The 57,671-nt window shown below is 64.3% G+C and carries 44 protein-coding genes and 2 pseudogenes (1 of these 46 running past the window's edge); 23 read left to right on the top strand and 23 right to left on the bottom strand.

From position 1 onward, the window contains the following. The 6 genes from AWC08_RS31595 to AWC08_RS31570 all read left to right on the top strand — a co-directional run. Positions 1 to 440: the 3' portion of a MinD/ParA family ATP-binding protein gene (locus tag AWC08_RS31595; RefSeq protein WP_069434993.1), read on the top strand. It extends 370 nt beyond the left edge of the window; only the last 440 of its 810 coding nucleotides appear in the window; the start codon falls outside the window, past its left edge; it ends in the stop codon at positions 438 to 440. Continuing rightward, positions 437 to 1,933: a type VII secretion integral membrane protein EccD gene (gene eccD, locus AWC08_RS31590; protein WP_007172157.1), complete on the top strand. Its 1,497-nt coding sequence runs from the start codon at positions 437 to 439 to the stop codon at positions 1,931 to 1,933. Before AWC08_RS31595 ends, eccD begins: the two co-directional genes overlap by 4 nt. Next, positions 1,933 to 3,570 carry a S8 family serine peptidase gene (locus AWC08_RS31585; RefSeq protein WP_040624272.1) on the top strand — a complete coding sequence of 546 codons (1,638 nt, stop codon included), beginning with the start codon at positions 1,933 to 1,935 and terminating at the stop codon, positions 3,568 to 3,570. The genes eccD and AWC08_RS31585 overlap by 1 nt, the downstream gene beginning before the upstream one ends. Next, entirely contained in the window at positions 3,570 to 5,114 is a 1,545-nt protein-coding gene (gene eccE, locus AWC08_RS31580) for a type VII secretion protein EccE (RefSeq protein WP_007172159.1), read from the top strand. Before AWC08_RS31585 ends, eccE begins: the two co-directional genes overlap by 1 nt. Positions 5,115 to 5,179: 65 nt before the next feature. Then, positions 5,180 to 6,001 (top strand): DUF2637 domain-containing protein, encoded by an 822-nt coding sequence (locus AWC08_RS31575; protein ID WP_080691135.1) that lies wholly within the window; start codon positions 5,180 to 5,182, stop codon positions 5,999 to 6,001. 94 nt (positions 6,002 to 6,095) lie between these two features. After that, positions 6,096 to 7,499, top strand: a complete 1,404-nt coding sequence (locus tag AWC08_RS31570) for a type IV secretory system conjugative DNA transfer family protein (protein WP_040624275.1) — start codon at positions 6,096 to 6,098, stop codon at positions 7,497 to 7,499. Positions 7,500 to 7,698: 199 nt separating this feature from the next. On the opposite strand, the gene AWC08_RS36030 is transcribed toward AWC08_RS31570, so the two are convergent. The 3 genes from AWC08_RS36030 to AWC08_RS31560 all read right to left on the bottom strand — a co-directional run bounded on the left by AWC08_RS36030 (position 7,699) and on the right by AWC08_RS31560 (position 9,268). Then, on the bottom strand, positions 7,699 to 7,977 hold the full coding sequence (locus tag AWC08_RS36030) for a hypothetical protein (protein ID WP_007172162.1): 279 nt from the start codon (positions 7,975 to 7,977) through the stop codon (positions 7,699 to 7,701). A 99-nt stretch (positions 7,978 to 8,076) separates the two neighbouring features. Further along, positions 8,077 to 8,895 (bottom strand): hypothetical protein, encoded by an 819-nt coding sequence (locus AWC08_RS31565; RefSeq protein WP_007172163.1) that lies wholly within the window; start codon positions 8,893 to 8,895, stop codon positions 8,077 to 8,079. Further along, positions 8,885 to 9,268: a helix-turn-helix domain-containing protein gene (locus AWC08_RS31560; RefSeq protein ID WP_073877511.1), complete on the bottom strand. Its 384-nt coding sequence runs from the start codon at positions 9,266 to 9,268 to the stop codon at positions 8,885 to 8,887. Before AWC08_RS31560 ends, AWC08_RS31565 begins: the two co-directional genes overlap by 11 nt. A 130-nt stretch (positions 9,269 to 9,398) precedes the next feature. Between AWC08_RS31560 and AWC08_RS31555 the strand changes: the two genes are divergently transcribed. The 7 genes from AWC08_RS31555 (at position 9,399) to AWC08_RS31525 (ending at position 19,077) form a co-directional block, all read left to right on the top strand. Continuing rightward, entirely contained in the window at positions 9,399 to 9,845 is a 447-nt protein-coding gene (locus tag AWC08_RS31555; RefSeq protein WP_007172165.1) for a hypothetical protein, read from the top strand. Further along, complete coding sequence (locus tag AWC08_RS31550; RefSeq protein ID WP_046182038.1) at positions 9,842 to 10,924, top strand: hypothetical protein; 1,083 nt, start codon at positions 9,842 to 9,844, stop codon at positions 10,922 to 10,924. The genes AWC08_RS31555 and AWC08_RS31550 overlap by 4 nt, the downstream gene beginning before the upstream one ends. A 10-nt stretch (positions 10,925 to 10,934) precedes the next feature. Further along, positions 10,935 to 11,858: a conjugal transfer protein gene (locus AWC08_RS31545; RefSeq protein ID WP_073877513.1), complete on the top strand. Its 924-nt coding sequence runs from the start codon at positions 10,935 to 10,937 to the stop codon at positions 11,856 to 11,858. Between the two features lie 61 nt (positions 11,859 to 11,919). Beyond that, complete coding sequence (locus AWC08_RS31540) at positions 11,920 to 12,210, top strand: hypothetical protein (protein ID WP_225325409.1); 291 nt, start codon at positions 11,920 to 11,922, stop codon at positions 12,208 to 12,210. Beyond that, on the top strand, positions 12,204 to 15,119 hold the full coding sequence (locus AWC08_RS31535; RefSeq protein WP_225325408.1) for an ATP-binding protein: 2,916 nt from the start codon (positions 12,204 to 12,206) through the stop codon (positions 15,117 to 15,119). The genes AWC08_RS31540 and AWC08_RS31535 overlap by 7 nt, the downstream gene beginning before the upstream one ends. Then, a complete protein-coding gene (locus AWC08_RS31530) occupies positions 15,116 to 17,275 on the top strand; it encodes a hypothetical protein (protein ID WP_007172171.1) in 2,160 nt (719 codons plus the stop codon). The genes AWC08_RS31535 and AWC08_RS31530 overlap by 4 nt, the downstream gene beginning before the upstream one ends. A gap of 53 nt (positions 17,276 to 17,328) precedes the next feature. Then, positions 17,329 to 19,077 carry an AAA family ATPase gene (locus AWC08_RS31525; RefSeq protein WP_232007957.1) on the top strand — a complete coding sequence of 583 codons (1,749 nt, stop codon included), beginning with the start codon at positions 17,329 to 17,331 and terminating at the stop codon, positions 19,075 to 19,077. Here AWC08_RS31525 and AWC08_RS36905 read toward each other — a convergent pair. The 4 genes from AWC08_RS36905 to mobF all read right to left on the bottom strand — a co-directional run bounded on the left by AWC08_RS36905 (position 19,067) and on the right by mobF (position 29,255). Beyond that, a complete protein-coding gene (locus AWC08_RS36905; RefSeq protein WP_154074410.1) occupies positions 19,067 to 19,240 on the bottom strand; it encodes a hypothetical protein in 174 nt (57 codons plus the stop codon). The two genes, AWC08_RS31525 and AWC08_RS36905, sit on opposite strands and share 11 nt — an antisense overlap. A 553-nt stretch (positions 19,241 to 19,793) precedes the next feature. Then, a complete protein-coding gene (locus AWC08_RS31515) occupies positions 19,794 to 21,554 on the bottom strand; it encodes a DEAD/DEAH box helicase (protein ID WP_218621758.1) in 1,761 nt (586 codons plus the stop codon). Positions 21,555 to 21,636: 82 nt separating this feature from the next. Further along, positions 21,637 to 23,151: a serine/threonine-protein kinase gene (locus AWC08_RS31510; RefSeq protein ID WP_197083339.1), complete on the bottom strand. Its 1,515-nt coding sequence runs from the start codon at positions 23,149 to 23,151 to the stop codon at positions 21,637 to 21,639. 248 nt (positions 23,152 to 23,399) lie between these two features. Continuing rightward, positions 23,400 to 29,255, bottom strand: coding sequence for a MobF family relaxase (gene mobF, locus AWC08_RS31505; protein WP_046182041.1), 5,856 nt, complete (start codon positions 29,253 to 29,255; stop codon positions 23,400 to 23,402). Positions 29,256 to 30,090: 835 nt separating this feature from the next. On the opposite strand from mobF, the gene AWC08_RS31495 reads away from it, so the two are divergent. Then, positions 30,091 to 30,585 carry a hypothetical protein gene (locus AWC08_RS31495; protein ID WP_007172180.1) on the top strand — a complete coding sequence of 165 codons (495 nt, stop codon included), beginning with the start codon at positions 30,091 to 30,093 and terminating at the stop codon, positions 30,583 to 30,585. 494 nt (positions 30,586 to 31,079) lie between these two features. Continuing rightward, the gene (locus AWC08_RS31490) at positions 31,080 to 31,703 is read left to right on the top strand and encodes a hypothetical protein (RefSeq protein WP_007172181.1); all 624 of its coding nucleotides are present in this window, start codon (positions 31,080 to 31,082) and stop codon (positions 31,701 to 31,703) included. An 81-nt stretch (positions 31,704 to 31,784) separates the two neighbouring features. Here AWC08_RS31490 and AWC08_RS31485 read toward each other — a convergent pair whose 3' ends face one another. The 10 genes from AWC08_RS31485 to AWC08_RS38815 form a co-directional block, all read right to left on the bottom strand. After that, the gene (locus tag AWC08_RS31485; RefSeq protein ID WP_007172182.1) at positions 31,785 to 32,378 is read right to left on the bottom strand and encodes a hypothetical protein; all 594 of its coding nucleotides are present in this window, start codon (positions 32,376 to 32,378) and stop codon (positions 31,785 to 31,787) included. Beyond that, positions 32,375 to 33,190: a transposase gene (locus AWC08_RS31480; RefSeq protein ID WP_231588340.1), complete on the bottom strand. Its 816-nt coding sequence runs from the start codon at positions 33,188 to 33,190 to the stop codon at positions 32,375 to 32,377. The genes AWC08_RS31485 and AWC08_RS31480 overlap by 4 nt, the downstream gene beginning before the upstream one ends. Then, positions 33,184 to 33,654: a hypothetical protein gene (locus tag AWC08_RS31470; RefSeq protein ID WP_007172184.1), complete on the bottom strand. Its 471-nt coding sequence runs from the start codon at positions 33,652 to 33,654 to the stop codon at positions 33,184 to 33,186. The genes AWC08_RS31480 and AWC08_RS31470 overlap by 7 nt, the downstream gene beginning before the upstream one ends. Then, the gene (locus AWC08_RS31465) at positions 33,651 to 35,852 is read right to left on the bottom strand and encodes a site-specific integrase (protein WP_007172185.1); all 2,202 of its coding nucleotides are present in this window, start codon (positions 35,850 to 35,852) and stop codon (positions 33,651 to 33,653) included. The genes AWC08_RS31470 and AWC08_RS31465 overlap by 4 nt, the downstream gene beginning before the upstream one ends. Further along, the gene (locus AWC08_RS31460) at positions 35,849 to 37,573 is read right to left on the bottom strand and encodes a hypothetical protein (protein WP_007172186.1); all 1,725 of its coding nucleotides are present in this window, start codon (positions 37,571 to 37,573) and stop codon (positions 35,849 to 35,851) included. Before AWC08_RS31460 ends, AWC08_RS31465 begins: the two co-directional genes overlap by 4 nt. Beyond that, a complete protein-coding gene (locus AWC08_RS31455; RefSeq protein ID WP_162839945.1) occupies positions 37,573 to 39,042 on the bottom strand; it encodes a tyrosine-type recombinase/integrase in 1,470 nt (489 codons plus the stop codon). Before AWC08_RS31455 ends, AWC08_RS31460 begins: the two co-directional genes overlap by 1 nt. An 89-nt stretch (positions 39,043 to 39,131) precedes the next feature. Beyond that, positions 39,132 to 39,761 (bottom strand): hypothetical protein, encoded by a 630-nt coding sequence (locus tag AWC08_RS38820; protein WP_007172188.1) that lies wholly within the window; start codon positions 39,759 to 39,761, stop codon positions 39,132 to 39,134. Further along, the gene (locus AWC08_RS31445) at positions 39,758 to 40,981 is read right to left on the bottom strand and encodes a hypothetical protein (protein ID WP_007172189.1); all 1,224 of its coding nucleotides are present in this window, start codon (positions 40,979 to 40,981) and stop codon (positions 39,758 to 39,760) included. Before AWC08_RS31445 ends, AWC08_RS38820 begins: the two co-directional genes overlap by 4 nt. Beyond that, positions 40,978 to 41,910, bottom strand: a complete 933-nt coding sequence (locus tag AWC08_RS31440) for a tyrosine-type recombinase/integrase (protein WP_007172190.1) — start codon at positions 41,908 to 41,910, stop codon at positions 40,978 to 40,980. Before AWC08_RS31440 ends, AWC08_RS31445 begins: the two co-directional genes overlap by 4 nt. Then, positions 41,879 to 42,157 carry a hypothetical protein gene (locus tag AWC08_RS38815; protein ID WP_007172191.1) on the bottom strand — a complete coding sequence of 93 codons (279 nt, stop codon included), beginning with the start codon at positions 42,155 to 42,157 and terminating at the stop codon, positions 41,879 to 41,881. Before AWC08_RS38815 ends, AWC08_RS31440 begins: the two co-directional genes overlap by 32 nt. A 135-nt stretch (positions 42,158 to 42,292) precedes the next feature. Between AWC08_RS38815 and AWC08_RS38810 the strand changes: the two are divergent. The 3 genes and pseudogenes from AWC08_RS38810 to AWC08_RS36025 all read left to right on the top strand — a co-directional run. After that, positions 42,293 to 42,825: pseudogene (locus tag AWC08_RS38810) on the top strand (tyrosine-type recombinase/integrase); the annotation flags it as partial. Continuing rightward, positions 42,822 to 43,148: a helix-turn-helix domain-containing protein gene (locus tag AWC08_RS31430; RefSeq protein WP_007172195.1), complete on the top strand. Its 327-nt coding sequence runs from the start codon at positions 42,822 to 42,824 to the stop codon at positions 43,146 to 43,148. The pseudogene AWC08_RS38810 and the gene AWC08_RS31430, both read left to right, overlap by 4 nt. A gap of 848 nt (positions 43,149 to 43,996) precedes the next feature. Continuing rightward, positions 43,997 to 44,617, top strand: a complete 621-nt coding sequence (locus AWC08_RS36025; RefSeq protein ID WP_007172196.1) for a hypothetical protein — start codon at positions 43,997 to 43,999, stop codon at positions 44,615 to 44,617. Here the strand turns inward: AWC08_RS36025 and AWC08_RS31420 are convergent, their stop codons facing one another. From AWC08_RS31420 to AWC08_RS31410, 3 genes are all read right to left on the bottom strand, one after another. Next, positions 44,618 to 45,868, bottom strand: a complete 1,251-nt coding sequence (locus AWC08_RS31420; protein WP_422119893.1) for an IS30 family transposase — start codon at positions 45,866 to 45,868, stop codon at positions 44,618 to 44,620. A 34-nt stretch (positions 45,869 to 45,902) separates the two neighbouring features. Further along, positions 45,903 to 47,050, bottom strand: a protein-coding gene (locus AWC08_RS31415; RefSeq protein WP_087139632.1) for an IS3 family transposase whose coding sequence is annotated in 2 segments (ribosomal slippage) — positions 45,903 to 46,783 and positions 46,783 to 47,050 — 1,149 coding nt in all. Because the reading frame shifts where the segments join, the coding sequence is not laid out codon by codon here. A gap of 83 nt (positions 47,051 to 47,133) precedes the next feature. Next, a complete protein-coding gene (locus AWC08_RS31410) occupies positions 47,134 to 48,303 on the bottom strand; it encodes an IS3 family transposase (protein WP_082147712.1) in 1,170 nt (389 codons plus the stop codon). 301 nt (positions 48,304 to 48,604) lie between these two features. Between AWC08_RS31410 and AWC08_RS31405 the strand changes: the two genes are divergently transcribed. Then, positions 48,605 to 49,282 carry a hypothetical protein gene (locus AWC08_RS31405; protein WP_174814221.1) on the top strand — a complete coding sequence of 226 codons (678 nt, stop codon included), beginning with the start codon at positions 48,605 to 48,607 and terminating at the stop codon, positions 49,280 to 49,282. 159 nt (positions 49,283 to 49,441) lie between these two features. On the opposite strand, the gene AWC08_RS31400 is transcribed toward AWC08_RS31405, so the two are convergent. Then, positions 49,442 to 50,041 (bottom strand): TetR family transcriptional regulator, encoded by a 600-nt coding sequence (locus AWC08_RS31400; RefSeq protein ID WP_033717415.1) that lies wholly within the window; start codon positions 50,039 to 50,041, stop codon positions 49,442 to 49,444. Positions 50,042 to 50,583: 542 nt separating this feature from the next. Here AWC08_RS31400 and AWC08_RS31395 point away from each other — a divergent pair. Next, positions 50,584 to 51,081, top strand: a complete 498-nt coding sequence (locus AWC08_RS31395; protein WP_232008068.1) for a TetR family transcriptional regulator — start codon at positions 50,584 to 50,586, stop codon at positions 51,079 to 51,081. Between the two features lie 75 nt (positions 51,082 to 51,156). After that, positions 51,157 to 51,603, top strand: a complete 447-nt coding sequence (locus AWC08_RS31390) for a DUF6188 family protein (protein WP_007172201.1) — start codon at positions 51,157 to 51,159, stop codon at positions 51,601 to 51,603. 114 nt (positions 51,604 to 51,717) lie between these two features. On the opposite strand, the gene AWC08_RS31385 is transcribed toward AWC08_RS31390, so the two are convergent. Together AWC08_RS31385 and AWC08_RS31380 are read right to left on the bottom strand one after the other, a co-directional pair. Further along, positions 51,718 to 52,614 carry an alpha/beta fold hydrolase gene (locus tag AWC08_RS31385; protein ID WP_042910691.1) on the bottom strand — a complete coding sequence of 299 codons (897 nt, stop codon included), beginning with the start codon at positions 52,612 to 52,614 and terminating at the stop codon, positions 51,718 to 51,720. Continuing rightward, positions 52,611 to 55,697 carry an MMPL/RND family transporter gene (locus AWC08_RS31380; RefSeq protein WP_170320644.1) on the bottom strand — a complete coding sequence of 1,029 codons (3,087 nt, stop codon included), beginning with the start codon at positions 55,695 to 55,697 and terminating at the stop codon, positions 52,611 to 52,613. The genes AWC08_RS31385 and AWC08_RS31380 overlap by 4 nt, the downstream gene beginning before the upstream one ends. 804 nt (positions 55,698 to 56,501) lie before the next feature. Here AWC08_RS31380 and AWC08_RS31375 point away from each other — a divergent pair. After that, entirely contained in the window at positions 56,502 to 57,143 is a 642-nt protein-coding gene (locus AWC08_RS31375; protein WP_007172204.1) for a TetR/AcrR family transcriptional regulator, read from the top strand. Between the two features lie 245 nt (positions 57,144 to 57,388). After that, positions 57,389 to 57,545: pseudogene (locus AWC08_RS36020) on the top strand (DUF5078 domain-containing protein); the annotation flags it as partial. Positions 57,546 to 57,671 lie beyond the last annotated feature (126 nt).

The raw sequence follows: 57,671 nt of genomic DNA, 5'->3' as shown, positions 1-57,671 counted from the left end.
TCTACAGTGTGCTTTTCGTTGACTGCGGTGTCGATCTCGAACACGAGGTGATGAAGGGTGTGTTCGAGCGCGCCGATGCGGTGTTGATGGTGGCCTCGGCCGTCCCGGACGGCGCCGAAGGCGCGAGCACCAATTTCGAGTGGTTGCGCGACGAAGGCTATCACCAGTTGCTGTCGCGAACAGTGTTGGTGATCAACCACATTCGCCCGGCGCGCAATCGGAAGGATCGTAAGGAGGCGGCCAAACTGGTCGCCACACTCAGGGAGCATTTCGGGAGCTGGGTCAAAAACGATCGCATTATCGAGGTACCCTTTGACCCCCACATCGCCTCGGCGGGCGAGTTGGACCTTCGAAGGGTCAACCCTAAGACCGCCAGGGCGGTGCTTAAGACCGCCGCCGCATTGGCGGCAGGGTTCTCGACAGCGGCCGATGCCCGATGACCACCGCCAATTCCGCACAACAGGCGCCGGAAGTCCCTCGGCTGTGCAAGGTTCATTTGCTGGTCGGGGATGACACGCTCATCGATTACGTCCTGCCTGCTGGGGTGGCGTTGATTGCGGTGATCGAGGACCTCATCCCGCGGGTCAATGCGATTCTCAAAGATCGCGGGCGGGCACCTCTTGATGACACGTTGACCTTTCAACTGTGCCGTGCAGACGCCACTCCGCTCGATCCGCAGCGATCCCTTGATGACAGCCGTGTCTACGACGGGGACTTGTTGTGTCTCTTGCCTACTGACGCCACCGAACGCTTCGCACCTGTCATTGAGGAGGTGTCGACGGCGCTGGCTCGTTCAGCACGCCAGCAGTTCGCCACAGTCGATGTCACGGTCGCGCGTCGGGTAGCCGGGGGGCTTTTCGCAGCGCTGGTCGCGTGGGCCGAGGTGATGTTGGCGCAGTTGTGGTGGCAACAGCACGGCTGGCTGCCCGCGGCGGTGTCGTGGGGATTAGCCGCCGTTTTCTTGGTGTCGGCGAGGGCGGCGACGCGGGCACGAGATGAGCAGCGACGCCGATCGGCGGACTTCCTGGTGTGGTCGGCGCTGATTTGCGCCGGTGCAGGCGCGGCGATGTCGGTGCCGGGACCACCCGGTGGCTGGCATGTGGTGGCCGCGACGGCCACCGTGTTGGCCGGCGTGGCGGCATTGACGATGCTGACCGGCCGCTATCTGACTGTGTTTGCGGGGATGGCTGTGGTCGGGTTATCTGCGGGCGCGGTGGCGGCGATCCACGCCAGCGGTTGGCGAGTGCTGCCAGCGCATCTGGCGGTCGTCTTCTTGGTAGCGGACCTGGTGCTAGTGACGTTTGCAACCAGCATCGGGATCGTGGGGGCCGGAGTGCCCGGGCCATGGTTTCCTTCGGTCACTAACCGGGGGGTGTTTGAGACTCGAGAAGGCGCTGCCCTAAACACGGTGTCGCCGGTGGAGCGTCCGGGCAATGAAACCGTTGAGCAGATCGCGACGTGGGCTCGGCGCGGCACCGCCATCGTGACGGGTCTGCTGGCTGGCGGCGCTGTGGTGTTGGTGGCGGCCGCGCGCTATGCAGTGATGCCCGAAACTGGCGGCGGGTGGCGGTTTTTGGCATTCACGTTGGGGATTTGCGCAATCTTTCTGCTCCGGGCGCGCTCGTTTGTTGATCGCAATCAATCGGTGATGCTGGCCGTTGGTGCGGTCGTCGCGGTAGCGGTGGTGATCGGACGATACGCAAGCGCTCCCAACCCGGCTTCGCCGGTTGTCACCCTGATATGTGTTGGCGCAGCGCTAATGTTGGCCGGGGCGGGCCTGCTTGGAGCGCTGGTGGTGCCCAATGCGCGGATCAGCGCACCGGTAAACCGCGCCGTCGAAGTCAGCGAGTACATTCTGCTGATTTTCGTTGTGCCATGGGCGATCTGGCTGCTGAATCTGCTGTGGGTGGTACGAAATGCGGTCCACGGCTGATGATTAAAGCCGTGAGTACGCTGGGCGCGATCGGGCTCGCCGCAGCACTGGTTGCCGTATCTGGCGGCGTGGCCGGCGCGATTGATCCCCCGGTGGTGCCGCCTGGGCCACCCCCGCCCGATCCCGCACCCGGGCCGGATCAGCCGATGCGCCAGATCGCGGCGTGCACAACAACCGGCGTGTTGCCCGGCAGTGATTTGCGTGAGTTGCCCGCGGCGCTGCAGCTGATGAACATGCCAGAAGCGTGGAAAGAATCCACCGGTGTTGGCGTGGTCGTCGGGGTTATCGATACCGGCGTGGCTGCACAACCTCGGCTGCCGCACCTAGTTTCTGGCGGGGACTATGTCATGGGCCCGTTTGGCGACGGCTTATCGGATTGCGACGGGCACGGCACAGTAGTGGCTTCACTGATTGGGGCGGCGCCTTCAGGGCTCGCACTGGTCCCCAAGCCGGCGTGGGCGGCGCCTGCGGCCCCGCCGGCCGGGGCTCCGCCGCCGCGCGCGATTCCACCGCCACCGCCTCCGCCGACGGTCACGGTGACCCAAACGGTGGCGCCGCCGCCGCCACCACCGCCGCCGCCGCCGCCGCCCGACGAGCCATCATGGGTGGGTATGCCGCCGTCTCCGGTTACTCTCGGCCACGCTCGCGGGCCGGCGCCGCTGGAACCGTCGCCCGGTGGTGGTCCAGACGGGCTGATCGGCATCGCCCCAGACGCGGTGCTGCTGTCGATTCGCCAGACCGCGCAGACTTTCGGCCTGGTTGATCCCGGCGTGGTCGACAACCCCGAGGATGTTCGCCGCGCCGGTGACATCAATTCGTTGGCTCGCGCGATCGTGCACGCGGCGAATCTGGGCGTCAAAGTGATCAACATCAGTGTGGTGTCGTGCATCTCGACAGCCAAGCCCCAGGATCAAAGCGCCTTGGCCGACGCGGTCCACTATGCCGCGGTTGACCGCGACGTGGTGATCGTGACCGCGGCGGGCAACGTTCATGCCCAGGGCTGCAATGGGCAAAACCCGGACCCATTACCGGGTGATCCCACTCGGGGGTGGTCGTCAGTCAAAACGATCGCCACCCCAGCATGGTTTAGCGACTACGCGTTGGCGGTGTCGGCCACCGATTCGACCGGCGTTCCCGCCAGCGGCGACGCCGCCTCATTGCACGGCCCGTGGGTAGGACTGGCTGCGCCGGGAGCCGACATCGTGGGGCTGTCGACGAGCGGGCAGGTGATCAACGGTTCAGTCGATGACGACAAGCTGCACCCTATCGCTGGTAGCTCGTTTAGCTCGGCGTTCGTCGGGGGAGTGGCGGCTTTGGTGCGGGCCAAATTTCCCAACCTGACAGCCCATCAAGTGATCCACCGGTTAGAGGCCACCGCGCACCCTCCCGCTGGTGGACGTGACAACGTGGTCGGTTATGGAACTGTGGACCCCGTTGCGGCGCTGACCTGGGATGTGCCGCCGGGTGAGACGTTTGCCCCCGGGGTTCAGCGCGCCCAGTTGAAAGTGCCGGCCCCGCCCCCGCCACGCGACGCACGTCCGGGCTGGGTCGCGATGGCCATCACCGGTCTCGCCGTCGTCAGCGTATTGGGACTTGCTGTGGGCCTGACCGTCTCGCGTCGCAGGGAGCGAATCTGATGAAGCAACGGTTTGTCTCGGCCCGTATCGCACCCCGCGCCGTGGTCACCGGCGAAGTGGTCGCAGGTCTGGTTGCGCTGGCACTGAGCGCCACGCTGGATTCGTGGCCGATCGCCGTCGCCAGCGGCGCCGCGACCGGACTGGTGATCTGTGTGCTGACCTTCCGGGAGCGCACCGTGTGGCAGTGGGCGTGGCGGGCCATGTCCTGGACGCGCCGCCGGGTGCGCAGACTCCAGCTGCCTCAACCGGTCGATGTCACCCTCAACGAGCACACAGTCGGTGTTGTGATCGACGGGCACACCGTGTCCACGATGATCACTGTGCTGGGCAAGCCTTACATCCCCACCCTATTGCACGCCGACCACACCAAAACACTTAATACCGTGCCGATTAGCGTAATCGCACAAGAGATGCAGCGCTGCGGGTTGAGTGTTGATGTCGACATCATCTGCGAGGGCAGCCGCACAGCCAGAGACAACTATGCCGAACTGTATGAAGCGGCGCTACGGGGGCTGCCGGCGGCCGGTCAGCGTAGCGTGACGTTGGTAGTCCGCTTCGATACGCGCAGCGACCGCATTCTGCCTGGACTGCTGTGGCGGCGAGACACGATCGGCGCGGCGGTGGCGGCTTCTCAGCGCATCACCAGAGCGCTGTGCCAAACAAACTGTCGTGCAAGGCTTTTGACCGCAGCGCAGATGAACGACGCGGTAGCGGCCAGCCTGGGTGGGCCCGAAAACGCGACAGCTTCTTACCAGGACCGCTGGACGAATCTGCAGCGCGGCGGGAAGGCCTATGTCACAGCGTATTTCTTCAGCGCCAGTGACGTGCGCTCTGCTCAACTCGACGACGTGTGGGCCTACCAGAGCGACCACACGACCCTGGTGATCGCGTTGCGCAGCGATCCTGCCGGCGTGCGGGCTTCAGCCCTCGTCCGGTTGACCACCGTGCAACCGCTTGCCAGCTCGCCGCGGCTGGTGCTCAACCCGATGGCGGGCCGACAGTGGGAAGCGTTGGCGCTGACCTTGCCTGGGTGCAGGCGGCTGAGGTTGCCATCAACGCCAGTAACTACCGAACTCAACACAGCTGTCGTAGCCGGCGCATCGGGTGTTCTGCTGGGTGAACTGCGAGACGCTATGCTGTTGATGCCGATATCAGATCCCGCGGCCCCCACCCGAATTGCTCTGCACGCCGATGATGACCAGGCGGTGAAACGGCTGATTCGCCGGGCGGCCGCAGCAGGCGAACAGGTCGCCGTTTACGACCCCACTGGGCGTTGGACAATGACGTCTGCTTCCCCACGGATCTGGACGACGCGCGACGTCACAGCCCAGCCGCCACGTCCTCCGACGATGGTGGTACACAATGGTCGCGTCAACAACTACCCACCCGCGCGCACATCGATCACGGTCGGCGATGTGCCCGCCAGCGCTGCACCCGATATCCGTATCGAACAGCGGGGCGAGCGAATCACCGTGAAAACACAGCGTTTTCGCACCACGTTGAGGTCTGTGACATTCCGCAACGAGGATGCTTATCTGCGGTAATCGATCCTCCCAATGTGGCTGACTTTGGTAGACGAATACCGGGGTGGGAGTGCACGATTGCGGGTATGGCTTGCGATAGCGCCCGCAGCACTCCCGCCGATACCGATCCGAAAACCCACCGGCGCGCAGTGCGTTTCTTTTGGGTGGTGTTGATAGGAGCAAGCGCGGCCTCGATCGCTGGCAACGCGTTACACGCGATCGTGCAGGCCGATCACGTCGCCCCGGCGCTGGCGGCCGCGGTGGCCACGGCCCCACCTCTGGTATTGCTCGGGTCCACGGAAGGGCTCTCGCTGCTCATCAAGGTGCACCGCCGGCCCACCTTGACGTTCTGGGCGGCGGTGATCATGACGCTGTTACTGGGGGCCGGTGCGTTTCGCCTGTCATTTGATGCGTTGTGCAGCTTGGCTATCCGGTGCGGTATCCGCCCAAGCTTGGCATGGTTGTGGCCGCTGATCATTGACGTCACGACCGCGCAGGCCACCGTTGCGCTGGTAGCCCTGACCCGGCTCCTACACAGCCGCGCCGAGGCGCCGCCGGCCCTCGTCGAGGAGGACGTCCCGGTGTCCCTGTCGGCGACACCTCTGCCAGTCGCTGGGTCCTCAGCAGGTGAGCGTGATAGGGCCATGGTGGCGGTCGAGCCGGACCGGTCGCTGTCATCGGTTCCAAGAGTGGACGCCGCTGTGCCCCCGCGAGAGCGTCATGAACACGCCGTACGCACAGTGATGGCATCGAAAAGAACCAAGCAGCCTGCAGAAATCATTGACGCTGTGCTGCGCCGCCACGCTGACGGGCAAAAGCCGGGTGAAATCTCAGAGGAACTCAAGCTGCACCACACAACGGTGAACCGGATACTGGCGACGGCGCTCCACTCGGCAGCGGCGGTGTAAACCCGAAGCTTCCGCCGCAGTGACCTACGTCCGGCGATCGCGAATGTCGCTGCTTTGATAGACGTTCGCGGCCAGTGGCGCCCATGATGACGTAGTGGTCAACGAACCGTACACCCCGTACTGCGGCCTCACCTACAATCGCCAAAACGTTGCCGTGCGTGCGGAGACAGCACCTCACATTCTGGTAAGCGCACCAACACGTACGGGTAAAACACGCAGGATTTTGGCCCCGGCGGCGCTCGTGCATCCTGGGCCGGAAGTTTTGGTGTCGTCGAAACCCGACCTGGCAGAGCTTGTTCTAACACGACGCAATATCGGGATTACCGGTGTGATTGATCTGCGGCCTGAGCACACTGAGGTATGGCCGGCCGGGGTTAGGCGTATGGTCACCGACCCGACCCGCACGATCGCCAGCGCCCATGAAGCACTGACCGTTGCTGAGACCATGCTCGCGACCTCGGGCGTGGGTTTCAGTGGCGCATCGGGCGGCAACGCTGTTGCTGCGGGCGGGCTTTGGGAAAGTCAGGCCGCACCGCCGTTGGCATGCCTGCTGTACGCGGCCAGCCCGCAGGGCAACAGTTTGGGAATGCCCTGGGTGCTCGATGCCGTGCAGGATTTCGGTATCGACGAAACCGGCGGCGACCAACCCATCCCCGAGCTCGGACGCCCGTCGTGGCTGACCGCTTACGGGCTTTGCGAACAACCGAAACTCGCGGCCCCGCTGTATTCTGTTATCGCCGGGATGGATTCCCGGCTGCGTGACAGCATCAAGATCACGGTGTCCAAGGCCGTAACACCGTGGCTGCGCTTGGGTTTGAGCGCCGACGAGGGAGCACCGTACTTGAGCGCGGTCGAACGTGTCGCTGTGGAGTCATTCGACGTCCACATGCTTGATGAGCCGGACGCCACATTGTTTGTGATCGCCCCGAACACCGGCTCGGTCGCCGGAGCCGCGGTGGCTCTGATCGATTCCATCGTGCGTCATTTCCGCCGCAAGATGGCCAATCATCAACTGACGCATCCGCTGCTGCTGGAACTCGACGAGGTATGTAACTCATGTCCGTTGCCGGATCTGTTGACCTACGTGGGGGAGTCAGCGGGACTGGGTGTCAACATCTTGGCGACGGTGCAGGCGTCGGCGCATTTCGACGTTGTATTTGGGTCCAAGTACGCTGAAGCGCTGCGGGAGATGTTTCCGGGCACGCTGATCATGTATGGAGCTCACGAGCGCCATTTGCTCGAACAGGCCTCACATTGGCTGGGAGAGACAACCCGACGTACCGAAGCCTATGAGCCCACAGGGGGGAGTCGGGGCCAATCGTCGCAATTCGGCCAGGCGATCGGTTGGCAGGAACTGCTTCCCCAAAGCCGGGAAGAAGCCCAGCTGTTGCAGCGCGGCACGGCTGGCGAGCGAGTTCATATTCCAGACTGGACCGAGTTCCTGGCTCTGTTCGACCAGGCGGTTCAGCGGCGAATCAAAAAGGCGCAGTGGGGTTGACGGGCGGTTGCCGCGACGGGCGCAATCTATGACTGACGCATTGGTCTCGGTGCTCGCGTCCAGCTTCCCAAGTGCGACCGCTGGGCAGCTCCGGGTAGCTGCACCGTGTAATCTGCCTGTGCTGCAACTAATTTGCTGTCGACGCGATCAAGCGTTTCTCGACGCTGGCCGTGTCCGCAGTAGCACTCCAGCTGCGGACCTACCGACGAATGTTGCCCTCACATGACCCTGGGTCCTGACGCGTGTTTTTCACGATATCGCTTGCGTCTGAGGCGATTTGACGCAGGATCTTCAAGAACAGCACTTGCCCGGCCGAGGTGTTGAGATACCACGGCGGATCGCTGAGCATGGCAATGATCTGTTGCCGCATCGCCTCGAGCGACTGCGAACCCGGCGGCGTGTCACAAACCTGGCCAGCTCGCTCGAGCGCGGCTAACACCCGATGCACAACTGCGTCTACGGTCGTACCCCGATCCATACCTTGAACCGTATCTGTGCCGCCACCCCCCGCTCACACCCCAATTTTTGCAAAGCGGTGTAGGCATCAGCGCGCCAGAGTTGGCCCCGAGCAGCGAACTCAGTTCGCGAATAGCTGCATCGAGGTTGACCGGGAGCTGACCGTGTCGAGGTGCTGGTTGGTGGAGCCGAACAGGACGCTGATTGCGCAAATGAGACACCAGATGGAGATCGCTGCGATGACCGCAGTCCCGCCAAGGATGGGGACCCAGTGGATAGGTGGTGGGGTTCGCCGGCGCGCGTGCAGGGATGGCGGTATGCGGCGGGCGGAGCCCGGTTCGGGGAGTGGATCTAAGACGGTGGTGATGGGCAGCGTCGGCCCGAGAATGAGGTCGTCGTCAACCTCGACAGCTTGGGGTGTCAGTGGCCACCAGTCGCTGGATCCTTCCACGGCTAGCCAGCCTTCGAGGACCCCGCAGACGGCTGCGGTGAGCAGGGTTGCGGGCAGTTGTGTTAGAAGCCAGGGGATGATCAGCTCGCCCCAGAGACTAGGGGAGGGGTTATAGAACGGCAAGGGCAGCGCTGCGAGCGCGGCGCCCCAGAGCAGTGCCGGTATCGGGTAAGCGCGGAGCCGCTCGGGGATGAGCGTGACGATTAGTCCGTAGGCGAGTTTGCCGGCCAACCAGCCCAGCGGCGCGATGGCCGCACAGGTTAGCACCAGTGCGACTTCAAATGATCCGCTGGCTGAGGTGGCGGAGCGCATCGGTAGTGGCAGGGCGACGACGTCGTCGTGTGGGTCGGGTCGGGCACCAACATGGCTGCGTGTGCGAGCGCGAATCTTTTTGGCGAGCAGCTCGGCGCGACGCTTTTGGAAGACAAATATCCCAGCGTGTGCGGCTATCCATGCTCGGCGTTGGTCGTCGAAAATGTCAGCGGGCATGCTCGGCCGGGTCCCGGCTTGTCAGGAGTTCGGTGAGCAGCTGACGGGCGTCGGCCAAGATTGAGTGGCATTGCTCGACGAGGCCTTCGACGGCGTGCAAAACGGTGTGTACGTGGGTGTCTTGGGGCGGTGGTGTGGCTGGGACCCCGCCGTCAAGGATCGCCCTTGACGACCCGTGGGCCCACCCGAGCGCCTCATCGAGTCGGGCCAGCGTGGCCAGCGACATGGTGCGTGAGCCGTTACTGGATTTGTGCAGTGTCGAGCGGTTGGGTCCGCCGCGGCGGGCCAGTTCGACACGGGACATGTGCAGGACCGCCAGCCGTTCAGAGACGAAGTAGTCGAGTCGCGCTGGCCCATCATTAGGTGCAATCACGCCCACAAAACTACCTAAACGCAACCATTATCGTCTAACCATGTGGACAACCTTGCCTATTACCGCTTATGGTTGCGTGCATAGGCGCCCACCCGATTTAGCGGCGCCGAGACGACGAAGGGACACCGCGATGAAGGGGCTTGTGGCGACGGCCGCAGTGCTGATGACAGTCATCGCCGCGATCGTGTTGGCGATCGTCGAACTGCTCATCAAACTCGCTCCGTTGCTGGTCGCGGCGGCGTGCTTGTGGGGAGCGGCCAAGCTAATAGGCGCACACCGCGCCCGAGGGGCGGCCGACGAGGAGCGTCTTAAGCAGGACTGGAGCCGGACCGCTCCCCAAGGCCCACCGCAGGCGGCGCCATCCACACCGCTGCCGCCGGTAATTGCTCATCGCGAACGCATGTATGTGGTGCGCGGTGAGGACACCGGCTTGGCCTCTGACCGCGACGACGGCTATGTCAAGGTTTCGGCGACGGCATTGCCGCGTGTGCAGCGTTTGCCGGCCACCTACCATCACCGGCGCAAATTCACGCCGCGCCGGGCTAGCGGGCACCGTTCGGGGCGGCGGCGGCCGTGAGCTCGGTTTCTGATCAGCAATGGCTGCGTCAGATTGGGGTGAATCTCGACGCCGATGCAGAACACGACCAAGACACCCTCGACAGCGGCGCGGCCGGGGAGTCAGCCGACGAGCATCCCGATGATGATGGCGCGATCAGCGACAACGACGCCGCACCCTTCGGCGAGGATCAAAGTGCCGACGCCTTTGCGGGTGCGTTCGTTTCCGACGGCGACGACCACACCGACTCGGCAGAAAACGAAAGCCCCGGTGCCGACGCTGATTTAGATCACGAGGCGGAGCGGCGTACGCGCCGATTTACGCCGTGGGTACTCGGCGCGTTCGCTGGCGTCGTGTTGTTGGCAACGGTGATAACCACGCTGGGCGTCACACTCTCAGGTCCCGACAACCCTTCGCCGAGTCTGCGCCAGCACGCAGTCAAATCGGGCCCCGCACCGACAATGGCGGCAGCACCAGCGCCGACTCCTGCTGATGGCGGCGATCACCCACTGCCGTTTACCGCCTCAGCCGACTGCCCGGCGGGCGCCTCAACTTCGGCGAAATCGATTGCCGATCCCGACAAGCCATCGCCGTGGATCTGCGTGCGGCATACGGATGGACAACCGCTCTATATCACGCTCGGGCCCGCCGGAATCGAACGCGCTTACGTGATCACGGCGGTCAGTATCGTGCCGGGGGATACTGCTGCGGCCCAGGGGTCCGGCGGTGACCCATGGCTACAGCATCGGGTGGTCACGTTGCTGCAGTGGCAGTTCAATGACACTGCGCACACGGTCGTCGACCAGGACACCGGCAATGCTCACGGCGAAGCGGTCAAACTGATTCCCGGGATCAGCGCCTCAAAAATCACTGTGATCATTCGGCACACCAGCCGTCCGGTCGCAGCCCCCCAGCCCAGCGTGTCGGCCCCAGACGGCGGACCGTTCGGCGGAATCCTGGGTGGGCCCACCCCGGCCACCGGCCCGGAACCGACCAACGGGCCTGACCCGACCGGCTTTGGGTCGGGACACGACACCGATCCCAGTGATGGAACCTTCGCGGTGTCGAGCATCAAAGTCATTGGGCACCAGGCGACATGAGGACGATGTGGTGAGAATCAGCAACGTATGGAAGAAGCGCATCACGGTGCTGGGCCACAGCGCCGGCCGGGTCGCTCTTGTGATTCTTGTGGCCAGTTCGTCCATCAACGGTATCGCCCTGCTGTGGGGGTTTGTCTTTCCCCCTGAACCAGCACCAGTGGCGGCGGTGGCCCGCGACGTGATCAACGAGACCGATCCCGTGAAGGCTTTCGCCGTGAATTGCGTGAAAGGGCTACTTGTCGGAACCACCTCGGGTGCTTCGAATTTGACACGCTGCTTTCCCGGGGGACAAAAGTACGAGTTGCCCACGACATCGTCGATGACGGTGTCGAACCCGGCGGCGTGGGCATCTAAGCGCAAGACCTCTTCCAACGACATCGTGCTCTATAGCGTGAAGGTTCAAATCGACGAACTGCCCTACCCGTCGGCGCCGCCGACGACGGCTTTCTACCAGCTGCCGGTGGCGGTATACCGGGATATGGGCATTCAGGCTCTTGATCGGATCAGCAGAGTCGATATGCCGCCTCCGGGAGCCTATGTGCCGCTGGGCTATTCAGCACCAATCGCTGCCAACAGCCCACTTTTTACGATGCTGTCTGGGTTTGCGACGTCGTTTTTAACCACCTCGGGTGGACTGGAACGGTTTATCACCACCGACTCGGGCATCACAGCCGTAGGGTCGTACTCCTCGGCCACAGTGACTGCTGCTCAGGCCGACAACACTCCACCCGATGCTCCCTCCGATAACAACGAATTAGCCACGCACATCGATGTTTCGGCGCGCCGATCCGATTACACCCTCGTATCGCTGTCTTATTCCCTGACGCTGCGTTCGGTGGGCGGCACCTGGTTTGTTGCCCAGATCGACGCGATCCCGCTGTTGGCTGACGCGACACCGACACCGGTGCCCACCACGGCGGTAGCACCGCACTGACCATCACTCACGTTGAGAGAAAGAGGGATTGATCATGATTAGACAGCTAACATTACAGACGTTGGCTACCCACACGACAAATGTGGCTGCCGGGGCCGGCGTGATCAACATGAGCCACGAAGTGCTTTACATCATCGTCGCAGTCGGCGGCACATACTTCCTGGGCAGCGGCATCGTGCGCGGTATGAGAGACCATTGGAAGCGCGGCACCGGTGCCGGATTGTCGGCAATCGCCGGCGGGGTGGCTCTTGCAGTTGTCGTAGCCCACATCGTCGGGCTGTATCAGCGCGGTAACCAGGAATTTGAGCACCTGCCCGGCAGCGTTGGCCACTCCAATACCCGCGGATGGTGACCACCGGCCCAGTTGCCCCACCACGGCCCGTCGACAAGGCCGAAGCGTGGTCGGGCATCCGCGACATCGACATCCAGATCGGGGAAGCCGCTCCCGGGCAGGAATGGCCCGGCGGGCCCTACCGCGGGGTGGAATGGGTGGCCATTGCCGCGATCGCGGGTCCCACGCTGCTATGGGTCGACAGCCAGCCCGCCGGAACCACGCTTCCGGTCCTCGCCGGCGGGGTGGTGCTCTGTGTGGTGACCGTTGGGCTGATGCGGCTACTTTTGCCCAAGGGACGTCCATCTCTTTCAGCACGTCTCGTTTTTGCCCGCAACACTATTCGGCCACCTCACCTGATCACCTCGCAGCCTCGTGCCGCTGAGAGGAAGCTGCGTGTTGACTCCAGTTTTGACCCTCCTGAACGTGTCGAGGACAATCTGGTCTTCACCGGCGGAGGCGTCTATGCCGAATTCTTGATCGATGGTTTGTCGGTCAATATGCGCTCGCTTGACGTCCACCGGCGAGCCGCCAGGCTGACGCGGAACTTGGGGCGCTACCTGCCCTCAGGCTCGCAAGTGCGCGGGTTGCTGGTCGCCGAGGACCAAAACGCCATCATGCGGGCAATGGTGGGTCCGCACACCAACAAGTCGACATGGATTGGGCAGTGCAAGCACTGGGTCCCAACTATCGCCCAAGCGAACAAGTGGATCACCAAGGGATATCGCGGTCCCGTGCGCCCACGGTTTTGGCTAACGGTGCCAGTCGATGCTGGCACCGCGGGACGCACACCGCTCGGACAGGGCAGGCGGGCTTGGGACTGGGTCAGCGGGCGTGACAAAGACTCAAGCACATCGATTCAGCACTACGCCAGTGTTGCCCGCCAGATCTGTGGTGCCCTACCTGATGAGTTTCACGTTCGCGCGGCTAGTCCAGCGCAAATCCATTGGTATCGGCGACATCGCGCCATGCTCGGCGTCATCCATGAGCCGATGCCAGCGGCCAGCACGGGGCCGTCCTCACTGAGCGCTCACGATTTCCCTACCATCGCTTTCGATGAAGGCGACAACGCCGGGCGGCCATGGTGGCGACCCAGTTTCAAAGCCTTGGTTCGCGTCTATGATCCCCACGAGCCCACCTGCAGATCGAGCTACCAGTCGTTTTTGACCGTCGAGCACTTCCCGGAGACAGGCCTGGCCTTTCCACGCGCTTCGTATCTGAATGCGCTGCTCAACGTGAACACCCAGGCCAGTATTGAGTGGACCCAACATATTTACATTCGCACACCCCAGGATGCGCAAGCCCGCAATTTCCGCTACACCAAAAACATCAAAGACCAGATGCGTCAGCGTGGTCACCGCGGAGCTGAAAACGACGAATTGCCAAGGAAGCTAGCGCGCACGCGGGCCTACACATCGCATCTGAACGGCAATCCCGCCGAACGCGAGCTTGACCACACGGTGATGATTGCGGTCGGTGCCGACTCACCGCGGGTCTTGGAGGATGCGGTCAAACAGGTCCGCCAGGAGCTTGACACAGTCGGCATCGCTGTCAAACGCCACCGTGGCGCCCAGGCGTTGCTGTGGAAGGCATTCAATACCGGAAGTGAAAACACCTGCCCGCTCGATGAATTTCGCAATCCCACCAGCGCACATAAGTGGTCGCTGTTCTTGCCGCTGATTTCGGGCCGCGTGGGCAACGTCAAGGGCAGTGCGCTGGCCATCGACCAGACCACGATGCGACCGGCGATCATCCTTCACGATCCCGAGGGAACTGCGCGCCGAAACAAGAACACCGGGCTGGCCGTCGTCGGCGATCCCGGCGGCGGGAAGTCCAACCGCACCAAACTCTCGGCGTATGAACTGATCCTGCGTGGCGGACGCGTTGTGGTGTTCGAGCCAGACACAATCGCTGAATGGAAGCAGGCCCTCACACCCATCGAGGGTGTACGGTTCATCGACCCGACAACGCCGCAGTACTTGTATGACCCGCTGGTGATCTTCCCAGCGCACCTGGCAGGGCGCATCGCGGCCTCGCACATCCTGCCCTGGATTGGGCTGTCTTATGACAGCCTGCTTGCCAAGCGTTACCGACGTTTGGTGCGACCGGAAACCCGGGCCAGGCAAGGGATTACGAGCCACCGCACACTGCTGGACTATCTGCGTTCACAGCCGGACGCCGACAACGACGAGTTGCTGCTGCGCTTAGAAACAGCCCAGGAGGATTTTCCCGGGCTTTTCGATGACCACTTGCCGCCCTACCGGCCAGAAGACTCCCCGGCCACGGTCTACCTGACCGGCAACCTGGGCTTGCCCAGCACCGAGGATCTCACCAACGCCGATCTCTACGCGAAACTGTCGGGGACCCAGCGCGCCGGAATGGCTATCTATGGCCTGCTCATTGAGCTAGAGCAGCGATACATGTTCGACCGCCTCGACGTATTCGACGTCATGATCTTCGAGGAGTGCGCCGAACTGCTTGCCTTTCCCACCACGGCACGCATTGCGCACAAATTCACTCGGCGGGGCCGTAAGCACGCGAGTGGAATCTGGTTCATCACACAGGATTTCAGGGACCTTGCCCGCATGGGGGATGAGTTTGTCACACAAAAATGGATCTTTCGTGTTCAAGACCCTGAACTGGCCTACGCGACACTGAAGTGGGCGCGCATCGACCCAGAAATGTATCCAGAGCTTGTCAGCGCACTAAGCGAGGACACCAGTCCTGGCTCCACCGCTGATGAAGACGTGTTCTCTGATCGCGGGGAATGGGGCGGCTACGCCACCGAGGCCGGGGCGGTCGATCGTGCCCGACTCGGCGAGGGATTCTTAGTCGACGAACTTGGACGTCCCGCACGCGTTCAATTTTTCGGCGCGCCAACCGAAGAGCAGGCACGCGCATTCGATAGCACCGCATCGGTGATCGCATGACTGCCAGCGATTCCCTCGCAGTCTGGCTAGTTGAGCACCCACGGTTGCGCCGCGTGATCGGCGCGATGACAGGTGTCTACGTGCTGTGTCTGTGGGCGGTGGTGGCCGCACCTAAAGCCTCGGCGGCGGTGGGTGCCGCTGCTCTGGGGTGGACGGGACTGCATGACTTGGACAACGTGCCGATCGCTGACTACTTCCTCTCGATGGTCGATACCACCGAAGCCACCTTCAACAACGGCCAACACGTCAGCGCGTTCGATCCCGAATCGTGGGGGTCGTGGATCGTCAAAGCCACCCAAACCGCGATCGCGCATACCACCGCAGCCTGGTGGCTGACCAATGAAGCTGCTCTTGTCGTATTCGCTATCGGGATTGCGCTGTGGCTTCTGCGATTTGCAATGTCGAGCTCGTGGCTCTTGGCCCTCGTTCAAATCGGGCGCCCCGTTTTCGCTACAGTGAACATGCTCGTCAACCAGATGTGGCTGGGGCCATTGGCGGTCGCGGTTTGTGTGGTGTTGGCGGGGTATCACCAACAGCGAGGGCGGCCGGCCCAGGCCCGCAATCTGCTAGGCACCGCCGCGGTGCTAGCTGCATTGGTGTGGACGGTCTTTCGTGACCCCATTGACGATCTAGTCAGCGATCACGGCCTGCTGGGCATGGGTCGAGCGACAGGCTTTCAGATCGCCCAGGACGCCCGCCAGAGTTCGTACGCTCCGGGCCAGTCATTGGATACCCAGCTCGACGCCCTGCTGGCGCAGCTGGTGTCTTCGACGGCGCGACCAGCTCTACAGTTACAGAACTTCGGCATGGTCGTTGATGATGTGGGCACCTGCCGCCAGGCCTGGTCCCAGGCCATCTTGGCCGCGCATAGCCAAGGTCCTGGACCGGCGCACGCGATGGCCGGATGCGGTGCTCCCCAAGCCTTGGCGCACGCTCAACAATTGGGGGCCAACGACTTTGTGCTGGGGCTGGTGTTCTTGTTCGCCGCGTTTTGGATCGGCCTGTTCATCTGGTACGTCGGGGTGAGCACGTTGCTGGTCGGTGCCAAAGCCACCTACTACTGCATCGTGGTGGTTCCCGCGGCGATGGTCGGCATGAGCGGTTGGCAGCGCGGCAAGAAATACGCGGTGCGCTGCGTCTCGCAGGTGTTGTTGCATGGCGTCGAGATGATGATCTTCACTGTCTTTTTGGCGTTGAGTGCGGTCGGGATGGGGTGGGCGCTCACCACGCCGCAACTGGGGCATGGCGCCACCGCGGTCCCGCGCCTGTTGTTGGTGAGCCTGGGTTCGGTCGTAGGCATCTTCTTGTTCCATTACATCGACAAGCATTTCTACACAGACAGTTTGGGCACGATCGCCCACCACATCACTGGGGCGTGGTGCTCCACAAGCGGCGCTGTGCGCGATGAGTACAACGATTACGCCGAGGCGGGACGCAAAGCGCGCGGGCTGTTTCGACGGGTCGCGCGACGCGGCGATAGCGATGGCGCCGGCGACGATGACGGTTCTAACGGCGACGCCGACACCTCAACGCCGGGGTTCGATGCGGTCAAACCTCGGCCCAGCCGGATGCGCGGTGAGGAGGAGACCACGGCGACCCGGACGACCGGGGCCACCACCACCCGGATGGCAGCAGAAAAGGCCGGGGCGAGCGAGGCCGCGGCGACCGCAGGTGGACATGCCGCGGCTGCGGCAGCAGAGGGGGCCGGCGCCACAGCGGCAGAAGGCGCCGCCGCGGCCGCCGCGCCAGAGGTGGTGATTCCCGCCGTCATCACCGAAAAGACCGTCCAGCACATCCGCGGACACCACCACCGCAACGGCTCAGACCCCGGGTCCCAACAAGGCGTCCCGGACAGCGACACCAGCCCGCACCTGGCGGCGTCCAATGCCCTCAGCAACGGCCAGCCAGGGGAACCAGATCAAGGCGAGGTGGCGCCGATGGCCGGCTCAGATGGGCTGCCATCGCTACCGAGCCATCCGCGCCGCCCGGCCCAGGGCGTGGGTCGCCACCAGGCGCCCCCGTCGGCAACCCCTGATGAGGACCCCGGCCTGCCGCTAGATACATCATCTGAGCAGCAGCGATCGTTCGAGCTGTCTGAGTCGCCCGTAGAATTTCCGTCACCACCTCGACCACGAGCAAGGGACTATCACCAGTGAGTGCCCGTGACTATTTCGACATCGGGATTAGCCGCCTGGGCTTCGGTGGGCCCGTGGCCGATCACGCGGGAGCGCGCGAAGCCTTCACGCAGGCCACCGACATGGATCCCGGCATGTGCGACGCGTGGATGGGGTTGGCGGTTGCTGGCGACGTCAGCCTTAACACCATGCGCGGCGCATATGATGCGCTATCGACTTTGCATCGCGAAACGCGTCGGATTGGCCTGGCAGATTCTGCGCTAGCGCCAACCGTGTCTACGCCATTCCTCATTGACCTTTACCCGCACACTCCGACCGGGATCACCATCGCCTACGCGGCGACACTTGTTAGCCAAGGCGACTACGACCAGGCCGAAAAGATCCTCGACGGGGTTGACCTCACCGTCGAGCCCGCGCAAGCGCAGATACACCGGTTCATCGGGGCCACAATGTTTTTCCTGACGCGCCGCTGGCCAGACTTGTTGACGTGGACCTCGCAGGCCTCGTCGAGCAGCGGTGGAATCGTGGAGGCCGCCACACGGCTGCTCAAAGGAATCGCCCAAACCGGGCTGGGACAGTTCGAGGCGGCGCTGGCCACATTGACATCCGTCGTGACGCAGGCCGACCAGGCCAAGCTCGACCAGAGCGGCATCGATACCTCGCACCTGCTGGCCGAGGCGGCCGTATATCGCGGCTTGTGCCACCGCGCGTTGGGGGACGAGGCCGCCGCCCGCAAAGAGTTCAGCGCAGCCAGCGTAGACGGTCAACTGCGCCCGGACGCCGCCGCCGCGCTCGATGACCCCGGCTACGGCGTCACCGTCACGACCCCAGACGTGATTGCCGCCCGGTCCAATCGGTGGGACCCGGACTCTGGACCGAGCGTGGCCGACCTGCGCAGAGCCCGGCAACGCAAGGAAGCCGTACGTGTGCTGGAGCGCGCCGAACGCGAACTCGACGAATTCATTGGGCTCCGCCGCGTCAAAGAGCATGTCAAGGAACTCAAGTTCGTCAAGGTCTACGACCAGAAGATGGCCGAGCGCGGCGTCCAGATCGGTGAGCGCGACACCTTGCACATGACTCTGGTCGGCCCGCCGGGGACCGCGAAAACCTCGATAGCACGGCTGATTTGCGAGATGTATTTCGGCCTGGGCATCCTCGAATCGCCAGAATTCATCGAAGTCTCCCGCAAGGATCTTGTCGACGAGCACATCGGTGGCACCGAGAAGAAAACATCAGCGATCTTGCAAGCTGCCAAAGGCTGTGCACTGTTCATCGACGAGGCACCCGAACTCTACAAACCGGATAATGAGCGCGATTTCGGCCACATCGCCGTTGACGTCATCATGAAGTGGGCAGAAGACCATCGCCACGACACAATGATCGCCATGGCTGGCTACGCCAGCCCAATGAACCGGCTTTTGAGCGCTAACCCGGGACTGCGGTCACGGTTCCCGTTCCAGCTCGAATTCACCTCCTGCGACACCGACGACCTGGTACGGATCGCTGAGCTGTTCGCAGCGCGGTTCCATGTGGCCATCGAACCCTCCGCTCTTTCGCGCTTCAGCAGCAACGCTGAGTGGCTATGCAACACGCCAAGTACACGCCCCGGTGAACCACACATGCTCATCGATGTCGCCGCCAACGGCCGGTTCGCCCGAACCGTCATTGAACAAGCCCTGCGCAAAGCCAAAGCCCGCATCGCAGCGGACCCGACGGTGGACTTGCTCACCGCCGACCTGAGCAGCATTAGCACAATCACGCTGGCAGACATGGACGCTGCCCTCACCGACGTCCTGGCGGCCTTTGAGCTCGTCACGCCCTAAGCCCATCGTGGGCGCTGAAATGCGGATCGTTGTAGGCCACACTGATGCTGGGGATGCTGTCCAGGTGGACGTGGGTCAGCATGGCCTCGTGGTGGTCGCCGGCCGTGAGCTCGTCGGTGCGACGTTCATCGACTACCTCGCACTTGGCTGCATCCGCTATCACACCTGGCGATCTAGATGTCTGGGTAGTCCGGTCGGGCCTGCCCGAGCCGGGCGCGGCAGCCGCAGCCTTCGAAGAACTGCAGCAACAACTGCCCACCTCGGACCTTCAGATCGTCTACGACGATATGAGTCGCGACCGTGACCGCTTCGACGCTCTCACAATGCTTTCCGCGCTGCCGAGAGTCGCGACTGCGATGGGACCTGTGGTCGACGAGCCCGACATCACGGACTACCGCCTTGGCACGCCAGAACCATCGGAGGTCTGTAAGGCTGTCCCCGACGATTAGAGAGGTGGACGGGATCCTGAGTGCGACTCTGGATGTCAGCTGCTTGGCGGGGTTGTTCGCCCGAGCTCTTCTTCAAGGGCAGACAGCTGTTGTCGGGCGGTGTTGATGAACGTTCGAGCGCAATCGCTGCAGTAGTGGGCAGTGTCACGGTCGACCTTGACGATAAGTATCGGGTCGCCCTTATTGAGCACGTGGTTTTTGTCTGACCGACACGGGTGCCGTCGTCCTGCCGTGCCAATCGACAGCGTTCGCAGCAGTGAGCGGGGCTTACCCATGTCGCAGTTCCTCCTCGACCGCAGCAACGATCTGAGGCAACCGCGCGATGAGGTAGTCGCAGTCGTCCGCGGTGTAATCCTTCCTATTGGTGGCACCGCTGGGAACCATTGTCTTGATCCGCCTGTCGATGGCCGATTTCACGGTGACGAAGTTCTCCCGGGTGCGGTCCAGCTCGCGGCCAACGCGATTGAGGCTGTGTTTGGCCAGAAACTTGCCAGCCTCGTTCTTCACCAAATCGTCGAGCAGGGTCTTTTTGGATCGACGTGTCTGTTGTTTGGTGGGCTGGACGCGTTGTAGCTGATCGAATTTGACTCCGGTGTCGATACCCTTTTCCTTGAGCACGGTCAGGGCCTGCGCAACATCTGGGTCGGCGCTGAGGGCGATCAGGGTCAGGTTTTCGAGTTGGATGTCGGCCTGGCCAGTGATCACCGGCAGCGGAGCGTTCTGGCCACCTCCAGGTGGGGGTTCGCGAGTGGGCAGGGGTTCAACAACGGTCTCGTCGATGAGCTGCGCGAAGAACTCTTGGTCTGCTTCGGCGAACTCCTGGAAGTCGTTCCAGACCCCGGTGATGTTGCCGCCGACGTGAAAAACGACGACGCCATCGTTGACGGCATCGAAGGGGTCAACATCTGGAATCACCCGCATGATGCGCCCCACGAACTGCATGAAAGGGCTGAGGTTGTTGAAGATGCTGAAGACAGCGGCGACGCTGAGATACGGGTGGTCGTATCCTTCACCGAGTTTGCGCACCTGTACGATCACGTCGAGTTCGTGGTTCTCCAACCGCTGGTAAACTCGCTCGTTCGCTTTGCTCTTGCCTTCGATCAGGCTGTGAACGAAGTCGGCGCGGAGCCCCAGTTCGCGGAACTTGGCGACGACCTGTTTGCAGTGCTCCATGTTCAACGCCGCCGCAATGATCTTAAGCCTGGCCTCGCCGGTCTTTTCCCGCAGCTCGAACAATTTCTGGCGGGAGGCCTCGGCGATGGTGGTGAGGGTGGCGTCTGAGCTCACGACGCTGCGCCGGAAGCCTGCGTCGCGCTCGCCGAGGCGGCGGACCTCTTCCAAGGACACCTCGACTTCGGTGTTGTCGTCAGGGCGCCGGACGTAGTGCAGCGTGGTCGGGTTGAGGCGGTAGCCGTTGATGCGCTTGACGTATCCCTTCTCCACCGCGCGAGAGATGGGGTAGCTGTAGATGATTTCACCGGCCATGATTCGCCCGTCGGCACGACCGGGGGTGGCGCTCACGTTCACGATGCGTGCGTCCGGGAAGTGCCGCCGCAGAGTGTCCCAGCTCTCGGCCACGTTGTGATGGCCTTCGTCGAACATGATCAGATCGAAGAAGTCGGCAGGAAGCTTTGCAAGCCAGGTGTTTTCGGCTCGCTGGAGCTGATGAATATTCGTCACCACGATGTCAGCCACTTCGAGATCGGTGACGTTGGTCGACGTGCCTCGGATTTCTGCGGGCTCTGGGAACGGCGCGGAGTCCAACACTTTGCGCTTAAGGTAGAAGAACTTCGGGTCGCTAGGTGTCAGATCCTTCAGCAGCTGGTCGGCGATCTTGAGGTTCGGTGCGACCAGCAGTGCGCGGTGAGACTGTGCGGCGAACGGCGTGAGAGCCAGGAGGCCTGACTTCCCGCAGCCCACCGGCAGCACGACGGAGACTTCGCGGCCCTCGGGAGCGTCGAAGTCGTGCCCGGTGAGCGTTTCGTATGCCTCGATCTGCGGCTCGCGCAAGGACGCATTGCCCGTCACGGTGGGTCGCAGGGTGACGTACTGGTCGATTTTCATAAAGCTACCCCTTTTGTGGAAAACGTTGTCGGCAAGGCGATCTGGTTCAGGATGCGGAACTCTTCGGAGGCCGCAGCTTCTCGACGCCGCTACGGATCGCGGGGGGCAGCGTGCGGATCGCGAAATCGCTGATCGACCACTCGACGTCATCGGCGTCGGCCGCCCGCAACGCTTCCACTGCTGCCGAGGCCATCTCGTCAGACTTGACCTCCTGCAGGATCTTGACCAGGACGTCACGCACGTGCCACCGGTTGTGGCGGGGCCCCAGCGACGCGAGCGCGCCCACGCTCATCCGCATCACGCTGGAGTCCTTCGTCTCGGCCACGACAATGCGGGTGAAGTCAGCCAGCACGTCGCAGTACTCGAACGAGAAGTTCCCATGCCTCAGAAAGTCGGTGAACCGCTGGTAGACGCGCTGGAACGCGCCCCGCTGTTCGCTCCAGAGGAATTTGACGGACCCTCGAGTGCACCAGGGCAGCACTCGGGTCAGCACGTGCATGTCGTCGTGGCTGGACTCATCCAACGCGGCTGCCCACTCGATCATCTCGATCAAGTCCGCGTCGGCGACCGACGGACTGCGCATGCGGTCCTGCAGGCGCTCCGCTGCCTCTTCCTTCGACTCGTTGGCCACGTATTCCTCGTGTGCATCAACAGCACGCTCGAGTGCATTCATGAAGTGCTCGATCGACTGGTAACGGCGATCAGGCGAGTTGGCGATCGCGGTCTCGATGACAGGTCGCAGCGGGCCGGGCTCCACCTCGTTGTTCACTGGGAAGTCCTGAGTCACGAGCTCCTGCAGGATCTTGCCCAGACCGTAGATGTCGGAACGGTGGTCGGCGCTTCGGGCCCGTTGCCACTGCTCCGGTGCTGTGTAGACCCACGTGCCCAACCCTTGTCGCAGCGTTGAGGTCAGCGGGTCGGTGTGCCGCTCGGCCTCAACGGCAAGCCCGAAATCCGATACCGCCCAATCGCCGTTGCTCAGCCGCAAAACGTTGGCCGGCTTGAGATCTCGGTGATAGATGCCCCGATCATGGACGTAACCGAGCCCCGTGCAGATCTGACGCATGATGTCGACGATCAATCGCGCTTGGCCGCCCACCGTGTCGACGTAGTCGGTCAGGCTGCCCTGCGCCAACGGCATCGCATACCAGATGTTGTCGTCGTCGGTCTCGCCGTGGGCAAGCACCGAAATAACGTTGGGGTGGTGCAGGTCTTCGAGGAGCCGAAGCTCACGCCGAAACCTCTTGATGGCTTCGGGGTCAACCGCGACGGTGTCCTTCAGCACTTTGACGGCGACCAGTTCGCTGGTCTTGCGGTCGGTGGCACGGAAGACGTCGGCGAAGCCGCCACCACCGATCCGAGCGTGTTCCAGCAGGAATCGCCCACCCAGCGTGCGGGTCTTCTCGTCCGACTTCGGCCTGCCGGCCTTGGTCTGACGGAGGCCTGAGCTGTTCCATCCAGCGACAACATCGAGGTCCCAGATAGGGCCCTGCGCAATCTCCCCCACCGCGTCGGGGAAGTCGTTTCGCTGCCGCAGTGTCGCGATGCGCTGAGTGCTCACGCCGAGCTCCTCGGCCACCTCCGATATTCCGCCAAGACGCACGGTTGCCTCCAGAAATAGTTGTTCTCAAATCAAGTATAACACCGAATTGGTTGTGGTTGGCTCAACTATTTATCGCGTCGTCGCCGAGCGGCGACAAAACCGGTTGCCCACGTCCGCGCGTCGTAGCACGGTGGGGACGACGACGAGTCGGTAATTTGGCTGCGAGAGACCCCGAACGGAACGGATCCCTGTTCTAAGCAGATCACTCAGTCATCGGTGATGCCGATTTCTGGAGATTGTTGCTTGGCGTGGGGGCCGCGTTCGCGAAGCCAGGTGGCCTCAAGGTGTCGCTGGTAGGCGGCGTGGATGGTGGCGTGGAGCTGGGCGGCGCGTGCGAGGCTGTCGCGCAGTCGCTCGTCGAGTATGGCTGGGTGCAGGCGCCCTGCCTGGGTGAGCGCGGGGTCGAGGTCGGGCGGGGTCCCGCGGTTGATGACAGCCGACGTTGGGGGCGCGCCGATGGTTGTCGTCCAGGGTAATTCGGTGGCGACGAGTCGCAGGAGCCGCTGGGCAGGCTTGGGTGGCCACGTTTGGCCGGTCGTGTCGAGCAGGACAAGGCCGGACTGGTTGGCCGCGGCGTGTTCGGCGAGGTCGGCGATTATTGCAGGGTCGGCGCTGGCGGCGTCGTCGATGATGATGAGACTGCCGGGGGGTAACGGCGACTGCGACTTTTTGTTGGTGATGGTGGCGTGGGTTTCGGTGATGGTGGCAGCGGTGTCGGCGAGCTCGTTGGTCACGGCGTCCTCGGCTTGTTCGCGAGTAGGGCTGCACCACAGGATCTTTCGTTCGGAGGCTGCAGCCGCGCTGTGCAGGGTGTGCAGGGCGGCGCGGCGCTCGGGCGAGGGTTGGGCGTGCACGACCGTGACGGCGAAGGGCAGCCTTGCGGTGCTGGTGATGGCGGCGGCTATGGCGGGGGAGAGGTCGGCGGCGGCACTGTTGGCAAGGCTGAGGGGGCGGTGCGGTTGGAAGCGGCTGGCGGCTTCGAGCACGCGTAGCTCGATGGCCAGTTGGCCGAGTTGGGCGGTGATGTGCTCGGCCGAACGGGTTTCGGCGGCCGCGAACGCGGCGGCGGCAGCCAGTTCTGCGCGGTCAAGGTCACGGCGCAGCTGGCTGGAGCGCCGGCGGGCGGCCAGCACGGCGCGATCGTCTTCGGATCGTGCTTCGGCGATGACGTTGTCGACGTCGTCACCGCTGATGACGCGGTCCGCGCCGCCGGCGGCCTTTGCACGCGCCGCGAGTGCTTCGCGAAGCGCAGCCTGATAGCGCTCGGCGGGCGCAGTGTCGGGGAGTGCCATGAGTCGCAGTTGGACATCGAGTTTGGCCGAGGCGATGTCAAGTGGGTCGACGTCAGGTTGAGCCTGCAGCTCGTCGAGCTGGTTGCGCGCCCAGTCGACATGGCTTAGCGCTGTCTCGTATTCGGCTTCGGCGTCGGCCCATTCGGCGGTCACGTCGTGAACGGCGATCAAGTAGGGGCGGTCGGCGTCGGCGCGCTGGCGCAGTTCGCGGATGCGCGGGGTGGCTTGGCGCATTGCCGGTCCGTCACCAATTGCGGCGCGGGCATGCAGGGCCTGATGGTCGGCCAGCGCCTGCTGGTATTGGGTCCGCAAGCTGGTGAGGTCAAGCAGAGCGGCCGGCAGTGGCGGGGGTGCCACGCGGTGGCGGGGGAGGTCGTCGAAGTCCAGGCCGGCGAGTTCGTCGGCGGTCTCAAGCGGGGTGTTGGTCGGGTCGGGCTCAACGAGTTCGGGGTGCCACGGTTGCGTAGACAGGTCGGTGGCAGGCATGTCAATCCTGGTTGCGTGGGGGTCGGGGGGAAGTTGTTCTTCTTCCTCGGGGTGCAGTGGGGGTTGTTCGGGTAGCGGGTGGTCGGCGTGGTCGTGGTGGCCGCCGATCAGGTCGACGGTGTAGGTGATGGTGCGGGCGTATTGGTAGGCGGGGATGGTGTGGTCGGGGTCGACGTCGGCCAGGTGCTCGGCGGCGACGTGAAGAAGGTCGGCGGGGGTCCAGCGGGTGGGGTCGGCGGCATTGACAGCTGAGACGAGGCCGGGCCAGGCGGGATCGGCGACGATGGATTGCGCGGTTGCTGACCCAAAGACGTTGTGCAAGTCAGCGATCCAGGCAGGGCGCAGGCCGGTGTGGGGGGCATCGACGGTGGCCGCGGGCGTGAGTTCGGCGGCAAGACGCCACCACAGCGCGGCGGCGGGCAGCTCGTCGGGGAGCGGACGTTGGATGGCGGCCGCGCGAACGAGGCCGGGCAGGTCGGGCCGGCTGGTGGCGGCTTGGGCGAGGTGGGCGGCCAGTTGGGGCCAGTACCCGTCGGCGCGGATGCGCGGATCGATGGAGTCGATCAGCTGCTCAAAGCGGCGAGCATGCGGGCTTTGGGTGCGCACCACCGCTTGAGCCCGGTTTTCGAGGAGTTTTTGGATGGTGCGGGCGCGCACGGCGTATTGGGGTGGGCCGAGCAGGGTGGTGTCTTCGGCAACCACGTTGTGGGCGGCGCGGAAGACCGCGATTTCGGCGGCGAGTTGGGGGTTGGCGGCCAGCACGGGTTTGGCCCAGGCCGGCGCGGTCGCCGGTGTCCATTGGTGGGTGACGGTTTCACGGATCTGGTCTGCCAGCTCGGCAACCAGCACGGCGCGACCGGTCAGGCAGTTCTCCCATGCGGGGTCGTTGGCCAGCAAAGTGGGAGTGGCGGGCAGCCAGCGCAGCGGCCCGATACCGGCAGAGTGTCCGCCGGTGGGGTCGATGCGCCAGTCGAGCACCGCGGCGGGATCGTGGGCACTGAAAAGCTCGCCTACGCTGGCGGCCTCGGTCAGTGTGGCGAACGGGTCGCGCCCGTCGGCGCCGATGATCGCCAAGTGTTTGCAGAGCACTGGCCATGCTTCGGCGCGGGTCAACCCTGGATAGAGCTGATCGGCGGTGATGTGCAGTTGGGCCAGCAGGGCCGGGGAAGCCAGGGCCTGGGCGGCGTCGCCCAAGGCGTTGTAGTACATCGCCGCGGCCGGGCCCAACCGCACGAAGGGGTCGCGGGCTTCGCGTGCGGCACTGGTGGCCGAGACTTGTGCGCCGTCGCGTGACAGCGTTTTGGTCAGGACATCGACGGCCGTTTCGGGGTGAGTTGCTTTGGGCGACAACACCCGGTGCGGGTCGGATTCCGCGGTGGATAGATAGATGTGGTTTTCGATGCGGCCGCGAGTTAATGCCACGTAGAGCAGTTGGCGAGTGAGACTCCCGGCACCGACGATGTGGCAGGCGTGTCCGGCGGTGAGTCCTTGTGCGGAGTCAATGGTTGCCGCATAGCCGAGGGTGACGTGCTTTATGACGTAGTGGGCGGGGAGGCGCACTGTTTGGCCGCTGCCGAGGTGGCGGGCTTTGATGCTGCCGTTTCGGTGGATTTCCAGGATTTGGAAGCGGTAGCCGTTGCGCACGTAATCGGTGGGGCTCAAGCGCAGCCGGCGGGCATTGCGGCGGGTGCGAATAAGGTCGCCGGGAGAGGCGGCAAGCCGATCAGAAAGGGTGATTTCGTGGCCGCGCCGTGTTGCCGGGTCAGCCGCGGCGAGGCGATCGAGTCGGGCTCGGGCGTTGAGGGTATCGACGATGGCGTTGGTGGGTGCTAACAGGAGGGAATCGCGGCCCGCGTCGAGGTCGGCGGCCCACGCGGTGTAGGCCATGTCGGCGGCGGTCTGATCGGCACCGACGTGCACACGCTGGTGGTCGATGTAAAACCCGAGTCCAGAGGGGTCTCCTCTGCGGATCGCCAGGGTCGCTGCGCTTTCGGCGGTGGAGCCAAAGCGAACCAACTGAGACAGCGTCAGTGAATCGGTCTTGTGGGCGATGTTGCGCAGCACGCCACCGGCTGAGATCGACGCGAGTTGGCAGTCATCACCGACCAGCCGGATGCTGGCGCCACGGGCTAAGGCGTGGGTGATCACCGCATCAAGTTCGAGCGTTCCGGCTTTGCCGGCCTCGTCGATGATGATGAGCGTGTCGCGTCCGACGTTGGTGAACCATGGCGGTGGGGCAGAGCGACTCGACCCGCTGGCCGGGTCGGCCGACCAGACGTATTTGGCGATGGTGTCGGTCGGGGCCGACAGATCCTCGCCCAGTTCGATGGCTGCCGCCGCGGTGGGGGCTAAGCCGACGATGGTCGCGCCCGAGGAGCGCCACGCATGCGACAGCGCGGCCATCGCCGTGGTCTTCCCGGTACCGGCCGGGGCCAGCGCCAACGCCACTCGGCGCCCGCTGCTTGCCATTTCCCGGACCAGTGCGACCTGGCCCTCGTTGAGTTGCTTATCGCGTGCGGCCGAGTCTGCCAGCGCCAGCTCGATATCGATGTCCTCGACCGTGCGCCCGCCGCGTCGGAGGGCGGCAGCAACGATGCGTCGCTCAGCGGCCAGCAGCTCCTGAGAGGTGTAGGTAGCGCTGCCGTGGCGGCTATGCACGCTGGTTCCATCGCGGCGACGCAGCTGCGCAGGTTCTCCCATTTCACCGTCGTCGATATCGATGTGCTGAACCGACAGCGGCTCGGCCAAAGCAGTCTCGGTGATCTTGTCGGCCAGCGTCTCGTCGGCGGCGTGCCCGCTGCCACGAACGAGGCGCTGCGCCTCGGCGAACACGTGGTGGCGTTGCCAGGTCGCGCGGGACCGGGCAACCGTGGCGATGACTTGGGCAGCGCGCGCGGTGATCCAGTCGTCATCGACAGCATCGATTTGGGGCGCCGGCGCGGACAAGACGGTGCCCAGCATCGCGGTCAGCTCCCGCACAGCGCCGAGCACCTCGATCGCTTGGCCGCGCCACATGTGGCGCTGCTCGGCGAATGATCGGGGTTCGTGTTTGGCTTCGCGGGTCTCTAGGGTCGCTTGTTGAGCCAACGCGATGGTTTCCACGTGGGTCGGCTCGCGGCCGTGGGCGGCTTGAAACTGCTTGGCCAGATCGGCGGTGCGGGCTTCGATGGCCAGCCGCCGCGACGACCACGCGGCCATCAGCTCGACTGAGATTCCCACGATTTCACGCACCGGCCTCTTGCCGCGGCCCTCGCCGACCACATCAGCGAACCGCAGCTGCAGTCGCTGTCCAAGGTGGGCTTCCAGGCGCGTGTTGTACAGCTCGGAGGCGGCCACGGTGAACTGGTGCACAGGCTGCCCGTCAAGCGCCAGCCAACGCAACACACCGTCAGGGCCCACCGTGGCGACCTTGTTGGAGATCGCGACATGGGTGTGCAGATCAGGATCGCCAGCGCGTGAATCGCGGTGGGTGAACGCCGCCCCGAGCAGCCCGGTGGTGTCGACCTGGGCGACACCACCCTTACCTGAACGGGTAAATGCGGCGTGAGTTTCTAGCCACGCCAGCGCATCACCGACCGCTACGTCGTGACATTCCTCTACCACTGTTGCGACGGCGCGCGGTGCGATCGCCCACAGCGTCGACACTGACTTCACGGGCGAAAACGTCAAGTCGTAGCCGGCGACCGCGGTCGTGCGCGCGCGAGTTTCCCGCGCGATAAACCCACTGAGTTCGCGATCGTCGGCGGGCGCGCGCTTGTACTGCTCAGCGAACATTCGGCGCGCGACAACGGTGCGGATCGCGGCGCGCGTGGGCGCGGCGATGGGCGCGTTCCAGTGCAGGCCGGCTTCTTCGTTGTGATCGCGGTAGGCCACTGCCAGGGCGCGCACAAAGGTGGTTTCGCTGTCGCGGATATGGAACTTGCGGCCCAGTTTGGCGGCTTCGGCGGCCGCGAGGCCGCGCACGCCGCATTCGGCGACATACTTGGTGATCGCATCGGCGTTGGGGTGCAAGCCTTCCCCGAACAGGGCCTTCATTTGGGCCTCGGTGACCGGCGAATCAACCGGTACGGCCCAAACTTTCGCGAGGTCTTCGGGGGGCACCGGACGTGCCCTTGTCGAGGACAGCGATGCCAGACCCGATCCCACCCATCGGCCCGGAGATTCGCCTTTGGTCGAGTAGTAGTCGATCAGCGGGGCCCGGCCGCGCGCGGTGGTGTCGACAGCAGCGACTTGCCGGATCAGGTACTGGTAACCGTCTCCGGCGGTGAGCTTGTGGCTAGTCATCGTCACTGCAGTGCAATCCCTTTCGAGGCGCACGTTAGAGACGACACCGCAGATCTGTCCTACACAGATCAGGCGGTTCTTAGGAAACTGTGACCTTAATGCAAGAGGTGTGTGGTGTCTGGGGTGGTTCAGAACGGTTGATGCCGGTGGTCATTGGTGTGTGGTGCATGAGGGTGGGATCGGCTTATGTTGTGGGACTGGGGGATCGGGAAACATTGGTGGTGGACAAATGTGGACGCACTGATGTTGGTCAGTGTGGTAGAGCGGGACAGCCGGTTCGTCGTATGGTGCGGCGATGGGAACGATCAACTCGAAATCAGCGGCGCGTAGGCGGGTTCGCGAGGCGCAGCTTAGAGCGAACGAGGCACGCGTGGAGTGCGAGCGGCAAAACGTCGATGACGCGGCGTCGTTACTCGTTGAGCTGGGTCGCCTGGCGGCCGTGGAGGAGTGGGAGGCAACTCGCATCCTCGAGATTCGGGCAGAGGCAGAGCGGCGTCGGCACACGCACCGCCAGGCCGGCGGCATCGCGGTGGCTCGAATGCAGGGTCGCGGCGAATCACTCGCGGCGATAGCGGAATTGGCTGGGGTCAAAGTCGGTAGCGTTCGGATGATGTTAAAGGCGGCGAGCGCGCACACTGGCGCGGCGGTGCAAGCACTAGGTGAGGGCAACGGCGCGGCGGCCCCTGGCGCGGCGCCGTTGGCACTAGGTGCGAACGGCGTTACTGCGCATGACGATGGCGCGGCGGCGCAAGCACTAGGTGCGAATGGCGCTGCGGCGCATGACGAAGGTGTCGGTGGCCGGGTTTAGCGTGGGCGCGTGCGTGTTCATCTGGGGATGCCGCTGTGGGTCGATCCTGTTGTGCACGCCGACGAATGCCGGCGCTTTGACTCCGACGTGGTGCAAGGACCCGGCGCTGACGACTGCGATTTTTTCACGGGGGCTATCGGTAAAGACGGATATGGCCGGTTCTTCATTTACCGTGGGGGTAAAGGGATTTGCGTGCGGCCGCACCGGTACGCGCTGGCGCGTCGACTCAGTGTGCTCCTTCAGCCAGACGAGTTGGGCCTGCACGAGTGCGATAGCCCGCTGTGCGTGAAAGTCTGTGCGGCCGAGGCGACATTCCAGCATGTGGTAATCGGCACTCAGAGTGAAAATATGCGACGAATGGCCCGGATGCGGCGCGGAGGAGGCCGCAGGTCGATTCCCAGTGATGGGTTATGGGCTCGGCGGGAGCGCTCGGTCGCGTTGCACACGGTGTTGCGGGAACGCGGCTGGGATCGGGCCGCAGTGGAGGCGGCGCGCCTCGGTGATATGCCGATGTTGTGGTGAGGGTGTAAGCACTGTTGGTGATTTAGCCGGCGAGTACTGCCGGTCGTGCTGCGCTGCTGTGGGAACGGGGTGGATGCGATCCAGCCGATAGACGGCGGTATGCATCGCCCAGTAGACGGCGACGATGTTGGCCCCGGGTATCACGCTGGCTAAGACGGGCCCGCACGTCGGCCGGATTGCTTCACCGTATGCGGCTGCGGCGCACTGCTCGGGGCTGGGAAGAACCCTGGCCGGGGCGCTGTGGGCGGTGTGAGGCGACGCTTGGCGCCAACAGGGTGCTTGTCGGACTAGTTCAGTGCACTTGCGGGTCGATGCACCGTACTCACTTCTGCCGCAGGACGAGCGGAATTGCATCTGCTGCAACATAATTGCTCGGTTGAGAGCGAGTATAGCGCCCAGTAAAGCGCGTCCCGCGGACATCGGATCACACCTCAGAAAGGGTGCTGTCTCGACACTTACGTCTGGCGCATCATTGTCGCATCTAGTACAACAGGATGGTGGGCGTCGAGTTGCCGGGGTCAGCAGCGCTGTCGCTGGTGTCGAAAGTGCTTCCGTTGGATCCAGAAGCCACGGTCTTCACCGCGATGCTGTCTGGCTGGGCTGATCAGCAGCGAGCCCGGGTGTGCAAGCCACCGACGGTGCAGGCGCGGGCGAGCGTGGTGCGCCGTTTCGCCGAGTTCACCGGGACGTATCCCTGGCAGTGGCAAGCAGATGACGCGGATGCGTTTTTCTCCCAACTGCTTTCCGGTGCGGAGCCAAAAGCTGACTCGACGGTACGGGGATACCAAAACGCATTGCGGTTGTTCGGCGACTTCGTTACTGACACGCGATATGGATGGGCGTCTTTGTGCGCTGAGCGGTTCGGGCAGGCCCCGGCACAGATCCTGCATGACTGGAACACCGTGCGTCACGTCAACGAGTTTGAGGGGCGGCCGGGACGGCGCCCGCTGAGCTATGACGAGGTTCAAGAGCTCTTCGATGCCGCCGATGGCTTGGTAGATCAGGCGCGACTTCGCCACCGCAAGGGAGCGTTGTCAGCGTTGCGGGACTCGACGCTGCTGAAGACCGTCTACGCGTATGGGCTGCTCTCCGGGGCTCAACCAGATGCAGCGGCGTGATTCTCTGAGTTTGTGCAGTTCAGAAGCTGATGTTGGGATGCTATCTGCTGCAACAGGTGTGGTGCAAGTCGACTCGCGGTTTCAGCGGGGCCGGCCTGGCGCGTTGAGTCGGGCCATGAGTTCGCGGTTGGTAGCGCGGGCGGCGGCGAGGTCTTCGTCGCGTTCGTCGAGTTGTTGTTGTTGGTCGAGGACCTGCTGTTCGAGATGGGTGATCCGTTGGTGGAGTGCATCGATGTCGGTTGGGGCGTCGAGCCCGGACTCGCGCCATGTTTGTTCGCCGAGTGCTTGGGAGAGCCGCTGCTCGAGTTGGCGGATGCGGGCGTTGAGCCGGGCGGCGCGTTCGTGGGCGGCGAGCAGGTCGGCCTGCAGTGAGGCTTGGGTGACCGTGGGGCCGGTGTGTTCGTCGGGGACTGGATCTGTTTGCAGCGCATGGATTTTCTCGAGTAGGTCGCGGTACCGATAGAGGAATGTGCGGTCGACTCCGGCCGCACGAGCGATCGCGGCCGCGCTGAGCCGGTCGCCGGCGGCTGCGGCTTGGTCGATCGCGGCCAGCACGCGCCGGCGTCGGCGCATCGAGTCGCCGCGACGGCCGTCGAGCATCGATCGGGTGCGTGTGCTCGACGAGACAGATTGTGCGCGTGTGTGATTCGACGTGGTGTCGGTGGTTGTGGTCATGCGGTGGCCTCCGAAGCGGGGGTTGCTGGTGCGGGTGGGGTGGCGGCGAGGGTGGGCATGCCGAGCGGGACCGTGTGGGCCGCACGATGACGACGCACGATGGCGACCGCGTCGTTGATCTGCGCTCGCTCCGTGTCGTCGAGTTCGGCGATGTCGCCTTTGATCCTGTTGATCAGTCGCCGGATTCGGGTGATCTCCTCCTCGGTGGGGGTGGCGTCGGCGCGGGCCCATTCGTCCACTCCGTCGATGGTGGCGGCCAGCCGTTCGCGGGTGCGCAGCAGGTCGTCCAGGTATGCCTGCAGGTCGGGCAGGAAGGCGATGTTGGTGCGGAAGTGATCGCAGCCGACGCAGCGGAATCGGATCGGGCAGGCACCGCCGCCGGCCTTGACGTTGGTTGGTTCGGTGCAGGTGCCGTCGGGGACGGCGACCTCGCCGATGGCGTGGCGGGCGCGCTCGGAGTCCAGCAGGGCGTGTGCGTCACGCCAGATCCGGTTGCCGTGCCGGTCGAAGCTGAGCGTGGTGACCGTGTCGACGGCGTCGCGGCGGCGGTCCTCGCCGATGCGGTAGTAGCGGCGGGTCACCGAATAGCTTCGGTGATCGAGCAGTTCGGCCAGGACGTCGATCGGGATGCCGGCGTCGGCGTGGCGTTGGGCGTAGGAATGGCTTGTCTCCGCAGTGGCTGTGTGCGGTCGGGTTCGTGTTGCGTTTGACGTGGCCGATTCTCGGCGTGGAGTTCGTGACGCTGATCGCCGTTCGTGTGGCGATAACGCGAAACCGATTGTGATGGACGTCACTGCCGGGTCGGTCAGCATGGTCCCATTACCCTCTGCTGGTATTTCGGGCGATTCGACGCGAGGCGGGTGATGCCTGCCGCCGGGTCGTTGGCCGTGCGGAGCCGAAGGATCTCGTCGTGCTGGGCAGCGATCCGGGCCAGGGCCTGGCTTCGGAAGTTGGTGAGCTCCTGGATTGTCGAGTTGACGTGGGCGAGGTTGTTTTTCAGCTTCTCGACCTCCGTCTTGAGGCGTTCGATCTGTGCGGTTTTCGGGTCCGGGGTTTCTCCGGCCTGCTGAAGCTGCTGGAGGCGGTGCTCGAATTCGGCGCGTAGGTGTGCGTAGGGCCGGGTGCCGTAGAAGGCGGTGCGGTCGACCCCGGCTGATAGTGCGAGGGTCTTGATATCGCAGTTGCCGCCGGGTGAGATCTCGCCGCGCAGAAGCCGGTCCATGGCGGCGCGGATGCGGTTCTCGTTGTGGATGCGTTGGGCGGCAGTGATTCTCATGCCTGTTCCTCGGGTGCGCTGGTTCCTGTGGCAGTGTCGATGCTGGTGATGACCTGGACGGCGCGGTCGTAGTCGGCCTGCAGACGAGCGCGTTCGGCGGTTCGGGTTTTGCCGAGTTGGCCGAGGAAGGTTTTGGTGCGTTCGGCGTGCTCGGCCCAGACGGGCCGGTGGTGCTGGTGGTGGGTGGCCTGCGGGCAGCGTGCGGAGTCACACATGCCGATCATCGGCCGGTCCGCGGTCAGGGTGCCTGCAAGTTTCAGGCAGAGCGCGCGGGAGGGGTCGGTGAACCAGCAGTAGTTCGCTGGGCCGAGGTGCAGCGCCGTGGCGCGTTTGGACAGCAGGTTGAGGATGTCGCGGTCGTTGCGCTGGATCTTCGGCGCCGCAGTGGCTTTGGTGTTCGGGTCGGTGTCGATGGTGGCGAAGAATTCGGTCAGGCTGCGGGCGCCGGGTCCGGCGGGCAGGATGCCTTGCTGGTAGTTGCGGAACTCGGCCAGCACGAGCTTGAGTATGTGGTCGGCCTCGAGCTTGTTGACCTCGGCCAGCAACTCTGCTTGAGCGCCGCCCGGTCGAGCCGCGTAGCCTTCCGTTGTCGCCGCGGCGATATGTTTGAGGTGCAGTTTTGCGGCGAGGACACCGCCAGGCCGGTAAGCCATCTCCAGGGCAACCGTTCTTCTGAGCATACGCAGTGCTACTGGTTCGTCGGGGATCGGGACGAGTCCGAGACGGGCTCCGGCCGGGGAATTCACCCAGGCGCGGAACCAGAGGTAGCGGACTCGGAAGCTGAACCGGGACAGCAGGAGAACACCGTCACGCGGGTCGTCGTGGAGCTGCTCGATGAGTTCGATCGCGCGGTGGACCGGTTCGATGACGACCCATTCGTCGTCGGTGCCGCCGAGGCCCTGACCTTTGATGATTTTGCTGGCGATGCGATAGCACTTCAGGCCGGAGATCGGTTCCTCGACCCGGCGGCAGCCGACCCGCAGTTCCATCAGCTCACTGGCCCGCATTCCGGACGCGCCAGCCAGGACAACGATCGCTGCGGTGCGGGCGATGCCGACCATGGCGACCGCTTCGGACCGGTGCACTGGCAGTGTCCAAGGCAGCAAGGTCGCACCATCGGCGGCCGGGACTTCGGCGGCGTTGCGGCCGAAGATCTTCTCGACTCCGACGGTGTTGAGGGTGTCGATCAGCGGTTTGCGCAGTGTGGGCATCCATTTCGCCCAGAACTGGACGTATCCGGCCTGCCGCGCCAGGGTCCCGGTGGAGACCGGCAGCAGCGGGTCGTTCGCGTCCCAGCCAGCCTTGAGTCTGCGGTTGACGTCGTGTTCTTCGAGCATCGGCAGCGGTGTGTCGGTCGCCCTGTGGTCGGCCAGCAGCATCGTGATGTCGCTGACCATCGCCGGGGAGCCGTGACGAAGCCCGGGGGCTCCGGTAGCCCAGACACGGTCGATCTTGCGGATCTGCTCGTTCAGCTCGACAACGTGCGGGCCGAGGATCTGCACCAGGTGCAGGGCCGCGGCCAGCATCGGCTGCAGCACTTCGGCAGGAACGGCAGGTGTCTTGTTTCCGTCGCGACCAGAAGGCATTTCGGCGACCGCGGATGCTGTTGCGCCGCCCCAGGGGCGCAGATCGGCCGGAACCCGGTCGGCGGTGAACAGGTCACGGTAGTCGACCAGATCGACGATCATCTGCGCGGCTGCGCGCCGGACGCCTGGGCTCTGCTCGCCAACGATGACGCCGTCGGGGTCGATCACGTAGCGTCGGAACGCCAGGTATTCCTCGCAGAGGTGGGTGTCGAGCTCGGTGAGGGCAGTGATGCCCCGCTGATCGAGCCAGCCGAAGAACTTGCCGGCCTCGTAGAGGCGGCTGTAGCAGCTGGTCAGATGCAGTGGGGTGCGGTAGGCGCGTGGCAGACGGACCACGGCATTGTGATTCGGGGCCAGCAGCGCCAGGATCAGCTCCTTGGCGACCAGCCGCCAGCGGGTGTCGGTGATGGTGGTGAAGTCGAATCGGCGTCGGTAAAGGGCCATTTGGACCGGGAGCCCGACCACGTCGGTGAAATCCCACAGGTCGTCGTCGAATACCGGTCGTGGCGTGCCGCCCGGCAGCGTGAGCCCGGCGTCGCGGCAGATGTCCGCGCCGGTGAACGGCGACCGTGGTTGAACGCCGGGTGCTGCGGTCGCGATTGTGCTCGTCATGCGGTGCGTTCCTCTGGGCGCAAGGGGATTTCGTCGTCGCTGTCGGTGACGCGTGCGGCTGCGACAGCGAGTTCGGCGGGGTCGAAGCGGTCGAGGATCTGGTCGATCCGGGCGGCGTAGGGGCCGAAGACGGTCATGAAGTGGGCGGCGGGCATCTGCTGCCACTGGCGCGAGAAGAATGCCTTGAGCCGCAGCAGGTTCACTGCGTGCCGCGGAGCGAACACCGCCAGCGGGCAGAGCAGGCAGACCCAGGGACGTGCCGGGCATGGTTTGCCTGCCGGCCCGTGTAACCCGGCCAGCTGATCGGCGCAGGCTGCGGTGAACACATCCCGCGCGCCACCGACCAGCTCGGCGAGCACGCCTTCGTCGAGCTTCATCACCGCCAGCAGCTGCGGGTAACCCTCGGCGAGCGCCGCCGCGTCTTCCTCGGTGATCACGGCCGGAGGGTGCGCGCGGCGGAGGATGTCGTGCTGGGCGTCGGCGATGATCGTCTCGACGGCGTGGCGTTGACCGGGAGTCGTCGCCGACAGGTAGTGGTCACCCTCGACCGCGGGCGTGTGGTTCGGGTCGATCGTGGCGCGCGCATTCCCGGTCCAGGACTTCTTGTCCCGCATCGCGTGATGGGTGGTGCGGATGCGGGACCGGTGCAGTTTCATCGGCTGACCGTCGTCGCCGACGATGCCATGGCGGCGCATCCACCGGCCAATCGCGGACCGGTTCACGTCATCGAGGCGGCGGGAGTAGCCGGGCTGGCTCATCCCCAACCACAGCGTGGTGCGCTCGTCCGGCGGCACGAAGCTGCGCAACAGCGCCGAGTGCGCCAGCCACTGCTCGAGCAACCGCACCGCCGGCCGCGGCAACGTCGCGCTCTCGGCGGCGGTGCGCCGTTTGATATAGGACAGCAGAACAGTCGAATCCCCGGCCCAGTCGATGTCCCCGATGTCCAAGTCGGCGATGCCGTCGGGGACGATGCCGGAATAGATCCCGAACAGCAGCCGGTAGGCGATCACGACCTCGAGATGCGGGAACATCGCCAGCGCAGCCTCGTGGAAGACAGCGATGACTCCTCGATGACGGAAAACGTTGATGGACATGCCAATTTCCTCAGCAGCTTCGCTGCTGCCAAGCGGGCCGAGTGTCGACAACAGCCAGCAGAAGTTCTGATGAGTCCACGCACCCGTGCCCGGATGCCGCCCTCCGGCGGCGGACGCCAGCGCGCGCCGATGTGCCGCGTAGGAGTCGTCGACCTGCTGTCGGCAGGCCATGGTCAGCCGCTGCCATGCGCCCTCGGAATAGGGCGGCAACGGGCGCCGATTGCGCTGAATGTTGAAGTGCCGCCCTGCGGCCAGCTCCAGCACCCCCTCGCCGAGACGGCCGCCGGATCGCGCATAACCTTCCACCAAGTACCGAGTCAGCGCCTCCAGCCAGTTCGGGCCCGCCATCCAGAACTGCGCCAGCTGTCCGCGCCGCAGATCGCCGACACCGCCGGTGAAACCCTGATCAGAAAGTGTTCGCACCATCCTGTGCAACCCACGCACGTACTGGTCGACGGTGCCAGCAGTATCGACGCTGCCGTGAGGATGGATCAGCTCCACCAACCCGGTGGCCAGATCACGCACCAACCCGGGGTTCGGCAACCCCGTGAGATCGAATGCAGCTCTGCTGCCGTCGCTGAACACGCAGGCCAAACGCAGCGGATCATCGAGCACCGTCGTCGGCATCACAGCTCCTCTTCGGTGTCGTCGTCGAACTCGGCGTCGGCTTCCCGCTGTGCGGCGGTATCCTCGGTGAGTCCCGCTGCGGCTCCGGCGGTTTCGTAGGCTTGCCGGTAAATCCGCGTCGTATCAAGACGTTTCAGGTATTTCTCGGTCGTCAGAACCGTGGAATGCCCGAGCAAATCGCGCAGCACCAGCAGCGGGTCGGCCTTGGTCAGGTAGAACACCAGCGCTGCGTCGGCGTCGGTGTCGCATACCAGCTTCGCTGCCTGTCGGTAATAGCCGGTCACCAGATATTCCAGCGTCTGCATCGAGAACGAGTGGCGGAGTCGGTGCGGGTGGACGTGCGGGAACCGTGGTTCGAACCGTGCGCGGATCCGGTCGGAGGTGCGTTCGAACACCGTCGCCCACGCCGTGAACGGGCCACCATCACCCTTCACCGCTAGCAGGCACGACCCGCCCTCGGGTGCCACCAGCCGCCGTCGCTCGGCCGGGGTGAGCGACTCCCAGGACCGGCGGACGCCGTTGATCCGGCCGCCACGGGCGTCCGGTTCGGTGACCTGCAGCGGTTCGCCCCGGCGTCGTGGTGGCCGCCAGGCCGATCCGTCGGTGACGGCAGCGCGGTCGAGCTGCAGGTAGTCGTGCAGCCCGGCCAAGGCGTCGTAGGAGATCCAGGTGGTTCTGAACTTGCGGCCCTTGGTGATTCCCGCAGGCACCGGAAACGGGATCGGGATCACCGTCGGCGCCGGCGGCAGAGCCGGGATTTCCCACGGCAGCAGATGTGTGAACTCGCCCAGCCGCAACCCGGTCGCCAGCGCGAGGTCCCCGATCGCGGCGTTGCGGGTCATCTCCCGGCCCGCGAACCCGGTGTCGCGGGTGCCATCCGGCGCCAAACCGCGCAACCCCTTCCGGAACAGGTCGGTGAAGTCCGGCTCCAAATACTTGATGGTCACATGCGGTTTCGGGGTGCGGCGCACCGCCAAGTTCACCCGGACATCGCGGCCGGTGCCGGCGAAGACCGCTCGCGCGGATCGGTAGGTGAACGGCTCCGCCTCGGCGTATCCCTCGTCCATCGCCCACCGGTAGAACAGCGACAGGATGCTCATGTGCTGCGCCCACGTGGTCGCCGCGAATCTCGCCCGGATTGCTCCGGCGGCGCGGTGCTCGGCGTATCGGCTCAGCCCTGCCTTGAGCCGGTCTCGCGAATCGAACAGGCCCACACCGTGTTCGGCGAGGAATTCCGTCCATTCCTTGACCGCCCGCGCGTAGTTCTCCCACGAACTCGGCGCCGGAGCCCCGCTGGCCGGAAGCAGCCGCAACCACCGATTGATCACCGTCGTCGGCCGCGGCACGGCCGGGCCGTCCTCGAACAGCAAGTCGTCATCGATCAGCACCGGCATCCCCTCTGGGATCACCGGCCGGTGCTCGACACCCCAGGACTGCCAGCCCTGCGACGAGAAAAAGCTCAAGATCACGACTGGAGACCATACAAACACCACACGGCCTCACCAAAGCAGAAACGCCGAGCACGCCCGGGCCTTTCAGGCCAATCGCAACACGGGAACTAAGCGGGGACAATGTGCCGGTAGGCGTAGGGCACGATCTTGGTCATGTCAAACTCGACTCCATCGCGGGTGCGCAGTGTCGGCAGGTCGGCCACCCAGTCGCGGTGGCGCGCCTGCAGGGTGGTTCTGCTGATTGCCTTGTGCCCGTCGGGATTTCGATAGGGCGTGGGCAGCAGCTTCAGCTTCGCGGCCAGGGTGTGGGGGAAGCGTTGACGGATTCGTTGTTGTTGGCCGGTGATCACCGCGGCGGTGGCCGTGCTGATCGGCAGCCGTCGGCCGAGCCGGTTGGCTTTGATGTTGTCGTAGACCAGTACGTCGCCGCCGTCTTTGTCGCGGGCCAGGCAATCCAGCGGCAGATTGAGGATGTCCTCGGGGCGGCGGCCGGTGTCGATGCCGATCTGGGTGGCGACCCTGACCTCGACGGGTTCGAGGGAGTCGAGGTTGGCGCACAGGACGGCCATGATCTCCGGTGGCAGGCATCGGCCGGGCTCGCCGCGTTCGGGGTCGGCGGGGATGTCGGCGCGTTCGATGGCGCAGTCGCCGGGCAACCCGGCCGCCGGCCGTCCGGTTCTCGTCAGCCCCAGGGATCGGATCCCGGCCAACACCTGCCGCATGTCACGGCAGATCATGTTGCGGCGGTAGCGACCGATCTGGCCGGTGAACTCCAGATGGCCGAGCCGGTTGAGGAATCCCTCCAAGTCGGTCCGGCCCAGCGCGGTCGGGTCAAGCCCGTGATCGGGTCGGCGATGCAAGTGCTCGGACAGCAGCCCGATGCTGTTGATCTTGCCGCGAACGCGAGAGGCGCCGCTGCCGCGGTGCTGGGGCAGTTGCTCGGCAGCCCACCGCTTCGCGGCCCCGGCCAGCCAGGGCTGGGTGATCTTGGTGAACGACAGCGTGCCGGGGTACCGAAGATCGCCAGATCCCAGCGGTCCTTATCCTGCTCGACACCCGGATCGGCCAACACGCGGCGGGCGTCGCGGGCGAACGAGGCCAGCACCGAGCGTGCACGCTTGCCGGGAGCCAGGCCCGGATCGCAGTCGTGGATCGAGCCGACCTGGTGGCGACGCAGCGTGTCGCAGACCGCTCGCAGCACAACGTCGGTGAGCCGCAAGCCATCCCTAACACGGGTCTGCAAGCCCGTCAGCACTTCCACAACTACCAGGGAAGGCAGCGCCCGCAGGTTGACCTGCCCCGGCTCGGCCACGCCCGATTCCCGGACCCGCCACCACTGTTCATCGAGTTCGGCATGCTCTTGCTGGTCCACGCTCCATCGCTGATAGTGGGTCGTGCAGTAGCCGATCGCGCCGTCGGCCGTGCGGGTGCACGCCGGCACCAGGCATGCCGGCAGCGGCGGCCTTGGCCGCACTCGCGGATCGCTCACGAACTGTTCCAGCGAGATCGGGATGCGCCTGCCCCGGAACTGTTGGGCGTGCGGTTCACACATCACCGCGTCCCGCACCGTCGGCGTGCACCGGCACTGCGGGACGGCGCAGCGTTCCGCGGGAACCGGTGCGGCGGGCAGGCTTTCGGCAGCGGCGATGTCCTCGACGCTCATGCCCATGCCGGTCAGCCTGGTGAAACATCGGTGGCAGATCTCGGGGGCGTCGTTGTGGACGGTTCCGACGCATCGTTCCACCCGGCACACCTTCCGGCCGAGCAGCCGATGCTGCGCGGGCAAGTACAGCACCCGGGTCACCGGATCCCATCCGGCCTCGTCAAGCAGTCCTTGGTCCAGCGCCCTGGCCAGGTGCGTGGCCGCGCCACTCAGGGCGGCCCCGTCCAACACATGCGCGAACTTGCAGGATTCCTCATCGCCCGGGATCGTCCTGGCCGACGTCACGGCGGTCACCGGCTCGCTCCGGTCTGTTCGCGGGGGCTGGGCACCGCGTCCACCGCGGCCCGCAGTCGAGATGCGTCCGGATGCAGGTAGATCTGGGACGAGGAGACAGCCGCGTGTCCGAGCAAATCAGCGACCACGTCGATACCGGCCCCGGCGTCGACGACGTTGCTGCCGTAGGCGTGTCGCAGCTGGTGCGGGCGGACCGGGGTGTCCAATCCGGCCCGGCGGGAGACCGCTGCCATCAGCTCGCCGATCGCGTCGGGCCGCATCGGCGCGCCGACGCGGCCGCGGAACAGGTTGACGAACACGAAATCACTACCCGCCGCGGCCGGAACTCGCATGCGCTCGAACTCGTAGACGTCGAATGCTTGCACGACAAGGAAATCCAGCGGCACCACCCGCTGTCGGCGCGATTTGGCCCACGCCCCGTTCGGGTTGTCGTCTCGGCGCACCACATGCAGATGCGCCCGAGCGACCTCGCATCCCAACCGGCGCGAATCCACCAGCAGGTGCACATCACTGCGCCGCAGCCCGCACACCTCGCCCCGACGCAGCCCGCCCCTGGCCATCAGCAGCACGATCAGCTTGTCCCGCGTGGACCGGCAGGCCCGCAGCAGCGCGACGATCTGCTCATCGCTGGCCCGATCGATCGTCGTTTCCGGTTCCCGCAACCGGTGCCGGGCCCGCATCCGCCATGCCAGGTGGCCATCGTCGTTGCGGGCTTCCGCCGGCAGGTCTCGGTCATCGGCCACCTCGTACAGCATCGACACCAAACCCGCCGAGCCGTTGCCGGTCGCGACCGCGTGCACCACCATCCCCCGCACCGCGGTGAGCACCCCGTTGATCCGCGATGGGCCCCGCGCCGGGGCGGCCCCCGGACCGGCCAACACCACTCCCGAAGCGACGTCATCGACGCCCGCTGGCCAGCGGTCCGGCATGGGCCAGCCACGTCATGAACAACGCGAACTGCTCGACACCGGCCTGCCAGGACCGGCCCGTCCTGGCGCACCAGCGCAGGAACAACGCGATCGCGTGTGCATACGCCTTCGTCGTGGATTCCGCGCCGTCGCGGCCGAACCGCTGATGCCGCAGATACTCATCGGCGATGCCGACTACCTGCAGATCCTCATCCAGCACCGTCCAATACCGTTGCCCGGACGGCAAACTCACCGGAAACGCTCGCATGGGCCCTCGCTTTCAAGTCGACAGTCAGAAACGACTACCAGCCACGAGCACCACACCCACGGAGAAACGCCGCACCGCCCACCAGATCACCCACTACGAGCGACGTCATGCAACAGGTCGCAGACCCCCGGAGAAGGCTTGCGGCGCCAAGAGGCGGTGGGGCTAGACCTGGTGGATCTGAGATCGAATCCAAAGCTACCGTCCTACGGGCGTTTTGGCGGCGTATTCGTCCGATTCGGAAAAGCGTCCCGCGGTAGTTCGCCGAAGCGACGCGTCGTGCTGACGGTGCCGGAAATGGACTGGATTGTCCAGGTTTTCGAGTCCTACCTGGAGGAGGTTCGTCCATGCTTTCGAGCGGGCCGGCATCCGGCGTTATGGGTCACCGAACGTTGCGGCCGTCTCTCCAGACGCGCCGCGAACGAGGCCTTTGTGGCTGCGCGTGACGCCGCGGGGTTGCCGCAGGAGCTGGACCTGCATTCGCTGCGCCAGACCCTACGTCACACACCTGACCGAATTCGATTACCCGGAGCGCTTCGTGCAAGACCAAGTCGGACATTCCTATGCGAGCACCACGTCGATCTATAGCCACGTCTGACGAGTACCGCAACCGTTTGCTCCGTGAAGCGCTCACCAAACGCGGCATTGCCGTCGGGGAGGATCAACCGTGATCAAGAAGATGGGTTATCAGTGGCGGCTGCGGGCGCTGATGGCGCAACGGGAGCTGTACCAGACGACTGATCTGGTTCCGCTGTTGGCCGAACGTGGCGTGGTCCTGTCGCGAGAGCAAGTGTTTCGCCTGGTCACTGCGCCTCCCCAACGGCTCTCAATGGACGTGCTGGCAGCGTTGTGCGACATCTTGGAATGCTCGCCCAACGACCTGATCGAAATCGAAGCCGTCAATCAATCGGTGAAGAAGGCGGCCGGGGACTCACCGCGGGAGGTGCCGAAGGTGCGGCGCACGACTGTGCGTCGACCTGACCGCAGCTCATGAGAGGATCGGCGAACTTCAGGCCCGACGCGTGGGATCGAGTCCGCGCTCACGTAGTCCGCGCTCTTGGCGACCTATCGCTTGCAGATGCCGACCGCCTCCTGAAAGCTGCTCGTGTCGACCGGCCGAAAACGCTCAATCAGGTCGACGCGTACCTGGCCGCTCATGGCGACGGAGTGCTCAACCCGGACGCGTCCTGCCCGCGGGGGCTTATGCGCTTGACGCACGTACTGGTGGCTGATGGCCACGCGTCGGTGAAGCCGCCGGCCTGTACGAATTGTCAACAGCGCGTGTCTCTGACCGCGATCGGTCCGACCGGCCGCATTTGTGGTCGCTGCAGAGATCTCGATCGATCGTTCACGTGCGCGCGATGCGCAAAGACCTCTGTCAGCAGACGCGTCAATCTTCCCGACGGACCCGTGTGCACGAACTGTTACAGCCGCGACCCGTTGTCGCGCAAGGAATGTAGCATCTGCGGACGCCTCCGTCCCCGGGCACGTCGACTCGTCGACGGCGGCGTGCTGTGTCCCACGTGCGCGCCACCGCGCCTATACACCTGCTCGGGATGCGGACAACGGCGCCGCGCCCCGTACGTGGCATCGGAAGGACGCATCTGCACGAACTGCTACGCCAAAGCCAGCACCGTGTGGGTATGCGGATTATGCGGAGCCACCCGGCGCCGCCAAAGCAGCAGCGTCCTCGGCCCGCACTTGTGCGGCACCTGCCGCGCCATCACAACGAGGACCTATTCCGGGATACGTTCACCACACTCGAAATCCACCTGCGCGTTCTGCCGACAACGGCGCGTTGTAGCCCGCCATTGGCCAGCGGGGCCTGTCTGCACACCGTGCGTGCGCAAGGCGAAGATGTACCCGTCACCATGCGCGGCGTGCGGCCAGCAGGCGGTGCTGATCGGATTTGACCCCGACGAGCGCCAAATCTGCGGGCCATGTTCTGGCTCCACGCTCGACTACCGCTGCGCCAATTGCGGTCAACCGGGTATTCGCGCGCATAATCGATGTAGCCGCTGCCACACCGCCGAATTACTGCACAACGCCTTAGCCGGGCCGGATGGCCAGATACCGGCGCAACTGAAGCCACTGGCGGACGCTCTTGCCAACGCCAATGATCCACGCAGCGTCGCCGTCTGGCTCGGCAAGAGCGCCGCCGCGGAGCTCCTCATGAATCTGGCGCGCACCGGACAGACCATCACTCACCACGCACTCGATCAGCTCCCACCCGGTGGGCATGTCAACTACGTACGTGAAATCCTCGTTCGCACAGCAGTATTGACGCCGCGTAACGAATACCTCGAACGTATCGAGCCATGGGTGGATCGCCACCTAGCCAACTATCCCGCCGAACACGCACGGCTGGTCCGCAGCTACACCATCTGGTACCTCCTGCACCGAGCCCGCCGAGCCAAACAACCACTAAGCAATCCCGGGTGTCAACGGCGGGGGGGCTTCTAGTCAACGTCGCAACAGTTGATGGTCTGGTGAGGTTAGCAGCGCGGTGAAAAGTTCGGCGGGACTGCGGTCTTCGAGGGTGTGGCGGGGGCGGTTATTGATCTCGTATTCGACAGCGCGCAGATGGTCGGGTGTGTAGGTGCTTAGGCTGGTGCCCTTGGGGAAATATTGGCGTAGCAGCCCGTTCGCGTTCTCGTTGCTGCCGCGCTGCCACGGCGAGCGGGAGTCGCAAAAGTAGACCGGCACGCCGAGGTCTGCGGTGATGTCGGTGTGTCGGGCCATTTCGATGCCCTGATCCCAGGTGATCGATCGGATCAAGTTCGATGGCAGGCCACCCATGGTCGTGGCGATCGCGATACGCAGGGAGTCGGCGTCACGGGTGGGAAGGTGCATCAGCCGAATCAGGCGGGTCTGGCGCTCGACCAGGGTCCCGATCGCCGAGCGCTGGTTCTTGCCGACGATGAGGTCACCTTCCCAATGCCCCGGCTGGCTGCGGTCGGCGGGAGCGAATGGCCGCTGATGGATCGACAACATCGGCTGGGCGAACCTCGGACGCCGCCGACCCGGCCGCTGGTGCGCGCGGCGATGGGTCCTGCCAGTGCGCAACGGACCCCGGTGTGACGACCTGACCTGTGGCGGCCGTATCAAGCGCGAATGGGGTTGGTACACAGCCCGGTAGATGCTTTCGTGGCACAACCACATCAATCGGTCCTCGGGGTATTCGCGCCGCAAGTGTCGGGCGATCTGCTGCGGGCTCCACCGTTGAGCGAGGAGCTCGGCGATCAGGTCACACAGGGCGGGATTCTTGTCGACCCGCCGCTGGTGACGACGCGCTCTGCGCTGAACCGCCCAGCGGTGGGCTTCAAACGGCCGGTACTGGCCGTCGCGGCGGCTGTTGCGGCGCAACTCCCTCGATACGGTCGATGGTGCCCGGCCAAGCGTGGTGGCGATCTGCCGAACACCCATGCCCGTGCGGCGCAGATCGGCGATGCCGATCCGCTCCTCTTCGGATAGATAGCGATCGCTGATCTGGCGCACAGCCAAACGATCGAGTGCGGGCACGAATCCCACGGCCTCGCCACGCCGATAGGTTTTGTACCCCCTTGCCCAATTGTTTGCTGCGGTACGGGACACACCGACTTCACGACCCGCCGCCAAGATGGACCAGCCCCGGGCGCGCAGCTCCGTAAATCGCTCACGCTTGGCGGACTGTGGCCGTCGGCCCGGGTGGCGAGTCCCCGATATTGAGTCCACCCGGTTGTAGAGCCAGGTTGTCGTAGTTCTGGATTCAGTTGATCTCGCAGGCCATGGCGTAGTGGTCATGCGTGCAGGCCGCAGCGTACTCGGCCGGTGTGCGGTAGCCCAGGGCCGAATGCCGGTGCCGTGTGTTGTGCTCGTGCTTGAAGTCGCCGATCACCACCCGGGCCTCGAACAGGGTGCTCCAGTGGTTGCGGTTGAGACACTCCTTCCGTAGTCGGTTGTTGAACGATTCGATGTACCCGTTGTTCCACGGAGTGCCGGGCGGGATGTAGGACATTCCGACCTTGTTCTCGCAGAACCGTTGCAGCGCTTGAGAAACCAACTCAGGACCGTTGTCCATCCGCAGCACCTTCGGCGGCCCGCCTGCGGTGGCGAACACCTTCTCCAGTTCGGCGACGAGCCGCTCGGCGGTGATCGACCGTTCCACCAGATGCAGCAGGGACTCCCGGGTGTGTTCGTCGACCATCGACGCGATCTTGACGGCCTTGCCGTCAGTGGTGGAGTCGAACTGGAAGTCCATAGCCCACACCACCTTCGGGGCATCGGCGATCACCTCCGGGGGCGCCGAGGACGTCCCGGCCCGCTTACGCGGACTGTGAACCCGCCGCTGCAGTCCCTCGGCGCACCACAGCCGGTGCACCTTCTTCACGTTGATCACCCGGCCCTCGTCGTGCCGCAACGCCGCCCATGCACGCCGGAATCCGTGGCACGGGTGTTTGGTGGCGTAGGCGCGCAGCCAGGCCCGCAGGTCGGCGTCGGGGTCGGCCAGCGTGGTCGCCATCGGCAGTCGCCGGTAGGTGGAACGAGCAAGCCCAACTGCTCTGCAAGCCAACCGTTCCGACATGCTCAACGTGTCCTTGAGCATGTCCACGGCGCGGCGCTTGGCAGCTGGGCTCAGAATTTTCCCTTGGCCACCTCGCGTAGCGCGTCCTTCTCCAGCTCCGCGTCGGCCAGCAGCCGCTTGAGCCGGCCGTTCTGCTCGCGCAGCTCCTTGAGTTCCTTCGCGGCATCGGTGTCCATTCCGCCGTAGGCGCGCCGCCAGTTGTACAGCGTCGCCGCCGACACCCCGATCTCGGCGGCGATCTCCTCACCGGTCCTGCCCTCGGCAGCCAGCTCGTCTGCTCGGCGCAGCTTGCGCACGATGTCCTCAGCGGAATGCCGCTTCCGACCAGCCATCTGTTCATCGTCCCTTCCAGCCCACCATCGGGCCACAGGACTCTAAAACTTGACTGATCTGTTCCCGCCGTTTCGGGCCGTGGTTATGCGAGTTGAGGGATCGAATAGGTGGACGTCCAGAGTGTTTCGAACTCTGTGGGGCTGATGTTACCGAGGTAGCTGTGACGGCGTTCGACGTTGTAGAAGTTGTCGATGTAATCGGCCATGGCGGCGGCCAATTCGATGGTGGTGGCCCATTTGCGGGTGTTGAGCAGCTCGACTTGCATGCGGGCCCAGAACGACTCCATGGCGGCGTTGTCGAAGCAGTCGCCCACGGTGCCGAATGAGCCGAGCAGGCCCCAACGTCTCATGTTCTCCCCGAAGCTCCAGGACGTAAATTGCGTGCCGTGGTCGGCGTGCAGAATGGTTGGGCTACTTAGGGTTCTGTTGTCGACAGCCATGTTGACCGCGTTGTTGACCAGTGCGGTGTCGGCGGTGGTGGAGAAGGTGCGGGCCACGATCATCCGTGAGAAGCAGTCCAGGATCGCGCAGCAGTACACCTTGCCGTCGCGGGCGGGGTGTTCGGTGATGTCGGTGCACCACAGTTGGTTGGGCCCTGTGGCGGTGAATCGCCGATTGACCAGGTCGACTGGGGTGTCGACACCGATCAGGTTGGGCTTTCGTCGCCCCGGACGCGGCAGCCCGTGCAGGCCGTATTCGGACATGATCGAGTTGACCAGCTTGTGGTTGACGTTCATCTCGTAGTCGGCCAGCAGCGCGGCGCGGATCCGTCGGCGGCCGTAGGTGCCGCGTGATCGTTGGTGGATCTCGGTGATCGTGTCGGCCACGATCAGTCGTCGCACTTCGCGATCCGGGACGGGTCGTCGCCGGTGGTACTGCAGCAAGGACCGCGTTAATCCTGTTATCCGACAGGCGGATCGGCCGGAATGTCCTCGCGCGATCAGTCCTTCAGTGATCGCGCGTCGGCGTTTTGGGGGCACCACCGCCTGCTCGTCGAACAATTCGCACGCATCGCGGGTGAGGGCCAGCTCGGCCTCGAGCTGCGCGATGCGCTTGTAGGCGGCCGCCAGCTCGTCGGCTTCCACGCTCGGAATGCCCTCGATGAGCCCGGCGTCGATGAGTGCCTGACGTTTCCATCGGAACAGTGTGGCCTGACAGATGCAGGTCTCGGCAGCCAAGGCGGCAACGGGTTCCCCTGATCGCAGCCGTGCAACGATTTGCCGGCGCACCGAAGACGAATACTGACGGGGCATGTGACCTCCCGATGATCACTCTGCCCTCGACTCTCACAACCCTGGACCAACAACACGGGTACAGATCTGACGGACTCATTCAGCGGGAACACGCCACGGGCCTTTTTTCACGCGACGCGACGATGACAACACAACCTCCAGAACCTAGAGAAGTGTTGCGACCGCCCCTAGAAACCACCCGGGGACACGGGGTCAGTTTTCAGACGACGCCGACACCGGGGCAGCACGCATTCGCCGCCAGGTGTGCGTCGCACTGGAATTCCTCGCTTGGCTCGAGACCCGGGGACGCACCCTCGCCACCATGGACCAAGCAGACATCGACAACTGGTTGGCCCACGGCACCTGGCGACACCGAGAGATCCGGCCCTTCCTGCACTGGACAACTCAGCGTCGCATCACCCACGGCGCCTCCGCGCCGGCCAACCGACCCAGCCCGCCCTCGGTGTTCATCGACGAAGCCACGCACCTCGAGCAACTCCGCCGATGCCTCAACGACAACACCATTGACATCGATGTGCGCGCCAGTGGTGCGCTCATCCTGCTGTACGGAATCACCACCATGCGAGTACTCGGGTTACGACAGAACCAGATACACACCCAGGACGGCCACACCTACCTCACCCTGCGCGACCACGAAATGGTGCTGCCTCCTAAGCTCGCCCAACTGCTCGCACAACTGCCGCGTCCAACCCGGCGCTCGACCCTGCCCGAACCCTCAACACCGGACCGGCTCCTGTTTCCCGGACGAACACCAGACCGCCCAGTCAACTCGGGCGTGTTCGGCAAGCGACTCAAACATAGCGGCCTGACAATCCGAGGCGGTCGCAACACCGGCCTCATCACAATGGCAGCCGAGTTACCGGGCGCAGTTCTGGCCGACCTACTCGCCATCGATATCGTCACCGCGACCCGCTGGGCGGCATATGCCAAACGCGACTGGAATCAGTATCTTGCCACCCGAAAAGCGGGCTCTACCTAGCAATTGCGCCTGCCCCACTAGGGTTAGCCCATTTGATCACCGGTGGTTGCCGTTACAAATATGGTGTGGGGTTTCGGGTTACCGGCCGGGTCCTCCGGGCTGTGGACGTGGCAACGGCCGCGGCTGCCGCCGAGCGCGATGGTTCATCGCGGTCCGCGATTAGTCGAATCCGGCTAGTGTGATTCTCAAGGCTTGTTCCAGTTGAATGTGGAGCGGTGGACTCGTTTTGGTGTCCGTGCTAAGCCAGCGCCGAAGTATGAATTGTGCAGTGGCCAAACCCGTGTGGACCAGCAGCGAGGGGCGGATGTCGGTCACCGCGTCGACGTCCATATGCGTAGCGACCAGTTCGATGAGCCGGTGGTTATCGTTCTCGCTGATCAGCGCCGATTCGCCCAGTAGGTGGGGGGCGGTCCGGATGGCTTCTCGCCAGTATTGCAGATTCTGATTTGCTTTGTCCCAAGCGGTTTCGATAAGCAGACGCATCAGAGTTTCGGTTGCTGATGCATCGGACGGCTGGGCGCGGTAGGACGCAACGATTTCGGCGACCGTTTGCCGGACGGGTGCGACAAGCAGGTCTTCCTTGGTGGGTGCGTAGCGGAAGTAGGTACTGATCGAGATTCCGGCCGCGGCCGCGATGTCCTCGGTTGTCACGGCAGCGAATCCGCGTTCGGCGAAAAGCTGGTGTGCGGTGTTCTGGATCTCGGAGATCAACTCGGCGCGGCGTCGGTCCCGTAACGAGCGGATGTTTGCTGACGGCATGCCATCACCTTCGTCAATGTGACATTCCAACTGCATTATGAGCTATGGTACGAACAGTAGCGTAGCGAAACCGAAAGTACTGGGGGTATTTCCTTGCCGGTGTCGCAGCGTCGGGTGCCGTGGGTTGCGTGGGGAATTGCGGCTACCCGCATGAGTATTCGCTGCCGAGTGCGCCCGGAAGCGTCCGCCGATCGGGTCCGCGTTTCGCACCGCGGTCTGGACGGCACAGCTTCAGTACCCACTCATGGCTGTGTCACCAGTACGCTCGTGCTAGCCCCGTTTACCGCACTCGCGGCTCTTGCAGTTGCGCTTGCGGCTGCACGCATATCCAACGGTCTGCAAAGACATCGTCTTCCCCGAAGGGGGATTTGAGGAATGTCATCCCGCCACCTCCTCGTCGAAAGGTCTATCCCCGAAGTGAAGTCGTAGTGTCGGTTGACGTACCGTTCCGCGCGGCGCCAGATTCCGAGACCGGTACCGGGGGCAGCACCGCAATCCTCGATGCTGCCCGAGCGGTCGCAACGGCGGGCGGTTTCAAGGCCGTGCGTCTCAAGACGGTGGCCAAGCAAGCTGGCATCACTGTCGGGTCACTGTATGACCATTTCGCGTCGAAGACCGACCTGCTGGTGACGCTGCTCGCCCGTGAGTTCGAGCGGGTGAATCAGGAACGCGACTGGAGCACGTGCGCCGCTTCCCCGAGTGACGGACTGGGATCGTTGACAGCGCGGCTCCACGACGAGTGGCAGCAAAACCTGCAGCTCACCGAGGCCGTGGTTCGGGCATTCGTTATGGCGGGCACAGACGAAGCCTTGACAGTGCAACACGCCGCCGACGTCGTCGAAAGCATGCTGGCGCGCACGGTTGGTGGGCCGACGCAGGGAGCTTGCGAGCGACAGATCGCCGGAGTCATCGCAGATATCTGGCTGGCCAATCTAATGGCTTTCGTCGTCGGACGGGCGACAGCAGCGGAGGCGCGCGAGCGCATTGATCGAGGTCTGCAGCGCATTCTTGCTGCGTGGAACGCGAGCAAGAGCGCATAGCAATACTAATAGTATCGGTGCGCTACTAGCGGTAGCATAGGTAGGCGACTCGCTGGTGCGTCGAAGGGAGTGGTTATGTACACGCAATGGATCGAGCAGTGCACCGTGCAACGAGTCTCGCTGCACGAAGGGCTGGTAGTCGACCTGGACGATCACAACCAGCTGGTGATTTCCCGACCGATGCGGCTGACCCTCCCTCCGGCAGCAGGCTGGCCTGAGGAAGAAGTGTTGATCGACCCTATCAATCTTTCGGCCGAGGAGCGGCCACTGTTGGACCTGGCCGGAGCGATCTGCACGCGTGCCTGGTGCGACGACGACGGTGCGCTGCATCTGTGTTTCTCCCGCGGCCACCGCATCGATGTCGACCCGGATGCGGCGGCGACTTCGTGGGAGCTCTATGGGAAGTGCCACGGCTACATGGCGTGTCTGCCGCGGGGTCGAGTCCGGGTGATTCGGCACGACCTTCCTGTTGACGAGAATGACTTAGACGCAACACAATCAGTGGCCATGGCGCATCAGTAGCCGCGCGCCTGGCGACAGGACGGCACAAGCGCCGAAGGCGTGCGAACGATAGATCGAGCCATCTCGATGGGTGTCCGACGTGTCAGCCGGGGCGGGTGCAGGTTCGCTGGATGCTTACGTCGGGGTCCTTGTGGTGCGGTCGAGGAAGTCGGTGACCGCGGCGGTAAACGCGTCGTTGTTGTCGCCGGCAACCATGTGACCGGTGCCGGTGACGTCCGTCGTTTCGGCGTGCGGGACGAGCTGGAGGAATTCGTTGACGGTTTCCTGGGAGACTACGTCTGACAGTGCGCCGCGTACTAACAGCGTTGGGGCCGTGATTCGACGTGCTCCTTCGGCGAGAAATCCGCTGATGGCGTCGAACTCCTCGCTGCCTGTCATGAGATTGCCTTGCAGGACATCGAAGTTGGAGCTGATGAACGCTGGGTCCCAGCGCCAGATCCATCGTCCGTCGCTACGTTGCCGCAGGACCTTGTGCAGGCCGTCGAGATTTTCGGGTCGCGCGCGCCGGGGGTTGTATTCGGCGATGATGTCGGCGGCGTCATTGAGTGAGCCGAATCCGTCGGGGTGGGCGGCCATGAATGACACGACGCGACGGGCTCCATGAAATTCGATCCGCGGGGTGATGTCGACCAGGACAACGGCTGCCCAGAGGTCGGGTGGGGCCAGCAGATGGGTAGCGAGGATGATCAGCCCACCCAGCGACGCGCCGACGACGGCGGGGGGACTGTCGGCGCTGACGTGTCCTCGTACCGAGATCAGATCGGATACGAACCGTTCGACGTCGTATTGTCCGATCGGGTCCCAGTCGCTGTCGCCGTGACCTCGTGTGTCGTAGGCGACGACGGTGTAGCCGTGGGAATGGAGTCGACGAGCGGTGGTGGCCCACGCGTGACGGTTCTGACCGCCGCCATGGAGGAGCAGCACGACGGGGCGAGTCGCGGCGTGCTGGTAGCAGTCGGCCACGAGAGTGATCCCGTCGCTGGTGCGGATGCGCTCCTGGCTAATTGTCATGTGGTCCGATGTGGTCGGCCGTTGTGAGTCAGGGGTTTCCGTTGCGGCCACCAGCTCGCTTCGCGCAGCAGTGTGGCGATCGCGGGAACGGTGAGGGTGCGAACGACGAAGGTATCCAGAAGTAGGCCGCAGCCAATGATGAATCCGGCTTGGATCATGATCGCGATGGAGCCGACGATCAGGCCGAACATGCTGGCGGCGAAGATGAGCCCGGCCGAAGTGATGACTGAGCCGGTGTTTGCGACGGTTCGCAGGACGCCGACGCGAATGTTGTGGGTCGATTCTTCGCGTAGTCGCGAGATGAGCAGCATGTTGTAGTCGGCGCCGACGGCCACCAGGATGATGAACGCTAGAAGCGGTACGGGCCAGGCGATTTCCTTGCCGAGGCCATATTGAAAGACGAGGGTTCCCAGTCCGAGCGCGGCGCCGTAGTTGAGCACGACGGTACCCAACAGGTAGAGCGGGGCGACCAGGGCGCGCAGCAATACGACCAAGATGAGGCCGACGATGACGAGGGTCGCAAAGGCCAGCTGATGAAAGTCGGCGGCGAGCAGGCGTTGGATGTCGGAGTTGACGGCGGGGAATCCGGCCATCGACACCGTGGCGTTGGCCAGCGAGGTGTTGGGTCGTGCGGCATCGGCGATCTCGGTGATTTTGTGGGCGAGGTTCATCGCGTCGCTGCTGTAGGGGTCGTAACTGGATTCGATGGCGAAACGCGCGGTCTTGCCATCAGGTGACAGGAAGTGCTTTGCGACGTCGGCGAATTGGCGGTTCTCGAAGGCATTGGTGGGAAGGTAGAAGCCGCTGGCGTTGTCTGAGCCGGCGGTGGTTCGTGCGGAATTCTGCAGTTGGGTGGCGATTTGGCTCATGCCCGACAGCATTTCGATGTTGCTGTCGGCCAGGGTGTGCACGCCGGTGGCGAGGGCCTGTGCGCCGGAGGCGAGTTGGCTGATGCCGCTTTGGAGGCGGCGGATGTTGCCGGCCAGGTCGGCGGGGTCGCCGAGTGCTCCGAAAGCCTTGTCCAGCGACGTGATTGCGTTTTGGACGTCGGCCACGGTGCCGGCCGCGGTGTCGCTGCCGGGCTGGTAAAGGTCGCCGAGGTTGGCGAGCTGGTTGAAGAAGCCGGTATGGCGCAGGGTCACCAGGATCTGCACCTGGTCGCGGAGTTGGGCGCATTCCGGTGTGGTCGCACACCATGGGGAGGTGTTGAGCGCAGCAACGAGCGGGTCGATGGCGGCGATTGCGTTTTGGGCTTGGTCGGCTTGCTGGCGCAGTCCCGGACCGGTTCGGATGGCTTGGTCGACGGCCGGGGCGGTAGCCGAAAGCTGCTGTAGCAGCGGACGGAACCGCTGGACTTGGGATCCACTGGATTGGGCCTGGGTGAGGATCCCGGTCAACGGTGTCAACGCGGTGCGCAAGGTGGTGTCCAGTTGCGCGAGACCGCCGGCGAGTTGGTCGGCGCCGTGGGTGAGTTTGGCCAGGTCATCCTTATGGGCGTCTCCCTTGGCGACCGCGCCGGCCATCTTGTTACCGATCTGGCCGTTTTGCCACGACAGTTGAGCCTGGTCCAGGCGTGCGCCCGTGGGCCGGGTGACACCGGAGACCTTGGTGACACCAGGCAGTTGCGAGACCCGAGACGCCATTTCATCCAGGTCGGCCAGGGCCTTGCTGGTGCGCATATCAGTGGGCGATTCAACCAGCATGAATTCGGTGATGATGACGTCCTTGCGAAAGTGGCGGTCCAGCAGGTGATACCCCTCATTGCTGGCGGTGGTCGCCGGCTGTCCTTGGCGATCGTCGTAGCTGATGTGCATAGTCAGCGCGACGGCCGCCAGGCCTAGCACCAGGGCCAGACTGGCGACCAGCAGTGGAACGGGTCGACGCACCACGGCCACGGCGATCCAGTTCCAGTAGCGGCGTGTGCGGTCGGCCTTGGGTTCACCGATGCCGCGTTTGGCCGCCAGCGCCAACACCGGGGGAAATAAAGTCACCGTGGCCGCAAATCCGACAAAGACGGCGATTGCGCACGCGGGACCCAACGCGGCGAACACGCTCAACTTCGCGAACACCATGGCCAGAAACGCAAACGCCACGGTGGCGGCCGAAGCCAAAATCACGCGCCCGATGGTGGCGGTCGCGTTGATCACCGACAGATCCGGCGGGACGTTTTGGCGTCGCTGCTCGTGATATCGACTGATCAAGAACACCGAATAATCGGTGCCAGCACCCAGCAAGATCACCGTCATGAAGGCGATGGTGAACTGCGACACCGGCATGCCCGATTCACCCAACGCTGATAGCACTCCGCGCCCCACCGCCAGGCTCACACCGATGACCAGCAGCGGCAGCAACGCGGTAAACACCGACCGATACACGACCAGCAAAATCATCGCGATCAGGCCTGCCGTCGCGACCGAGATGACAACCAAATCCTCTTCGGCCGAAGCGATTTGATCGCGGAAGGTGGCCGGGGGCCCGGTGACGCGAACATCGGTGGGTGAGCCGCTGAATGCCTGGGCGGCGATCGTGCGGACCGCCTGGACCGATTCGGCAGCTTTGAGATCGCCCAGCGTTCCGGCCACTCCCACCGGCACATACCAGGCTTTGCCGTCTTGGCTGACTGCCTGGCTTGCGGTGACTGGGTCGGCCAACAAGTCTTGAACCAAGCGCACATGCTCCGAATCGGCACGCAACCGGGAAATCATCGCGTTGTAGCGTCCGCGCACCGGCGCAGTCAGGCCCGCCGGATCCTCCATCGCGACAAATATCGTCGTCTTGGATCCCTGCTCGCCGAAGGCCGCGCCCATGCGGTCTACCGTCTGAAGCGATGGCGCATCGCGCGGTATGAGATTCACTGACTGCTGTCTAACAACGGTTTCCAGCTGCGGGAACAGCACCGCCAGGGCAGCGGCGCTCACCACCCACATGCCGATGATCAGCACCTTATGTCGGATACTGAAACCCGCCAAGCGCGCTAGCCGATCGCTGTACGCGCCCTCACCGGCCGCAACCTTTTGAAGTCGCTCCCGAACAGGGCGACTCAAGGTCGCCACGCCCGAAGAGACCCACCCGTTGTCTGCCATCCCCCGCCCCGCTACTTCGAAAGAAATCAACGGTATCGCAACAGTACTACCAGTACCCTTCTACCTGCCCGGCGAAACCGCCACCGGTGTCCGAAGCTCTCTGATCGCCGCCGCGCAACCAGCCGCTTCAGGCGGTGACCAACGCGCCGTCGACGGTCCAGCATGTCCGGTACAGCGACACGTGATCCCTTTGCGCACAGGCGGTTTGACAATGACGATGCACCGACCCCGAAACAGTGACCGCTTCATGAACGGCGCAGGCGAAATCCCAGCCGGGAGATCAACCTGATCGGCTCGTCGCGCACGTGGTCATACATTTCCCGGTTCATCAACTCGTCGTCCAAGTAGGAGCAGGAGCGAGGAGGGTAGTGACGGGGACGAACGCGGCCGCGGTCATCAACCGGCGGCTGTCGGTGTAGGCGCCGAGTGATACCGCGGCGGACCAGCCTGAAATCGCGAACCCCCCGCGCCCACACATGCGTCTTGGTTAGCCCAAGCGGCACATTCATCGCCGACCAGCCCCGCCCGTCTGTGCGATTCCCCCTCGCGCCCGCCGGCAGAGTTCGTTCGTCCGCCACACGAACCGGCCTGTGGTGGCCGCGCCCTGAAGCTGCTCAACCAGGGATCGTCCGACCCGCTGCCCGATCATGCGTCCTCCTTCGCCCCACAGACCCCTACAGACAAGTGTACTAGTGGTATCGCTACGCTACTAGTAGTAGCGTAGCCGTCTAGGGGTCGAATCAATCGACCGATGCAGCCGCGATTCGGTGCCGGCCAGCTACGCGCGAGGTTTACGGTGACTACATGGAGCGCGACACCCTGGAATTCCCGGTCGACGACGATGATGACGTCGACCCGCGCCTGTTGCGCTCACGAACCCGGCTATTGGATGCGGCCACCAAACTCCTGAGCGCCGGCGGCATCGAAGCCGTCACCATCGACGCGGTCACCAAAGCCTCCAAAGTCGCGCGCACGACCCTGTATCGCCACTTCAGCAGCTCCACTCAACTGCTTGCCGCCACATTTGAAAGGCTGCTGCCGCAGGTCCACCCTGCACCGGAGACGGGATCGTTGCGCGACCAACTCATCGAACTGTTGAGCCGACAGGCCACGCTGTTCCAGGAGGCACCGCTGCACGTCACCACCCTGGCCTGGGTCGCGCTTGGCCGCACACCAAACGGCACCCAGGAAACCCACGACCGGCACGCGCTGCGCACACGGATCATCGACCAGTATCGCCAGCCATTCGATGCCCTGTTGCAAAGCCCCGAAGCCCGCGCCGACCTCGACGATTTCGACCCGGAGCTCATCCTGTGTCAACTCGTCGGGCCAGTGGCGTTTGCCCGACTCACCGGGCTGCGTGCCATCGATCGTCAAGACTGTGAGCGCATCGTCGATGACTTCCTCGCCGCGCACCGCCGCAAGGCCGATGAGCCCGCATCGTAGGCCACCGTCCGCAAACCCCTCTTTCCGCAGCAGCCGCTTCACTTTGTCCTCCAAGACTTCAGGACTTCATGCTCGACGGTGAGGTCTTTGATGGTTTCCCTATAGACCAACCGCCAACGTCACCAGCGGGCCTATGTCGCCGAAGCGTCTTCTGGTGCGGGGTGCAGCAGAAAGTAGGCGTTTAGGTCGATGTCTTAGCGACCGTCGGGCGCTATTGAGAAAGGTGCGTTGGATGTTGCAAAACTCGCGTGTTCTCCGAGGCTGTCTACGGCGATCCGCTTTGGTTCGCGTGGCCCAATCACATGAAGATCTTCTGCAACAACAAGGGCGTTGTCGCCAAGTCCACCCACGTGTGCAACAACTACCTTCCCCGGGGAAATGTCGGTCTGGAACTGGAGCTAACCCCGCCCTAGTCCCGCCGCGGTCGGGACTGCATGCACCTCAGCAATGCCTTAGTAGTGCGGTGAGGCCGCCGGGAACCGGTCGGTGGTCGCCGACTGCGGGTCATCTTGCCGGGGCAGCAGGTAG

The organism is Mycobacterium gordonae, from assembly GCF_002101675.1.
Lineage (GTDB): Bacteria > Actinomycetota > Actinomycetes > Mycobacteriales > Mycobacteriaceae > Mycobacterium > Mycobacterium gordonae.
Note: the sequence above shows the minus strand (reverse complement) of the source record. Positions and strands in the feature narration are given on the sequence as shown.

What these genes read in the sequence shown, in the direction of transcription:
- AWC08_RS38815 (WP_007172191.1), bottom strand. Translation starts at nt 42,157, where the DNA reads ATGCGAGCGTTTCCGGTGAGTTTGCCGTCCGGGCAACGGTATTGGACG.
- AWC08_RS31535 (WP_225325408.1), top strand. Translation starts at nt 12,204, where the DNA reads ATGGTGACCACCGGCCCAGTTGCCCCACCACGGCCCGTCGACAAGGCC.
- AWC08_RS31565 (WP_007172163.1), bottom strand. Translation starts at nt 8,895, where the DNA reads ATGCCCGCTGACATTTTCGACGACCAACGCCGAGCATGGATAGCCGCA.
- AWC08_RS31480 (WP_231588340.1), bottom strand. Translation starts at nt 33,190, where the DNA reads ATGCTGACCGACCCGGCAGTGACGTCCATCACAATCGGTTTCGCGTTA.
- eccD (WP_007172157.1), top strand. Translation starts at nt 437, where the DNA reads ATGACCACCGCCAATTCCGCACAACAGGCGCCGGAAGTCCCTCGGCTG.
- AWC08_RS31575 (WP_080691135.1), top strand. Translation starts at nt 5,180, where the DNA reads ATGGCTTGCGATAGCGCCCGCAGCACTCCCGCCGATACCGATCCGAAA.
- AWC08_RS31385 (WP_042910691.1), bottom strand. Translation starts at nt 52,614, where the DNA reads ATGACAATTAGCCAGGAGCGCATCCGCACCAGCGACGGGATCACTCTC.
- mobF (WP_046182041.1), bottom strand. Translation starts at nt 29,255, where the DNA reads ATGACTAGCCACAAGCTCACCGCCGGAGACGGTTACCAGTACCTGATC.
- AWC08_RS31490 (WP_007172181.1), top strand. Translation starts at nt 31,080, where the DNA reads ATGGTGGGCGTCGAGTTGCCGGGGTCAGCAGCGCTGTCGCTGGTGTCG.
- AWC08_RS31530 (WP_007172171.1), top strand. Translation starts at nt 15,116, where the DNA reads ATGACTGCCAGCGATTCCCTCGCAGTCTGGCTAGTTGAGCACCCACGG.
- AWC08_RS31460 (WP_007172186.1), bottom strand. Translation starts at nt 37,573, where the DNA reads ATGCCGACGACGGTGCTCGATGATCCGCTGCGTTTGGCCTGCGTGTTC.
- AWC08_RS31585 (WP_040624272.1), top strand. Translation starts at nt 1,933, where the DNA reads ATGATTAAAGCCGTGAGTACGCTGGGCGCGATCGGGCTCGCCGCAGCA.
- AWC08_RS31380 (WP_170320644.1), bottom strand. Translation starts at nt 55,697, where the DNA reads ATGGCAGACAACGGGTGGGTCTCTTCGGGCGTGGCGACCTTGAGTCGC.
- AWC08_RS31400 (WP_033717415.1), bottom strand. Translation starts at nt 50,041, where the DNA reads ATGCCGTCAGCAAACATCCGCTCGTTACGGGACCGACGCCGCGCCGAG.
- AWC08_RS31495 (WP_007172180.1), top strand. Translation starts at nt 30,091, where the DNA reads ATGCCGCTGTGGGTCGATCCTGTTGTGCACGCCGACGAATGCCGGCGC.
- AWC08_RS31390 (WP_007172201.1), top strand. Translation starts at nt 51,157, where the DNA reads ATGTACACGCAATGGATCGAGCAGTGCACCGTGCAACGAGTCTCGCTG.
- AWC08_RS31440 (WP_007172190.1), bottom strand. Translation starts at nt 41,910, where the DNA reads ATGCCGGACCGCTGGCCAGCGGGCGTCGATGACGTCGCTTCGGGAGTG.
- AWC08_RS31485 (WP_007172182.1), bottom strand. Translation starts at nt 32,378, where the DNA reads ATGACCACAACCACCGACACCACGTCGAATCACACACGCGCACAATCT.
- AWC08_RS31470 (WP_007172184.1), bottom strand. Translation starts at nt 33,654, where the DNA reads ATGAGAATCACTGCCGCCCAACGCATCCACAACGAGAACCGCATCCGC.
- AWC08_RS36030 (WP_007172162.1), bottom strand. Translation starts at nt 7,977, where the DNA reads ATGGATCGGGGTACGACCGTAGACGCAGTTGTGCATCGGGTGTTAGCC.
- AWC08_RS31410 (WP_082147712.1), bottom strand. Translation starts at nt 48,303, where the DNA reads ATGCCCCGTCAGTATTCGTCTTCGGTGCGCCGGCAAATCGTTGCACGG.
- eccE (WP_007172159.1), top strand. Translation starts at nt 3,570, where the DNA reads ATGAAGCAACGGTTTGTCTCGGCCCGTATCGCACCCCGCGCCGTGGTC.
- AWC08_RS31405 (WP_174814221.1), top strand. Translation starts at nt 48,605, where the DNA reads ATGGACCAAGCAGACATCGACAACTGGTTGGCCCACGGCACCTGGCGA.
- AWC08_RS31375 (WP_007172204.1), top strand. Translation starts at nt 56,502, where the DNA reads ATGGAGCGCGACACCCTGGAATTCCCGGTCGACGACGATGATGACGTC.
- AWC08_RS38820 (WP_007172188.1), bottom strand. Translation starts at nt 39,761, where the DNA reads ATGATCTGCCGTGACATGCGGCAGGTGTTGGCCGGGATCCGATCCCTG.
- AWC08_RS31465 (WP_007172185.1), bottom strand. Translation starts at nt 35,852, where the DNA reads ATGACGAGCACAATCGCGACCGCAGCACCCGGCGTTCAACCACGGTCG.
- AWC08_RS31555 (WP_007172165.1), top strand. Translation starts at nt 9,399, where the DNA reads ATGAAGGGGCTTGTGGCGACGGCCGCAGTGCTGATGACAGTCATCGCC.